Consider the following 57671-nt stretch of genomic DNA (forward strand, 5'->3'; position numbering starts at 1 on the left):
TTGCGTATGCGCTCCTATCATGGTTTCCAGGCGCGTACAACACGGGTTTAGGTCGTTTGCTGGTTCAAGTCGTTGAGCCAGTCATTAAACCTTTCCAACGTTTAAATCTTCAATTTATGGGATTGGACTTTACGATTTGGGCCGTGGTTATAGCCTTAAATCTATTGAGTCGCTTTCTTATCATGTTATTAATTCGATGAAAAAAGGAATTTATCAACATTTTCGACCAGACGAGTATGAATTCATTGAAAAAATGGACGATATCGCTCAGAGGGTAGAAGAGACATACGCTTATTCATTAACAGATTTTCTAAATCCTCGACAAGTTGACATTGCTAAAAGTGTTTTTGGAAATCGAGGTTTGCGATACTTTGTGTCCAGTGATTATTATCCTGCAGAGTACGCACGTATACTAGTTGCCCCTGAATACTATGAGTTGAATTTGGAAGATTTTGAATTAGCACTGCTAGAAGTGAATTACAATTCAAAATTTAATCAATTGACTCATGTTCAAATAATGGGAACTTTACTTAATAAGCTTGGAGTTAAGCGAACGATTATTGGAGATATTTTAGTTGAACCAGGCTATGCACAGCTCTTAGTTACTAAAAATATGGTTGATTATTTTAGAGCTAATGTGACTAAAATCGCAAAGGCAAGTGTAAGTTTAAAAGAAATTTCACTTGATAATTTGATTGCTGGTGAAAAAGAATCACATCAACTAGATATTATGGTTTCAAGTATGCGTTTGGATAAAGTTCTAGCAACAGTTTTGAAGCTTTCGCGAAGTCAAGCGATTCAGCTTATTAACGCTGAGAAGGTAAAACTTAATTATCAAACACTTGATAGACCTTCAGAAATGCTTCAAATTGGAGATTTGATTAGTGTTAGAGGATTTGGTCGTTTTTCAATTCTAAGTGAGAATGGGCTTACCAAGAATGGAAAATATAAATTGACCGTAGATAAGATGATACACAAATAAGGAGAAATCAATGGCACTTACAGCACTTGATATTAAAGATAAAACATTTAAATTAAAATTTCGTGGATATGACGAAGAAGAAGTTAATGAATTTCTTGATATCGTTGTAGATGACTACGAAGACTTGGTTCGTCGTAACCATGAACAAGAAAACAGAATCAAAGATTTGGAAGATAAGCTTGCTTACTTCGATGAAATGAAAGAATCATTGAGTCAATCTGTTATCCTTGCTCAAGAAACTGCTGAAAAAGTTAAAACTTCAGCTAATGATGAAGCTGCTAACCTTGTTAGCAAAGCAAACTACGATGCGCAACATCTTATTGATGAAGCTAAATCTAAAGCAAATCAAATTTTGCGTGATGCTACAGATGAAGCAAAACGTGTTGCTGTTGAAACTGAAGATTTGAAACGTCAAACACGTGTCTTCCATCAACGTTTGGTTGCTGCTATCGAAGGCCAACTTGGTTTGACAAATTCACCAGAATGGACAGAATTGTTGCAACCAACTGCTGTTTACCTTCAAAATTCTGATGCAGCTTTCCGTGAAGTCGTTGAAAAAGTTTTGGAAGAAGAAATGCCTGAAACTGATGACGAAATGTCAATGGATGCTACACGTCAATTCACTCCAGAAGAAATGGAAGAATTGCAACGTCGTGTTGAAGCAGGAAACAAACACCTTGAAGAAACTCAAAAACTTCCTGTTATTGATGATGCTGATGACATCAATCTTAATGAAACACAAACATTTAAACTAAATATTGAAGAATAAGAAAAACGCGATTGATATGCTATATTTACAGCGAGCGGGCGATGGTGCGAGGCCGGCAATCACTGGGATATCAGTTATCCTTTTCTAAAATTTTATCTGAACAAAGTAGGATAAAAGGGATAAACTCACCTTACGGGTTACAGAGGGAAATTTAGATTTCTACCCTATTATTTAGTGTAGCTAAATTTCTAAACTAAGGTGGTACCACGAGCTTTCGTCCTTACTGAGGCGAAAGCTCGTTTTGTTTTACCGCTTGAAATTTGTCATTTTTCTGTCCATGATGATTAGTCATAGGCAGTTGAATATTATTTACTATAAGGAGTAGTCATGAAATTAAAAGAAACGCTTAATCTTGGAAAAACTGCTTTTCCAATGCGTGCTGGACTCCCAAACAAAGAGCCTAAATGGCAAAAAGAATGGGAAGAAGCAGACATCTATGCTAAACGTCAACAATTAAACGAAGGCAAACCTTCATTCAATCTCCACGATGGACCTCCATATGCCAATGGTAATATCCACGTTGGTCACGCCATGAACAAAATTTCTAAAGACATTATTGTGCGTTCAAAATCAATGTCTGGTTTCCGTGCTCCTTATGTTCCTGGTTGGGATACACATGGACTTCCAATTGAACAAGTATTGGCTAAAAAAGGTGTAAAACGTAAAGAAATTCCTTTGACTGAATACCTTGAAATGTGTCGTGAATACGCTCTTAGTCAAGTAGATAAACAACGTGAAGATTTCAAACGTCTTGGTGTATCTGCGGATTGGGAAAATCCATATGTAACACTTATCCCTGCATATGAAGCGGCACAAATTCGTGTATTTGGTGCAATGGCTGATAAAGGATACATCTACCGTGGTGCAAAACCTGTCTACTGGTCATGGTCATCTGAATCTGCCCTTGCCGAAGCAGAAATTGAATATCACGATATTGATTCAACATCACTTTACTATGCTAACAAAGTTAAAGATGGTAAAGGTGTACTTGATACTGATACATACATCGTTGTTTGGACAACAACTCCATTTACAGTAACAGCTTCACGTGGTTTGACTGTTGGTCCTGATATGGATTATGTTGTTGTTAAACCTGCTAACGATGATCGTAAATTTGTGGTTGCTGAAGCACTTCTTGATAGCCTTGCTGAAAAATTCGGTTGGGAATCATTTGAAGTAGTAGCCAAACACAAAGGTACTGAACTTGAATACATCGTTACAGAACACCCATGGGATACAGAAGTAGATGAACTTGTTATCTTGGGTGATCACGTTACACTTGATTCAGGTACTGGTGTTGTCCACACTGCCCCTGGTTTTGGTGAAGATGACTACAACGTTGGTATTAAATACAATCTTGAAGTTGCCGTTACTGTTGACGAACGCGGTATCATGATGGAAAATGCTGGCCCTGAATTCCAAGGTCAATTCTATGATAAAGTTGTTCCAACTGTTAAAGAAAAACTTGGTGATCTTTTGCTTGCTAGCGAAGTAATCACTCACTCATACCCATTTGACTGGCGTACTAAGAAACCAATCATCTGGCGTGCAGTACCACAATGGTTTGCATCAGTTTCTAAATTCCGTCAAGATATTCTTGATGAAATTGACCGCACAACATTCTATCCAGAATGGGGTCGCACTCGTCTTTACAACATGATTCGTGACCGTGGTGACTGGGTTATCTCACGTCAACGTGCATGGGGTGTGCCACTTCCAATTTTCTATGCTGAAGATGGTACTGCTATCATGACTAAAGAAGTTACTGATCACGTTGCTGATTTGTTCGAAGAATTTGGTTCAATCGTGTGGTGGGAACGCGATGCTAAAGACCTTCTTCCAGAAGGATTTACTCACCCAGGTTCACCAAACGGTGAATTCACTAAAGAAACTGATATCATGGACGTATGGTTCGATTCAGGTTCTTCATGGAATGGCGTTATGAATGCTCGTGAAGGTTTGGAATACCCAGCTGATCTTTACCTTGAAGGTTCTGACCAATACCGTGGTTGGTTCAACTCATCATTAATCACCTCAGTTGCCGTTAACGGACATGCTCCTTACAAAGCAGTGCTTTCTCAAGGATTCGTTCTTGATGGTAAAGGTGAAAAAATGTCTAAATCAAAAGGTAACATCATTTCACCAAACGACGTTGCTAAACAATACGGTGCTGAAATCCTTCGTTTGTGGGTAGCTTCAGTGGATACTGACGCTGACGTTCGTGTTTCTATGGAAATTCTTGGTCAAGTTTCAGAAACTTACCGTAAAATCCGTAACACACTTCGTTTCTTGATTGCTAACACAACTGATTTCAATCCAAATAAAGATGCTGTTGCTTATGAAGATTTGCGTTCAGTTGATAAATACATGACTGTTAAATTCAACCAATTGGTAGCAACAATTCGTAAAGCTTATGAAGACTATGATTTCATGGCTATCTACAAAGCAGTTGTTAACTTCATCACAGTTGATTTGTCAGCCTTCTATCTTGATTTTGCCAAAGATGTTGTCTACATCGAAGCAGCAGACAATATTGCTCGCCGTCAAATGCAAACAGTCTTCTACGATATCTTGGTTAAAATCACTAAATTGTTGACTCCAATTCTTCCACACACAGCTGAAGAAATCTGGTCATACCTTGAATTTGAACCAGAAGAATTTGTTCAATTGTCTGAATTACCAGATGCTGAAGTCTTTGAAGGTCAAGACAATATTCTTGAAGAATGGGATGCCTTCATGACACTTCGTAACCAAGCTCAAAAAGCATTGGAAGAAGCTCGTAATGCTAAAGTTATCGGTAAATCATTGGAAGCTCACTTGACAATTTACGCAGGTGAAGAAGTGAAAACTCTTCTAACAGCGCTTGACAGCGATATTGCTCAATTGTTGATTGTATCACAATTAACTATTACTGATGAAGCAGCACCAGCTGATGCAGTTGCCTTTGATGGTGTAGCCTTTACAGTAGCGCATGCTGAAGGACAAGTTTGTGATCGTTGCCGTCGTGTTGATCCAACAGCTAAAGAACGTTCATACGGTGTTACAATTTGTGATCACTGTGCTGAAATCGTTGAAGCAAACTTCCCAGAAGCAGTTGCAGAAGGTTTTGAAGTTAAAGCAAAATAATATCATAATTTGCATGATAAAAAACGAACTCATATTGAGTTCGTTTTTTGTATGTAAAGAAAATAAAAAATCAGGTTACGAAAACCTGATTAAAGAGCTGTTGGGAAGGAAATTTCAATTAGATTAGCAGTATGTAGTGTTTTTAATTGATCTAATTGAACGGTTGACTTGTCAATTTTGCGTTTGAGGAAAAATTCTCGAATGACTTCAATTTCACTGTCTTTAATAGCACGATACTTGTTTGAAATCAACAGCTCGTAGTGACTTGGTGCTTGTGTGAAAACAACATCGGTATTTCCTGCAGAGTAGGTCTCAACGAGTTTAGCGTCCGTGTTACGAAGCTGGTTACGGACTAGCTCGGAATGACTACTTGTTGTGTTGATTAACCTCATAAATTTCCTCCTATGAACTTTCTACCATTATTATAACACTATTTTAGGTGAAAAACTTAGAATATGAAATTTTAATGATGATTTTTTTTCCAAGCATCAACGCCCCATTTATGGCTGCCTCGTTTTAATTTTACAATAGCATCATCGATTGAAAACCATGCTAAATTGTTAAAATCTTCAAGTGGGTCACCAAGTTTTTCAAAATGAGTTACTTCATAAATGTAAGCTGGATTATAAAAATAAGTATCACGGTGGCGTGAGTAGAAGTACTCATCAGCTTGTCCGTAATAATAACCTAGTTCAGCAGAGAAGCCTAGTTCTTCAATTAATTCTCGTTTTAAAGCTGAAAAATGATCCTCACCTGCCTCGATTTCTCCACCTGGTAGGAACCAAGAGCCGTTAGGGGCTTGAACTAAAATGATTTGGTCTTTAGTTGCATTTGGAATGATGGCATACACTCCGTAGCGTGCTTTGTAGTCAACGTTATCAAGTTTTTCACCAAAAGTTGGATTTGACATAATATTCTCCTGTAAATACGTGTTAGATAGAATGGAGATAACTATTTTAATCTCTAAAAATAGATTCGTAAGAGTGGCTATTGCTGTTATTATACTAAAAAAATTGGTCTTTTGCTAGAAAATTGTCGGAATATTTTGATTTTGATGATTGGATGACTTAAAAAGCCTAGAAGGATATGGCTTCTAGGCTTAATGATTATTATTCCGCTGAGACAGCTTCTTCTTTTTCAACTTTTTTAGCTGATTTGATGACAATCTTACCGTTACTTGTCATTACAGCCTTCAAGTCTTTTTCAGTTGGGTGTTCAAGATAGAAGTCTGTGATAGCATCTTCGATATGATCTTGGATGGTACGACGCAATGGACGAGCTCCCATTTTAGGATCGTAACCGAGATCGACAAGTTTTTCTTTAACTTTATCTGTTACTTCAAGATGAATGTCGTTAGTTGCTAAACGATTATTGACATCGTCAAGCATGAGGTTAACGATATGAAGAAGGTTGTCTTTACTCAATGCTTTGAATTCAATAATACCATCAAAACGGTTCATGAATTCAGGACTGAAGAAGTCACCAAGTTGTCCAAGGACAGAATTAGTACGTCCTTCGCGTGCAGCACCAAAACCAACTGAAGCTTCTGTTTTACCAGTACCAGCATTAGATGTCATGATGATAATAGTATCTTTAAAGCTTACGGTACGTCCTTGACCGTCGGTTAAACGCCCATCATCAAGAACTTGTAAGAACATGTGCATAACATCTGGGTGTGCTTTTTCAACTTCATCAAGAAGGATTAGTGAGTATGGATTACGGCGAACTTTTTCAGTCAATTGACCAGCTTCTTCGTAACCAACATATCCTGGAGGGGCTCCGACAAGTTTAGCAACGGCATGTTTTTCCATGTATTCAGACATGTCAAAGCGAATCATGCTATCTGCTGAGCCGAAAAGTTCAATAGCAAGTTGTTTAGACAATTCTGTTTTACCGACACCAGTAGGACCGACAAATAGGAAAGAACCAATTGGACGGTTTGGTGTACCAAGACCAACACGGTTACGACGGATAGCTTTAGCAATCTTATCGACAGCTTCATCTTGACCAATAACGTGTTCTTTCAAGTCATCAGCAAGGTGAATTAATTGTGATTGTTCTTTTTCTTTCAAATCACCAACTGGGATATTTGTTTTTTCTTCAACGATAGCTTCTATGGTTTTTTCAGTAATCACTGGAATGTCATCTTCGTTGATGGTTTGTTTTTGCATTTCCTTGTATTTAGCGATTTGATCACGGAAATAAGCTGCGCGTTCGTAATCTTCTTCACGAGTGGCTTGAGTTTTTAGATTTTCAGCTTGAACTAAACGTTTGTCAATTTCTTTTGGATCAACAAAGTTCAATGTTAAGTTCATTTTAGAACCTGCTTCATCTAGCAAGTCAATGGCTTTATCTGGAAGGAAGCGGTCTTGAATGTAGCGATTTGACAGATTAGCTGCAGCTTCGATAGCATCGTCGCTGTATTTGACATGGTGGTAATCTTCATATTTCTTTTGAATACCACGAAGAATAGTGATTGTTTCTTCTACGCTTGGTTCGTCAACTTTAACGGGTTGCATACGACGTTCAAGTGCAGCATCTTTTTCGATGATACGGTATTCATTAAGAGTAGTAGCACCGACTAATTGAAGTTCTCCACGAGCAAGAGCTGGTTTCAAAATGTTACCGGCATCCATGTTGCCATCTCCGGCGTTACCAGCACCAACGATTTCATGGATTTCATCGATGAAGAGGATAACATCTTTACGTTCACGGATTTCTTCCATGAGTTTTTGCATGCGTTCTTCGAATTGTCCGCGAATACCAGTGCCTTGAACAAGGCTGACAACGTCAAGACGAATAACTTGTTTATTTTGCAGTTTTTGCGGAACATTTCCGTCAACGATTTTTTGGGCTAAACCTTCAACAACGGCTGTTTTACCAACACCAGGTTCACCAATAAGAACAGGATTATTTTTTGTACGACGGTTAAGAATTTCGATAACACGTACAATCTCAGAGTCGCGTCCGATGACAGGGTCAATATCACCACGACGGGCAATATCAGTGACGTTGATTCCAAATTCTTCTAGTAAACCTTTAGGTTCTTGTTGTTGAGCTGGACCATTAGGACGGAAATTATTGTTTCCATTTCCTCCTCGTCCATTATTTCCATTTCCTCCACCAGCTTGTGTTGGAGGAGTATTTTGAAATCCTTGGCTACCAAATGCTGGGAAGCCGCTGAGATTGTTAAAGAAATCATCAAAAGGATTCGTTGATTGGTTGGTTTGGTTAGAAGAAGATTGAGGATTACCTCCTAATCCTCCTAAGATTGCATTATTTGGGTCAGTTTTCATGATTTGATAGCAGTTTTGGCACAAATCAATTTGTCTTTGCTGCCCATTGACATTTGTATACAGGTGAATGGTAGATTCATTTAAATGACAATTTTGACAGAGCATATAAAATACCCTCCTTTCGTAATGTCTGACTAAAAGACTAAAGGTCAAAGATAGTCAGATTTCATACTTCCATTATAGCACTAGCTATTAGGAAATCAAGTAAAAAGCATTAAAAAATTAGCACTCATATTAAATGAGTGCTAATCCTTTTCAGGGTCAATTTGACTAGCAGCCATAGACCCTATAATAGCTCCAAAGATAAAACCAGAAAAAATGAAGATACTTAAGAAGAGAGGATTGAACAAGATTTCAAGAGGATTTTCACCTTCTTGCCATTTACTAAACATGTTAAAAACAAGCATAAAAATAGCAAAAATTACTCCATTAAGCCATCCTTTTTTCTTAGCTTTTTGACGCTCTTTCTCAAGCTTATCTCTAGGGACTTCAAGAGGTCCCTGTAAGTCTCTATTGGTCAGCGTTGTCATCATAACCATTGGCATGACAAAAATAATGACAAAAGCGTTGCAGTAGAGGTAAATCAGAAGAGGTACGGTTCCTTTATCGCTGAATAAGATTGCTAAGAACGTTGCCAAAAATTCAAAGAGAAGTAAAGAAATAAATAGTTTATTTCCAATTCGGTTAACCTCTTGTTCACGGTATTCGTCCAATTCTCCGTTAATACCGTAGAAACGCTTAATGATTCGTGGCCATAATGGACCTTTACTTTTTTTCATTAATAAATCTCCTAATTCCCATTTGATGTTTAAAGATGGCGAGTTTCCCAAAAAAGCGAATTTAGATCAGTTCCCAATGCTTCAGCAAGTTTGATGCAAAGTTCAAGTGAAGGATTATACTTATTATTTTCAATCAAATTCACGGTTTGTCTTGCGATTCCAATTTGTTTAGCAAGGGCAAGCTGAGAAAGACCTAAGTTTGTTCGAAATTCTTTAACTCGATTCATTTTTCCATCCTATTCATTTTTTAATAGCTAGTATAGTAAAATATATGTGATATGTCAATTATAAATGACACAATAAGAAATAAAATTTATTTTTATTCAAAATAAGCTTGACAAAGTGTATAATTATGCTAGAATTAGGTATATTATTCAAGAAGAAAAGGATGGATTAGCGTATGGTTTTTAATAATTCGTTTTTGAAAGAGATTGATTTTACTAAGGAAGAGCTTGTTAATCTAATTGATTTAGGATTGAAATTTAAAGATTTAAAAAAGAAAAAAATAACTCATAAATATTTAGAAGGTCTCAATATCGCCCTTATTTTTGAAAAGACAAGTACGAGAACACGTTCTGCTTTTACAGTTGCTGGACAAGATTTGGGAATGAATGTGACTTATCTTGGTAGCAGTGAAATTCAACTTGGCAAAAAAGAATCAGTTATTGATACAGCAAAAGTTCTAGGCTCAATGTTTGATGGTATTGAATACCGTGGTTTCAAACAAGAGGATGTGGAAGCTTTGGCAGAATTCTCTGGTGTGCCTGTCTGGAATGGCTTGACTGATACTTGGCATCCAACTCAAATGATTGCTGACTTTATGACATTAAAAGAAGTCTTTGGAAAACTTGAAGGCCTTACTATTGCTTATGTCGGTGATGGACGTAACAACATGGCCAACTCTTTGCTAGTGACGTCAGCTATTCTTGGTGTTAATGTTAAAATTATTGCTCCAAACAGTTTGCAACCTGAAAAAGAAATCATTGAAATTGCCCAACAACACAATAATGGAGCTGAGTTGACCATTACGGATGATCTTGATGCTGTTAAAGGTGTTGATATGTTGTATACAGATGTTTGGGTGTCAATGGGCGAAAAAGTTGATTTTAAAGAACGTATTGATCTTTTGCTACCTTACCAAATTAATGCTGATTTGGTTGAAAAAACAGGAAATCCCGATGTCATTGTCATGCATTGCCTACCAGCTTTCCATGATTTGAATACTGAAATTGGTCAAGAAATTTATGAGAAATATGGTTTAGCTGAACTTGAAATTACTGATGAGGTCTTCCAAAAATACAGCTCAGTTATCTTCCAAGAAGCAGAAAACCGTATGCATTCTATCAAGGCTATCATGTATAATTCTCTTAATGAGATTTAAAGGCGTTCTTTTTTGACGAGAAATTGTTATAAATGTGAGAAAATGCACTCCATTGTTGTTTGTTTAGTAGAAATTATGTTAAAATAGTAAAGACAATAAACGAAGAGGAGAATAGTCATGGAATCACATTTGGTGAGAATTATCAACCGTCTTGAATTAATGACGACTGATGGTAGCAATCTTAAACGTAATTTTGAACGTGATGGTGTCGTTGTGGCAGAAGTGTCTTTCAGCAATGACCCTGAAAATGGTCCAGTTTTCACTTTGCGTGATGTTGAAGCACGTGAGTCTTACTCATTTGACAGCATTGATTTGATCGCAATGGAAATTTACGACCTTCTTTACTAAGATAAAGAAAAATTCAGACACAGTATTTGAAGTGTGGTTTCTGTGCTTTCTTATATTGCTATTTTGAATTGATAAGAGTCTAGGTATTCCTAGGCTTTTTATTTTTATTTGCTTTTAAGCGAAGTGTCATAGATGTTGTTATATCAATCTTTTACGCTAGTTTACAGCTTCTTGAATGGTTGGTATTTTTATTCAACATATGTTATAATTAATTGATTATTGCTTATAGGAGACACAAATGGATTTTTCATTTTTACCAAAGTATTGGGCTTATTTTAACTACGGTGTCCTTGTAACCATCATGATTTCAGCTTGTGTTGTCTTTTTTGGGACAATCATTGGTATCTTGGTTGCTTTAGTTAAACGTACAAATATTAAAATTTTAAATTGGATTGCAAGTTTTTATGTTTGGGTCTTTCGTGGGACTCCGATGGTCGTTCAAATCATGATTGCCTTTGCTTGGATGCATTTTAGCAATGCACCGATTGTTGGCTTTGGTGTTCTAGATCTTGATTTCTCACGTTTGCTTCCAGGTATCATTATTATTTCACTAAACAGTGGAGCATACATTTCTGAAATTGTTCGTGCAGGTATCGAAGCTGTGCCAAAAGGTCAACTTGAAGCGGCTTATTCACTAGGAATTCGTCCTGTGAATGCTATGCGCTATGTTATCTTACCACAAGCTCTTAAAAACATCTTACCTGCTCTTGGTAATGAATTTATCACAATTATAAAAGATAGTTCACTTCTTCAAACAATCGGTGTTATGGAATTGTGGAACGGTGCGCAGTCAGTCGTAACAGCTACTTACCTACCAATCACACCATTGTTGTTTGCTGCTTTCTATTACCTCATGGTAACAACAGTAATGTCATTTTTGGTAAAACGACTTGAAAAACGTATGGGAAACGGGGGTAGCAACTAATGTCAGAAACACTTATTTCAATTAAAGGACTTCATAAATATTTCGGTAAAAATGAAGTATTAAAAGGAATTGATCTTGATATTAAAGCTGGAGAAGTTGTTGTTATCATTGGCCCTTCTGGGTCAGGAAAATCAACTTTCCTCCGTACAATGAATTTACTTGAAACACCAACGAAAGGTGTAATTACCTTTGAAGGTGTCGATATTACAGATAAGAAAAATGATATTTTCAAAATGCGTGAAAAAATGGGAATGGTTTTCCAACAATTTAACCTTTTCCCAAATATGACAGTCCTTGAAAATATTACTTTGTCACCAATTAAGACAAAAGGAGTATCTAAGGCTGAAGCAGAAGCTAAAGCTTATGATTTACTTGATAAAGTTGGTCTTCGTGATAAGGCAGATGCTTATCCGACAAGTCTTTCAGGTGGTCAACAACAGCGTATTGCTATTGCACGCGGTCTTGCAATGGATCCAGATGTTCTGCTTTTTGATGAACCGACATCTGCTCTTGACCCAGAAATGGTTGGTGAAGTTCTTGGTGTTATGCAAGATTTAGCAAAATCTGGTATGACAATGGCAATTGTAACTCATGAAATGGGATTTGCGCGTGAAGTTGCTGATCGTGTCATCTTTATGGATGGCGGTGTGATTGTTGAGCAAGGTTCACCAGAAGATGTTTTTGAACATACAAAAGAAGCACGTACAAAAGATTTCTTAAGTAAAGTTTTATAGTAAAAAAACCTCAACTGAGTTTTTAAACTCGGCTGAGGTTTTTTGCTTATAAAAAATATAAATTAAAGGCCCTTAAAAATGAGTGTAAAATGAATGAATTGTTAGTGTATTTTATACATTAAGTACACTTAATTATTATAATTTAGTTATTTCTAAGAGTATGTAAGTAGCTGAAAGTGTTGTGAAAACGTCTATATTATAACGATTCTAAAAAAATTACTGTTTGTTTAGAATCATTCTAATTAGTGAATAAATAAAGAAAAAAATTAATTTTTATGGTTTTTTTTCTTCATGTTTATGATATAATGAATCGGACGGAAGGTCAAATATTTTATCAAAAAAAATTGGGGAGGTCAAGAAATTTGATTTTGCAGAATGCTAAAGTTGGTATTCCTTATACTATTGTCAGTATTGATTTACCTGATGAGAGTGTTAGGCACTTGTCAGATTTGGGGCTAAAAGTTGGTGCCTCACTTAAAGTGATTTCTAAAACGCCAACTAGTGCGATTGTTATGCTTAAATCAAGCCGTTTGGCTTTTGATCAATCGATTTTAAGTCAAATTGACGTCACAGAAGAAGAAGGTGCTCTTTTATCTCTTCCTCTTTCAGAACTAAAAGTTGGTGAGTATGCTTACGTTGACGGTATTTATGCAATGAACGAAGCTAAACGTCGTCTTATGGACATGGGCTTGACTCGTCATACAAAGGTTTACTTACGTAAAGTTGCTCCTTTAGGAGATCCAATTGAAATTAGCTTACGCGGTTACGAATTGACACTTCGTAAGACTGAAGCGCAAATGATTAGTGTCGTTAAAGTAGATAGTGAGGAGGAAAAATGACAGAGATAGCCTTAATCGGGAATCCGAATAGTGGTAAAACAAGTCTTTTTAACTTATTGACAGGAACAAGTCAACGTGTTGGTAACTGGCCTGGTGTTACGGTTGAACGTAAAAGCGGAACAGTCAAAAAACATGCTGACTGGAAAGTTCAAGATTTACCAGGGATTTATTCAATGTCACCCTACACGCCTGAAGAAAAAGTTGCGCGTGATTATTTATTGAGTAATGATGCTGATAGTATCCTCAATGTTGTTGATGCAACAAACTTGGAACGTAATCTTTACTTGACTACTCAATTGATTGAAACAGGTATCCCAGTGACTGTTGCTCTTAATATGAGTGATGCGCTTAAAGCTCAAGGTAAAACAATTAATATTGATAAATTGTCTTACCAATTGGGAGTGCCAGTAATTTCAACAAGTGCGATTAAAAATACTGGTGTTGATAAAGCCATCAAAAAAGCTGCAAACACGACAAAAGCTAGTACTGATCTTATTCAATACCCAACGTACAGCGATCAGTTTGAAGCTGCTATCAAACAAATTATTGATATTCTTGGAGATGTCGTTCCAGAACGCTCAGCACGTTTTTATGCCATTAAACTTTTTGAACGTGATAATTTGGTTCAGGAAGAACTTAACTTGTCTGATTTCCAAAAAGGTGAAATTAATCAGATAATTAAGATTACTGAAGAACTCTTTACAGAGGATTCTGAATCAATCGTTATTAATGAACGTTACGAATTTATCGAACGTGTTGCTAAAATGGCTCAAAATCAAGATAGCAATTTCAAGATGACGGTTTCTGATAAAATTGACCGAATCGTTACAAACCGTATCTTGGCGTTACCAATTTTTGCTGCGGTAATGTTCTTGGTTTACTATCTTTCAATTCAAACGGTTGGTACAATGGGGACTGACTGGGTTAATGATGTCCTCTTTGGTGAATTAGTTCCTGACTGGGTTCAATCAGGTCTTGATGCTCTTCATGTTTCAGGCTGGCTTGAATCGCTCATTATCGATGGTATTGTAGCTGGTGTCGGAACAGTTCTTGGTTTCTTGCCGCAGATCTTTGTTCTCTTTATCTGTCTAGGAATTTTGGAAGATATTGGATACATGAGTCGTATTGCTTTTGTTATGGACCGTGTCTTTAGACGTTTTGGTTTGTCAGGGAAATCATTTATTCCAATGTTAATTGCTACAGGTTGTGGTGTACCTGCAGTTATGGCAAGTCGTACCATTGAAAATGAACGTGATCGTCGCATCACTATCATGACAGCAACCTTCATGCCATGTTCTGCCAAATTAGCGATTATTGCTTTAATTGCTGGTGCTTTCTTCCCAAATAATCCAATCGTTGCACCATCTACTTACTTTATTGGTGTTATTACAATTATTCTTTCAGGTATTGCACTTAAGAAAACGAAATTACTTGGTAGCTATGTTAGTCCATTTATCATGGAATTACCAGCTTATCACATGCCAAAAATCGTAAGTGTTCTTCGTTATGCCTTTGGTAAAGCTTTAAGCTTTGTTAAACGTGCAGGTACAGTTATCTTTAGTTTGACTGTTATTATTTGGTTCATGTCAACATATAATTTCACATTCCAAGCAGTTGATACAGATCACTCTATTTTGGCTTCACTTGGTAAATTGATTTCTTGGCTCTTTGAACCACTTGGTTTTGGTAACTGGAAAGCAACAGTTGCTGCAGCGACTGGTCTTGCAGCTAAAGAAGCTGTTGTTGGTACATTTGGTATTTTATATAACGATAGTACAACTCATGGTTTATACCATGCTTTGCAATTGGATTATACACCACTTGCTGGTTTCTCATTCTTGCTTTTCAACCTTCTATGTGCACCATGTTTTGCTGCGATGGGAGCGATCAAACGTGAAATGGGAACTGCTAAATGGACACTTGGTGCTATCGGTTTCCAAACAGGTCTTGCTTATGTTGTTAGTTTGATTATTTATCAACTTGGAAATGTTGTTTTCTATGGCAAGGGAATTAATTTCTGGACTGTTGTAGCAGTAGCTTTAGTGATTGCCATTGTTTACTTTATCGTTAGAAAACCAGCACAAGTTGAAGAAGAAGTGATTACACTAGATAATCTAGAAAAAGTTGGGGAATAAATTTTATGGCGACTATTATTATTGCATTATTAATTGCATTTGCTGTCTTTATGGGCTTACGTAGTTTCATCAAGGGAAAAGGCTCTTGTGGTGATTGCAATTGTTCTTGTCCTGTAAAAGATAGCCAACATAAAAGTGCAAAATAAAATACTTAAAATACTTGCTCAATGAGCAGGTATTTTTTGGTTATTTTTGGATCGATCTGAAGTCTAATGTGTATTTTTATAGAATATTCTGATAATTTTTCAAAAAATATTTTATTATGAATTCGTTTTCTGGTATAATAAAAGAAATATACTTTCAGGAGAATCTCATGGCAACACTTATAGATGGAAAAGCTTTGGCTGTAAAAATGCAAAATGAATTAGTTGAGAAGGTTGAAAAACTAAAAGCTGAAGCTGGTATTGTGCCTGGTTTGGTGGTTATCTTGGTTGGTGATGATCCAGCTAGTCAGGTTTATGTAAGAAATAAAGAACGTTCAGCTAAGAAAGCAGGATTTTTGAGTGAAACGGTTCGTTTATCTGAATCAACAAGTGAAGAAGAATTGATTCAAGTTATTGAACAGTACAACAATGACGATCGTTTCCATGGTATTTTGGTGCAACTGCCACTTCCTGCTCATATCAATGATAAACGTGTGATTTTGGCAATCGATCCTAAAAAAGATGTGGATGGTTTCCACCCAATCAATACGGGTCACCTTTGGAATGGTCGTCCTGAGATGGTGCCATGTACGCCAGCTGGTATTATGGAGCTGTTGCGTGCTTACGATGTTGATTTGGAAGGTAAGACTGCGGTTATTATTGGTCGCTCAAATATCGTTGGAAAACCAATGGCTCAGCTTTTGCTTGATAAAAATGCAACAGTGACTTTGGCACACTCACGAACACGTGATTTAGCGCGTGTAACAAAACAAGCGGATGTTTTGATTGTGGCTATTGGACAAGGACATTTTGTGACTAAGGAATTTGTCAAAGAAGGTGCTGTTGTTATCGATGTCGGCATGAACCGCGATGAAAATGGCAAGCTAATTGGTGATGTTAAGTTTGATGAAGTAGAACCACTAGCTAGTCTTATTACTCCGGTTCCTGGAGGTGTTGGGCCAATGACAATTACAATGCTTATGGAGCAAACTTATCAATCAGCTCTTAGAAGTGTGAAAGCATGATTATTGATGAGCAGTTAGCACGTCAGGTTGTTACCAAACGTCAAGCAAATTCCCATAAGGGAACCTATGGACGCGTGCTTTTGATTGGTGGCTTTTACCCTTATGGTGGCGCCATTATTATGTCAGCTTTAGCCTGTGTCAAGAGTGGAGCTGGTCTTGTCACAGTAGCTACAGAGCGTGATAATATCACAGCTTTGCATGCTCATCTTCCAGAGACTATGGCTTTTGATTGTGAAGATAAAGAGCTTTTTGAGGAAAATCTAACTAAAGCAGATGTGGTTTTGGTTGGTCCTGGTTTAAGCGAAAATAGCAAAGCTAGCAGAGTGTTTGAGAAGGTACTTGAGACAATCTCAGAACATCAGATTTTGATTATTGACGGCTCTGCTTTAAATTTGCTTGCTAAGATGATGCCTGTTTCGTTTAATACTAAGCACTTAGTTCTAACACCACACCAGAAAGAATGGGAGAGATTATCGGGCCTAGTTATTTCAGAACAAACGGTAGGTAATACTCGCAAAGTTCTTGAGGCATTTCCAGAAGAAACAATCTTGGTTGCTAAAAGTCATCACACGAAAATTTTTCAAGGTCAAGCATTGGCGGAGCTTACAGTTGGTGGCCCTTACCAAGCGACAGGTGGTATGGGAGATACGCTTTGTGGTATGATTGCCGGTTTTGTAGCTCAGTTCAAGGAAAATCTTTTTGATACGGTAGCAGTTGCTACTTATTTGCACTCAGCGATTGCAGATAAACTTAGCCACGAGGCTTATGTTGTTTTGCCAACAACCATTAGCGCAGAATTACCAAAAGTCATGAAACAATTATCAGAATAATTGTTAAAACGCATTGTTTAAAAGCAATGCGTTTTTTGTATGTGAAAGTCTAAAAAATAAAATATTTCAAAAATATTACAAATATTACAGTTTTACGTTGACTTATGTAAAAAACTACTCTATAATATGAGCAGAATTGGCCGATTCTAGGATGATAATAGTTACGAAATGATTGATAAAACGCTAAAAACTGGTGGCTTTCAAAAGTGAATCAAAAGTTTCCTTTAGAAATATTGATGTAATTTATTTGTAACAATTATCGGTTATAAGCAAGTTTTTGGGAAATATTTTTAAATCAAAGGGGAAAGATATTATGAAAAAAGGTTTATTTAATCAAACGAAGCAACGTTTTTCAATTCGTAAATACAGTGTCGGTGTGGCATCTGTTTTGATTGCCAGTGTTTTGTTTATGGGAGGACAAGGCGTAGCTGCTGATGATTCTGTACAAGCGGACGCTATTTCACAGGTACAGGTGGCAAATTCAGATAATGCATCCGATGAACATCAAGTTGTGACAAGTGATAGCCAAGAAGAAAAAATAGGAGAAGATACTTCAAAGCTAAGTCAGGAAAATGATACTAAAGAGAGCAGTTTAGGTGATACTCAAAATCAAGTAGCAGCTAATGATGAACAAGTGACTGATCAGAAAGCTTCCGAAGAAAAACAAAATGAGGAAAGCGCTGCTACAAATGAGGCTACTCCAGAGTCAACAGAACCGACGGAAACTGTTACGATTGATGCGACTGCTTTAGCAAAAGAAACTCAGGAAAATCAAAAATCATTTGTTAAAGAATCAAAAGTAACAGTTAAAACTCAAAAGAATTTACCAAGTCAAGGTTACTATACTTATACGCAAAAGACAGAGGTTAAAAACGAAGCCAAAGCTTCTGCGCCAGTTGCTTTTTATGCTAATGCTGGTGATCGTGTCTTTTATGACCAAGTTTTAACACAAGATGGTTATCAATGGATTTCTTACAATTCTTATTCAGGTCAACGTCGTTATGCGGCTATTGCTAAATTAACGCCAGAAGTTGTTCAAAAATTATCTGGTTCAATTAATTTTCAAAATGTGACAAGCCAAGGATTTGAAGTCCTTGTGACAAATGTTTCTGATTCTAAAGGCATTGCAGCAGTCAAAGTTCCAATCTGGACTGAGAAAAACGACCAGGATGATATCATCTGGTATGATGCAATTCGTCAGAGCAATGGTGATTACAAAGTTTTCGTTAATACAAGTGATCATAAAGGTGAAACAGGAACTTATATTGTTCATTTGTATTATCAAGAAACTGATGGGCATATGCAAGGTGTAGAAGGAAAACAGGTGACGGTACCAGAAAAAACAACTGGTGTACAAAACATACCTTCCCAAGGTTCCTATATTTTTCAAGAAAGAGTAGAAGTTAAAAATGAACCAAAAATGTCAGCGCCAACTGAGTTTACGTTTGAAAAAGGTTCTAAGTTAGATTTGTATGATCAAGTTTTAGAGGCTGATAATCACCAATGGATTTCCTATGTTAGTTATGGTGGCGTGCGTCGTTATATTCCAATTGCAACTTTGAAAAATCAAAAACCAACAGGTGATGTTGCAGTGAAAAATTACTCAACAGGTGATTTTGATGTGATTATTTCGAATATTTCAGATGCCAAGGGTGTCTCAGCAGTCAAAGTACCGATCTGGACTGTCAAAAATGATCAAGATGATATCATCTGGTATGATGGCATCAAACAAAACGACGGTACTTATAAAGTCAATGTGAAATTGTCAGATCACAATTATGAACGCGGAGATTACAACATTCATCTCTATTATGTAGAATCAGATGGTCATTTACAAGCAGTTTTGGGAACAAAAACGACTGTTCCCGAAGGAACTTTATCAGGTGATTTACAAATTGTGAATCAATCTGCTGCAGGATTTGATGTTTTGGTAACTAATGTGTCAAATCCAGGTCAGCTGGAATCTGTTAAAGTACCTGTTTGGTCAACGCAGGGTGGTCAAGATGACATTATTTGGTATACAGCAGCAAAACAAGCTGATGGTAGTTATAAAACAAGGGTTAATGTCAGCGACCATAAAAATAATTATGGTGAATATAATATTCACCTCTACTATGAACAGGCTGATGGTTCTTTAAAAGGTGTAGGAGGAACAAAGGCAACTCTTCAAACACCTCAAACGCCAGCTATGCCACAAAGTGGTACTTATGTCTTAACTAGTTCAAAAGAAGTTAAGAGTCAACCGCGTGTGTCAGCACCGACTGAATTTAAATTGGATGCTGGTTATCAAGTTCATTATGATAAGGCTCTATACGCTGATGGTCATCAATGGATTTCCTATGTTAGTTATAGTGGCGCAAGACGTTATGTTTTAATTGATTAAAAGGAGAGGTTACTTCCACCAAAATGTAAAATGTGGTGGAGTAAATGTTAGGGAAAAGGGAAAATGCGAAAGAAGTTGTCAAAAAGAGTTTTGGTTTTACTTTTGACTCTTGCTAATTTAGTGGTTGCTTATGGTCTTTGTCGACAACTGTTAGTGACTCATCAATCAGCTGAGGTGAGAATTGATGAGAGTACTTTGGGGAAAGCTATTAAGAAACCTAAGGTTGATAAGGTTTATCCAGATTTGTCAAAATACGACCAGTTGAGTATTTTGGTCTCTATATCACAACAAAAAATGATTGTTTATTCTGGTAATAAAGTCATTTTTAAAACTAAGGTATCTACAGGTGCTAAAGAGACGCCAACACCAACTGGAAAATTTGCTATCGAAGCTGAACGTGAGGAATTTACTTATGATGACAGCTTAAATCGTGGACGATGTTACTGGGTATCGTTTAAGGATCATGGAGCTTATCAGTTTCAAAGTGTTCCAACAGATTGGAAAGGCAAGGTTTTGAAAGGAGAAGCTAAAAGTCTTGGAACAGCTTGTTCAGATGGTAATGTCAGACTATCAAAAGAAGATGCCAAGTGGCTTTTTGAGAAGATGCCCGAAGGTACCATTGTTAGTATCCACTAATCAAAATGAAAAAATGTCTATTAGACATAACTCGCTTTTTAATTTTTAGGCTCGTGAAAAAACTGTCCACTGGACATGACTCGCTTTCTGATTTTTAGGCTCATGAAAAAACTGTCCACTGGACAGTTTTTTTTTAAGATATTTGATATAATAATAGTGATATGCAAAAATTGTATAAAGCCAGAAAAAATAAGGAAAGGAGCCTGTTATGTCAGATTATTTAAGTGTTTCGACTTTGACAAAATACCTTAAATTAAAGTTTGATCGTGATCCTTATTTGGAACGCGTTTATTTGACAGGGCAGGTTTCCAATTTCCGACGTCGTCCGACACACCAATATTTTTCATTGAAAGATGAAAATGCGGTTATTCAGGCGACTATGTGGGCAGGGACTTTTAAAAAACTTGGTTTTGAGCTTGAAGAAGGTATGAAAATCAATGTTGTGGGACGTGTCCAACTTTATGAGCCAAGTGGATCATATTCTATTATTATTGAAAAAGCAGAGCCAGACGGTATTGGTGCTTTAGCCATTCAATTTGAACAATTGAAGAAGAAATTGGCAGAAGCGGGTTATTTTGATGATCGTCATAAGCAACCCTTGCCTCAATTTGTCAAAAAGATCGGTGTGGTAACTAGTCCGAGTGGAGCGGTTATTCGAGATATTATTACAACGGTATCTCGTCGTTTTCCAGGAGTTGAAATTCTTCTTTTTCCAACCAAAGTTCAAGGTGAAGGGGCTAGCCAAGAAGTTGCTGCTAATATTGCAAAGGCAAATGACCGTGATGACTTGGACCTTTTGATTATTGGTCGTGGTGGTGGTTCTATCGAAGACTTATGGGCTTTTAACGAAGAAATTGTTGTACAAGCGATTTTTGAATCTCGCTTGCCAGTTATTTCTAGTGTTGGTCATGAGACGGATACGACTTTGGCAGATTACGTGGCTGACCGTAGGGCAGCAACACCAACAGCAGCAGCTGAGCTTGCTACTCCGGTGACTAAAGCTGATATTATTTCGTGGATTACTGAACGCGATAATCGTATGTATCAAGCTAGTCTTCGTCGCATCAAACAAAATCAAGAACGACTTGATAAATTAGCTAATTCGGTCATTTTTAGACAACCTGAACGCTTGTATGACGGTTATGTTCAAAAGTTAGATCGTTTGACCATGTCTTTGACAAATACCATGCAAAATCAATTTAATCAGGTTAAACAGCGTCAAGAGTTGTTGCATCAGCGTTTGATTGCTATGGATTTTGACAGTCAGATTAAACATTATCGGGATAAATTGCAGAGCTTAAAACGTCTCTTGTTATCAAATATGACTAGCCAATATGATAGCAAATTAGCTCGGTTTGAAAAGGCGCAGGATGCTCTGTTATCTTTGGATACTAGCCGAATTATCGCTAGAGGTTATGCTATGGTGCAAAAAGATGGAAAAGTAATTTCAAGCGTAAGGGACGTTAAGCAAGGCGACCAATTGAGCGTTCAATTAAAAGACGGTCGACTTGAAGTGGAGGTAAAAGATGCCAAGTAAAAAAACATTTGAAGAAAATTTACAAGATTTAGAAGCGATTGTGACAAAACTTGAAAATGGTGACGTTGCTTTGGAAGATGCTATTGCAGAATTCCAAAAAGGAATGCTTCTCTCAAAAGAATTGCAAAAAACACTAGATTCGGCTGAAAAAACACTTGTTAAAGTGATGCAAGCTGATGGGACAGAAACAGAAATGGATGCCTAATGGATAAAATAAGTAAAATTAGTCAAGCCATTCACCGTTATTATGAACAAAAAGAGCTGGTTTCGCCAGATTTGATTGAATCAATTTTATATTCTGTTGATGCTGGTGGAAAACGTATCCGTCCATTGATTTTTCTAGAATTACTAGAAGGATTTGGGGTGTCGTTGACAGATGCTCATTATGATGTGGCCGCTGCTCTTGAAATGATTCACACAGGTAGTTTGATTCATGATGACTTACCAGCTATGGATGATGATGATTATCGTCGTGGACGTTTAACAAATCACAAAAAATTTGATGAAGCGACAGCGATTTTAGCAGGAGATAGTCTCTTTTTAGACCCATTTGATTTGGTGGCAAATGCTGCGCTACCAGCTGATGTTAAAGTTCGATTGATTGCAGAATTGTCGCATGCTTCAGGTACTTATGGCATGGTTGGTGGTCAAATGCTTGATATGAAAGGTGAAGAGCGTAAGCTTAGCCTTTCAGAATTACAATTGATTCATGCTAATAAAACAGGAAAATTGTTGACTTTCCCTGTTGTGGCAGCTGGAATTGTTGCTGGTCTTGCAGCTAAAGAACTTGCTGATTTACGTGAAGCTGGTAGCTTGATTGGGCTAGCTTTCCAAGTTCGTGATGATATTTTAGATGTGACAGCAAGCTTTGAAGAAATTGGAAAAACCCCAAAGAAAGATTTGCTAGCTGATAAGGCTACTTACCCAAGTTTGCTTGGTTTGGAAAAATCTTATGATATTTTGGAACAATCCCTTGATCAAGCGCTAGCGATTTTCAAAAACCTCTCAAAAACTCATGGATTACATGCAGAAAAAATCACAGAAATGATAGAAAGGTTACAACTAAATGCCTAAGGAAAGAGTTGATGTACTAGCCTATAAACAAGGGCTTTTCGAAACACGTGAACAGGCAAAACGTGGAGTAATGGCTGGTTTGGTTGTTAATGTTATTAACGGCGAACGTTATGATAAACCAGGTGAAAAAATTGATGATGCAACAGAATTGAAATTAAAAGGCGAAAAGCTCAAATATGTTAGCCGAGGTGGGCTGAAATTAGAGAAAGCTTTGCAAGTTTTTGGTATTTCTGTTGACGACCAAACAACAATTGATATCGGAGCTTCAACAGGTGGTTTTACCGATGTGATGTTGCAAAATGGTGCGAAATTAGTTTATGCGGTTGATGTTGGTACTAACCAATTGGTATGGAAACTTCGTCAAGATGAACGCGTTCGTAGTATGGAACAATACAATTTCCGCTATGCTGAATTGGCTGATTTTACAGAAGGTCAACCAACTTTTGCTAGTATCGATGTTAGCTTTATTTCATTAAATTTGATTTTGCCAGCACTTCACAATATTTTGGCTGACAAAGGCCAGGTCGTGGCCCTTATCAAACCACAATTTGAAGCTGGGCGTGATCAAATTGGTAAAAATGGTATTATTCGTGACAAAGCTGTTCACCAAAAAGTTTTGGAAACAGTGACAAGTTTTGCTGTCGATTACGGATTTACAGTTAAGGGGCTTGATTTTTCACCTATCCAAGGTGGCCACGGAAATATCGAATTTTTAGCTCATCTAGAAAAATCTGCTGACGCTCAAAATTTGGTAGCAACTGTGATTCCAGAAATTGTAGAAAAAGCGCATAAGGAATTTAAAGATGAAAAAGAGTGAACGTTTAGAATTAATTAAAAAGATTGTTGCTGAAAATGCTGTTGAAACACAGCATGATTTACTAAAATTACTTGAAGCTGAAGGGTTGACTTTGACTCAAGCTACCATTTCACGTGATATGAATGAAATTGGTATCATCAAAGTACCATCGGTTGATGGTCCTTATATTTATGGCCTCTCAAAAGATAAAACAAAAAAAGTTGGGCAAGTATCTGTCCCAATTAAAAGCACTGTTCTTGCCGTTTCAGAGGAAACAGCAGGTCTTGAAAATATGATTAACCTTGATGTTATTCCAGGAAATAGCCGTTTGATTAAACGTTTCTTGTTGGAAGACTTCAAGGATAGTCTTTTTAGTGTGATTGCTGATGATGATAGTTTGTTAGTGGTTACAAAAACAGCTGAGGGTGCTGCAGCCATTCGCCAAGAAGTTCGTAAATGGATGACAGACCACAAATAAGAAAGGTCGTTCTATGCTTTTAGAAATTTCCATTAAAAATTTTGCCATTATTGAGGAGATTTCCTTAACTTTTGAAAATGGCATGACAGTTTTGACAGGTGAAACTGGTGCAGGGAAGTCTATTATTATTGATGCCATGAACCTCATGCTTGGGGCACGTGCGAGTCTTGATGTCATTCGACACGGGGCTAATAAAGCTGAAATTGAAGGTCTTTTTTCGGTTGGTGAAAATCCTGCATTAACGCAAATTTTGGAAGAAAACGGCATTGAGGTGACAGAAGAACTTATTATTCGCCGTGAAATTTTGCAAAATGGGCGTTCGATTGGTCGCATTAATGGTCAGATGGTTAATTTGACAACTCTTCGAGCTGTCGGGCAATATTTGGTTGATATCCATGGCCAACATGACCAAGAGGAACTAATGAAGCCCAATATGCATATTCGCATGCTTGATGAGTTTGGAGACGGTCATTTTGCTGCGGTTAAAAAGCATTATCAAGAACTTTTTGAAAGTTACCGTAGCTTACGTAAACGTGTTTTAACAAAACAAAAAAATGAACAAGAGCACAAAGCGCGTATTGAAATGCTGGAATTTCAAATTGCAGAAATTGAAGCGGCTGCCCTAAAATCAGGTGAAGATCAAGCCTTAAATCAAAAACGTGATAAATTGCTTAACCACAAGCATATCGCAGATACTTTAACAAATGCTTATGTCATGCTTGATGATGAAGAGTTTTCAAGTTTATCAAACATTCGCTCAGCCATGAACGATTTGATGACTTTGGAAGAATATGATGCCGATTTTAAAGAGATGTCTGCTAACGTTTCTGAAGCCTATTACATTCTAGAAGAAGTTACAAAACATCTTGGTGATGTCATTGATGACCTTGATTTTGATGCTGGAAGTTTGCAACAGATTGAAGCACGCCTAGAAGTGATTTACAGTATTACTCGTAAATATGGTGGCAGTGTTGATGATGTTTTAGATTATTACGAAAATATCACCAAAGAATATAATCTTTTGACTGGTAACGATGAGTCATCTGATGCTATGGAAAAAGAGCTCAAACGTCTGGAAAAAGAATTGATTGTTGCTGCTGAAAATCTAAGCAAGGAACGTCATGAACTTGCGAAAAATTTGGAAGCCGAAATTAAACAAGAATTAGCGGATTTGTACATGGAAAAAGCTGATTTTCAAGTTCAATTTACTAAAGGTAAGTTTAATCGTGATGGTAATGAAGCTGTTGAATTTTACATTTCAACCAATCCAGGTGAAGGTTTCAAACCTTTGGTTAAAGTGGCTTCTGGTGGTGAAATTTCTCGTTTGATGCTGGCGATTAAATCAGCCTTTTCACGTAAGGAAGATAAGACAAGTATTGTCTTTGATGAGGTTGATACTGGAGTATCTGGACGTGTAGCGCAAGCTATTGCTCAGAAAATCTATAAAATCGGTAGTCATGGTCAAGTTTTGGCGATTTCACACTTACCACAGGTGATTGCTATTGCTGATTATCAATTCTTTATCGAAAAACGTAGTGATGAAAATACGACCGTTTCAACAGTACGTTTATTGACTGAAGAAGAACGTGTGGAAGAAATTGCTAAAATGCTTGCTGGTAGTGATATTACTGAAATGGCCCGCGAACAAGCGCGTGAGCTATTGAAGAAATAAAAAAGAAGCCTCAAGGTTTCTTTTTTTGTCGATAAGATAGCCATTTTATAAAATATCCCCCAACTGTTAAAAATTTGGTATAATGGTTGTTAGGATAAATTTTGATATAAAATTTTGAAAGTATATAGGATAAAAAATGAGTAAAATTAAAATTGTTACAGATTCATCTTTAACGATTGAACCAGAATTAGTTGAAAAATATGATATTACAGTTGTGCCATTGTCAGTTATGATTGACGGTGTTGTCTATTCAGATAATGACATGAAAGAAGAAGGTAAATTCCTTAATATGATGCGCAATAGCAAGGAATTGCCTAAAACAAGTCAACCGCCAGTTGGTGTCTTTGCAGAAGTTTATGAAAATTTGATGAAGAATGGTGCTGAACACATCGTTTCTATTCACATTACGCATACTCTTTCAGGTACAGTTGAAGCAGCTCGTCAAGGGGCTAATCTAGCTGGAGCAGATGTCACTGTTATTGATTCAACATTTACTGACCAATGTCAAAAATTCCAAGTTGTTCAAGCTGCCAAATTAGCCCAAGAAGGTGGTAGCTTAGAAGAAGTTATTGCTAAAGTTGAAGAAGTTCGTCAAAAATCAGAACTTTTTATTGGTGTGTCAACGCTTGAAAATTTGGTAAAAGGTGGACGTATTGGACGTGTAACAGGTCTTCTTAGTTCACTTCTTAACATTCGAGTTGTTATGGAAATGGTTGATTGCGAATTAAACACAGTTATCAAAGGCCGTGGTGTTAAAACATTTAACAAATGGCTAGATAGCTTTATTGAGCATGCTTCTAGCACTGGTAAAAAGGTAGCTGAAATCGGTATTTCATACTGCGGAACAGCAGATATGGCTAATGGTTTCAAAGAAAAATTGCAAGTTTTGGGTGCACCAATTGCTGTTTTAGAAACTGGTTCAATCATTCAAACGCACACTGGAGAAGACGCTTTTGCGGTTATGGTACGCTATGAATAAAAAAAAGAATTTTTTAACTGGGTTTGCTTTCTTTTTGGCAAGCCTTCTTCTGTTTATTGTCATTTTTAATGTTTTAATTCCAAAGTCAGATTCGGAGTTGACGAAAAAAGATTTCTTGGCTCAAGAAGCCAAACAATTTCGTTATGTGGCTATTGGGGACTCTTTGACAGAAGGAGTCGGGGATACTACTAATCAAGGTGGATTTGTTCCAATTTTATCCCAAAGTTTAACAGAAACTTATAACTATCAAGTTTCATATAACAATTATGGGGTTTCTGGAAACACCAGTCAACAGATTTTGACGCGAATGAAAGACAAGCAGGAAATCCAAAAATCCCTAGAAAAAGCGGATATGATGACCTTGACTGTTGGTGGTAATGATGTTATGGCGGTGATTCGTAAACATTTGACTGAATTATCCGTTTCAACTTTTAAGAAGCCAGCAAAATCATATCAAGATCGTTTACGCCAAATCATCGAGCTTGCTCGCGCGGAAAATGAAGACTTGCCAATCTATATTTTAGGAATTTATAATCCTTTTTACTTGAATTTCCCTGACATGACGGAAATGCAAGATATTATCAACAATTGGAATGATGCTACTGAGACTGTAACAGAAGAATATGATAATGTTTACTTCGTTCCAATCAATGATCAACTTTATAAAGGAATTGATGGTCAAGAAGGAATTGTGTCGACATCTGGTGACCAAACAACGGTTATCAATGATGCTTTATTCAGTGGAGATCATTTCCACCCAAATAATATTGGCTATCAAATTATGTCAGATGTAACAATGGAGAAAATCAATGAAACTAAAAAAGAATGGAACAAAGACTAATTGGTGGAAGTGGGCTTGCCTTCTCATTTTAGCGATTAATATTGCTTTTGTGGGAGTGATTGCTAGCCGCTTGATTCAAGTTAGAGAACCAGCAGCACAAAGTGTTAGCACTAAAAAAGTAAAAAGTGTTAAAGTGGGAACTATTTCAACAACACGTGAAGAACTGAATGATACCATTGCAGCTTATTTGAAAGAATATCAAACGAAAAATTCATCTTATAATGTTTACGCAACCTCATCAGCGATTATGTTTGAAGGAACTTATACATTTTTAGGCTATGAAGTGCCACTCTACATTTATTTCCAACCTAGTCGTCTGGAATCTGGAGCAATTCAGTTAAAAATTACATCATTTTCAGTTGGAACACTTACATTGCCAGAATCAGAAGTTTTAAAATACTTAAAATCAAGTGTCGACCTTCCGGATTTTGTTGAAATTTTGCCAAAAGAATCTGTCATTAACATCAATATCCAGAACATAAAAAATGATGCTGGTATCTTTTTGAAAGCGACAACAATTGATTTAGTTGGAGATCAATTTAACTTTGATATTTACAAGAAAAACAGCTAATTAAACGTTTAATACTTGACCTTAAGCCTATTTTTGGGTATCATAGACTTTGTTAAAGTGTTAACGCTTAGAAATTAATTGGAGGATTTGTTAAATGGCTAACAAACAAGATTTAATCGCTAAAGTTGCAGAAGCAACTGAGCTTACTAAAAAAGATTCAGCAGCAGCTGTAGATGCAGTATTCTCAGCAATCGAAAGCTTCCTTTCTGAAGGCGAAAAAGTTCAATTAATCGGTTTTGGTAACTTTGAAGTTCGCGAACGCGCAGCTCGTAAAGGTCGTAACCCACAAACTGGTGAAGAAATTGAAATTGCAGCTTCAAAAGTACCTGCATTCAAAGCTGGTAAAGCACTTAAAGACGCTGTAAAATAATTAAATAGAAAAGAACCTTGTCATATCAACATTTGTTGAGCCTGACGAGGTTCTTTTTTTTTGCTCTTTTTTAAGTTTTGGGACAAGAAAGAGTATTCTACTTAGGTAAGTTTTACACTCGTGGTAAGTGTGATTCAGGTCTTTTATGGTATAATCAAGCATAGAAACATCGTGAAATCATTAGTGATTTTAATGGTGATAAGAATACAAGGAAAGAGTTATAATCATGGATAAATCACTTTTGCTAGTTGTTATTTTCTTAGGCGCTTTTTCACTCTTTAAAGCTGCTATGCTAATCATGGTAGGACTTGCTATGAAGCCCAAGGTAGATGAAAACGGAGAAATTCTGAAGCAAGAGGATGAAGCAGAAGACGACAAAACAAATCCTGATGAAGATGACAGTGACTTTTGGGATAATTGGTGATGAAAAAAAACGTCCAGTGGACGTTTTTTTCATGAGCCAAGAAACAAGAGAGCGAGTTAGTGTCCAGTGGACGTTTTTTTCATGAGTTTAGAAATAAGAAAACGGTTCAAGTTTATTGACTGCTTTTTTTATAATGGATAGTTGATTGAAGTAAAAAATAACGATATTAGAGTCAATAATGTCAGATATTTTGTATTTTTTGATATTTTTTAACATTTTTAAAAAAGCGCTTAATCTCCCAGAATAGCTAGACTTTTGTGAATTGACTTAATTTTTTAAATAAAAAATCTATTGCCCAAATTGAAAAAAGTCTATATAATGGATGGTATGGAAAAAAATAAAGAACAAACATTTTTTGGACAGCCTAAAGCTTTGTTTACTTTATTCCAAACAGAACTTTGGGAACGATTCTCGTACTATGGTATGCGTGCTATTTTAATTTACTACTTGTACGCATCTGTTACTTCATCTAATGCAGGGTTAGGACTTCCTAAACCTCAAGCGATGGCTATTGTTAGTATCTATGGTGCTCTGGTATACCTTTCAGGTATTATTGGAGGATGGTTTGCGGACCGTGTTTTAGGTGCTTCACAAACGATTCTTGTGGGTGGTATCCTTATTACCCTTGGGCACATTGTTTTAGCAATTCCTTTTGGTTTAACATCTCTGTTTATTTCACTCTTCTTCATTATTTTGGGGACAGGGTTGTTAAAACCAAATATCTCTAATATGGTCGGTCATTTGTATGAACCAGATGACCCACGTCGTGATACTGGATTTAATATTTTCGTTATTGGTATTAATATCGGTTCATTGCTTGCTCCTATCGTAGTAGGAACAGTTGGACAAAGTATTAACTATCACCTAGGTTTCTCTCTTGCCGCTATTGGTATGGTATTTGCTCTGTTCGTTTATTGGTTTGGACGAATGAAGCAATTCCCAGAAATTGGAATGAAACCTTCAAACCCATTGTCAAAAGATGAAAAACGAAGCTTGATTGTAAAATTAAGTATTGTCTTGGTAATCTGTCTTGTTGCTGGAGTACTACTTTATCGTGCAAATCCAGCAAATTTCGTTAATAACTTCATCAATATTCTTTCAACAGCGGGTATTGTTATCCCATTTATTTACTTTGTATTGATGTTTGCTTCGAAAAAAGTATCAAGCACAGAACGTAAACAATTGTTGGCATACCTTCCATTGTTCTTGTCTTCTATCGTTTTCTGGTTAGTAGAAGAACAAAGTTCAACGGTTATTGCGGTTTGGGGTGAAACTCGTTCAAACTTGCATCCAAGTATCTTTGGTATTCAATTCTACATTGATCCTTCTTGGTATCAATTGCTTAATCCATTATTTATCGTTGTATTGACACCTCTTTTTGTTTGGATTTGGAACAAAATGGGAGAACGTCAACCATCTGCGGTTACAAAATTTGGTTTAGGCTTACTGCTAACTGGTGTATCTTACTTTATCATGGCATTGCCTGGTATTCTATATGGAACAAATGGTCGAGTAAGCTTCATGTGGTTAGTTATTATGTTTGCCGTACAAATGGCAGGTGAATTGTTGATTTCTCCAGTTGGACTATCAGTTTCAACAAGACTTGCACCACTTGCTTTCCAATCTCAAATGGTTGCATTGTGGTTCTTGGCAGACTCAACTTCACAAGCGGTGAATGCTTTGATTACACCTTACTTTACTAAAGAAACAGAAGTAGCCTTCTTTGGTATCTTAGGTCTTGTATGTTTTGGTATTGGTATTTTATTACTTCTTATCAAAAAACCAATTTTGAATTTAATGCGTAACAATTAATAAATTTGGAGTTCTTCTTTTATCAACGAAGAATTTCTATGTCAACTATAGGAGGTGGCAATCCTAAAAAGGGTGAGGACAGTGTCCTCGCTCTTTTTGTTTGTTAAAGTGAGAGGGAGATAGTCAGTCAAAAAACGTTTGAGAAAAACCTCAAACGTTTTTGAGTTTTAGTCAATGTATTTTAATTTGCCACGGAAGTCTTCAAGTTTTTCATAGCCTTTTTCTTCCATGATGGCTTTTAGTTCATCAGTAATACGAGCAAAAGCAGCAGGACCTTCTTGGTGAAGAATTGTGCCTAGTTGAACCATACTTGCTCCACATAGAACGTGTTCAAAGGCGTCACGACCAGTTTTGACACCACCTGTTCCGATGATTTGGATAGAAGGATTGAGACGTTTGTAAAAAGCGTGAACGTTAGCAAGAGCAGTTGGTTTGACATAATCCCCACCGATACCGCCAAAACCGTTTTTAGGCTTAATCACAACCGTTTCATCATCGACCACCAAACCATTTCCAACTGAGTTAATACAGTTGACGAAAGTGAGTGGAAATTGATTGAAGATAGCTGATGCACGATCAAAATGTGCGATATCAAAGTATGGAGGTAATTTAACTCCGAGAGGTTTTGTAAAGTAAGTAAAGATATCTTTTAAAATTCTTTCAGTTGTTTCAAAATCATAGGCAATTTGTGGTTTACCTGGGACATTTGGGCAAGAAAGGTTTAGTTCAACAAGTCCTTGATAATCAGAATCTTGAACGGCTTTTAAAATAGTGTGTGTTTCTTCCTCAGACATGCCTACAAGTGACAAAAAGTGATTTTTGCTATTTGGTGTATTTTGGAGTTCTGTAACGTAGTCAAGATAATATTGGAAGCCATTGTTTGGGAGTCCCATAGAGTTAATTGACCCAAGCGCTGTATCAGCATAGCGTGGTTCAGGGTTACCTGGACGTGCAGCTAGTGTTCCAGTTTTTGTAACGAAAGAGCCTGCAGCAGAAGCCTCAATTTCGGCTAATTCTTCTCGTGTCATGCAGTAAACACCAGCGGCATTCATTAAACAGTTGTCAAAATCAAAAGTTCCAATTCTAGTTGCAGTTGAAACCATAAAGTCCTCCAAAATCTATTATCACGCAATAATGAATTTTCTGATATTGCTAGTTACATTTTACTATTATGCTAAGGTGAAATCAAGTATTTTCCGAACGTTTTTTTATTTAGTGAGATAAACAGAAAGTTTTTAGTGCTATTTCTATGCTTTTTTTGAATATTTTTCCATATTTTGACAGTAAAATATGAAAAAATGACCTAAAAAACGAATGTATTAGCTAATTCTTGAAATGTATACGTGAAAGTGATATAGTGATTACAGTAGAACATTTGAGTAATTGTTCAAATGTTTTATAAAAAATATTGGAGAGATTTAAGATGATTGAGACTAATGAATCACAAAAATTGCTAAAAGGAGATTTGCTAGATGATGTTACCAGCTTTTTTAAAGCTCTTGGAAACACAACACGTTTGCAAATCATTTGCTGTTTGAGCAAGGGAGAAATGAAGTCTAGTGAATTGGCGATGATTTTAGAAATGACACCGTCAGCAATTTCGCATCAATTAACGATGTTAAAAAATTTAAAGATTGTTTCTGTTCGACGTGAAGGGAAGAATCAGATCTACGCTCTTGCTGATAAGCATATTAGCCAAGTTTTAGAGTCTGTTGTAGAACATTATCAGGAGGATTAAACGTGTCAGGTAAACATAAAAAGAAGCTTTTTAGAATTTTGTTAGCAACGCTGACGTTTATTATTGTTTTTGCTGTGGTTAAGCTAAATCATATTGGCTTGCCAGCTCAAGCTTTGTTATATGCCATTCCATTTTTAATGGCGGGTTATGATGTTTTGAAAAAAGCCCTGCTAAAAATAAGTCAGGGAAAAGTCTTTAGCGAACATTTTCTGATGTCATTAGCGACACTTGGGGCATTTGCCCTTAGTTTTATGACTGGTAAAGCTGAGTTTGCCGAGGCTGTGTTTGTGATGATTTTCTATCAAGTAGGTGAATTTTTTGAACACATTGCAGAAGGTAATAGTGAAAAATCCATTTCAGAATTGCTAGATTTGCGACCAGATCTTGTTCATTTAGAAGACGGATCTCAGACAGTTGATGTTGATCCTAAAGACTTGAAAGAAGGGCAAGTGATTACCATTAAACCTGGTGAGAAGGTTGCTATTGATGGAATCTTGATTTCTGGTGAATCTTCAGTGGATACAGCAGCTTTGACAGGTGAAAGTCTGCCACAAAGTGTTCAGGTTGGAGATCAGGTTCTGTCAGGGATGATTAACATGACAGGGGTGATTCGTGTTAAGGTTCTGCATTCTGTTGAAAATTCAACCTTAAGTAAAATTTTGGATTTACTGGAAAATTCAACGGCAAACAAATCCAAGAGCGAACGTTTCATGACAAAATTTGCAGAAGTCTACACACCAACAGTAGTAATTGCAGCTTTGATTTTAGCCTTTTTACCACCGCTGGTATCAGGAGATTTTCTTGCTAATTTCCCAGAATGGCTGAGTCGTGCGCTTACTTTCCTTGTCATTTCTTGTCCTTGTGCATTGGTCATTTCGATTCCGCTTAGCTTCTTTGGAGGTTTAGGAGCAAGTTCAAAAGCGGGTGTTTTGATTAAGGGATCAAATTATCTTGAAAGTTTGGCATCTCTAGAAACATTGCTTTTTGATAAAACAGGAACTTTGACAGAAGGTGTTTTTGAAGTTACTGCTCTTCACTCTACTGACGTCAAAGAAGAACAGCTGTTGCATTTGGCGAGTCATGTGGAACGTTTTTCAAGTCACCCAATCGCTCAATCGCTTCGTGAAGCTTACGAAAAAGAAGCTGATGATTGTTCAATCACTGATGTAACTGAAAAATCTGGTTATGGCATCAGCGCTAAAATTAATGAACATGATGTTGCTGTCGGTAATACTAAATTTATGGAAATTTTGGGAGCTGATTGGAAACCATGTCATAAAGTTGGAACTATTGTTCATGTAGCTATTGATGGAAATTATGCCGGACATATTGTGATTTCAGATTGCATCAAATCTGATACTAAGCAAGCTTTGCAAGAGCTTCGAAAAGCTGGTGTTAAACAACTAGTTATGCTAACAGGTGACCGTCACGAAGTGGCTCAAAAAATTGCTGATGAGCTAGCAATGGCAGATTATAAAGCAGAGCTTCTTCCAGGAGATAAAGTTACAGAGTTAGGAAACTACCTAGCACAAAAGAATCCTAGATCAACAGTTGGATTCGTCGGAGATGGAATTAACGATGCACCGGTTTTAGCTCGAGCTGATGTTGGTATTGCCATGGGTGGTCTTGGAAGTGACGTTGCGATTGAAGCAGCAGATGTGGTTGTCATGAACGATCGATTATCAAAAATTGCTCAAGCAATAAAAATCGCCCGTAAGACAATTACTATTGCAAGAGAAAATATTGTATTTTCAATCGGCATTAAAGTTTTAGTCTTGATTTTGGCCAGTCTAGGTTTAGCTAATATGTGGCTTGCCATCTTTGCTGATGTTGGTGTAACAGTTCTTGCAACACTAAATGCTATGCGAACAATGAAATTGACATAGAAATTTTTTTGAACTATAATAGCCTTAATCATATAGAAAGCTACCATTTTCTTTTAGAGAGTGGGGTGGTATGGCACGATTTTGAGTTTCAAATGGTTGCCATGCCATTTTTTATTGCTTTTCAAAGTTCTGTTAGTGACTGTTCAAGGATGTCAGACTCTTTTACAGAAAATTAGCAATTATACTAGCTTTTTTAGAGCTTTTTGGGTAGAATAGTAAGGGTAAGCGACTTTATCTGGTCGTAATAAATTAAGTTGGCTAAAATGCTGAGCCAAAAATAGTCTAACTTCTCTGGTTGCTTGTCAACTAGTAAGATTACTATCTATTTTTCGCTGTGTGTTAATAGCCCTTGTATTACTTAAAAGGAGACTTTATCTAATGGTAAAATTAGTGTTTGCACGTCACGGGCAATCTGAATGGAACAAAGCTAACCTTTTCACTGGTTGGGCTGACGTTGACCTTACAGAAGAAGGTACTAAACAAGCTATCGAAGCTGGTAAATTGATCAAAGAAGCAGGAATCGAATTTGACCTTGCTTTCACATCAGTTCTTAAACGTGCTATCAAAACAACTAACCTTGCTCTTGAAGCTTCTGACCAACTTTGGGTTCCAGTTGAAAAATCATGGCGCTTGAACGAACGTCACTATGGTGGTTTGACTGGTCAAAACAAAGCTGAAGCTGCTGAAAAATGGGGTGACGAACAAGTTCACATCTGGCGTCGTTCATACGATGTATTGCCACCAGCTATGGCTAAAGACGATCAATACTCAGCACACACTGACCGTCGTTACGCTAACCTTGATGACAAAGTTGTTCCAGATGCAGAAAACTTGAAAGTTACTTTGGAACGCGCACTTCCATTCTGGGAAGATAAAATCGCTCCAGCTCTTAAAGATGGTAAAAACGTCTTTGTAGGTGCACACGGTAACTCAATCCGCGCTCTTGTAAAACACATCAAACAATTGTCAGATGACGAAATTATGGATGTTGAAATCCCTAACTTCCCACCACTTGTATTCGAATTTGACGAAAAATTGAACGTTACTGACGAATACTTCTTGGGTAAATAATCTGATAAGAGATTATAAGGTTTAAAACCCTTGATATAAAAGCATTCTAGGCTAACTCCTAGGGTGCTTTTTTTGAATTTGTTACCCTTTTTGTTACGAGATAGAGTGATTAGGAATTTCAAGAGATAAGTCTTCTATATTTCATAGTTTTTATGGTATGATTAGTAGTAAGTAATATATTTTGTAAAGGGGGCTTTTATGAAAGCAGCAGAGCGTCGTCAAAAAATTATTGATATTTTGAGTCAGACACAAGTTCCCATTTCAGCTAGTACTTTAGCAAGCCAACTTGGTGTGAGTCGTCAAATTATTGTCGGTGATGTGGCTCTTTTGAGAGCGGCTAATCATGATGTGATTTCTACGCCAAAAGGTTATGTCTTGTCACAAGCACTTTATTCACATCAATTTATTGGAAAAATTGCTTGTCAGCATGGTCCAGATAGAACGAAAGAGGAATTGGATTGTGTTGTTTCTAAAGGTGGTATTATGGTTGATGTGGAAGTTGAACACCCAGTCTACGGGATGTTAACAGCGCCGCTTAATATCAAAAGTAAAGAAGATATTGATAATTTTGTAGATAAGGTAGAGCATTCAAATGCAACACTTCTCTCATCTTTAACCGATGGTATTCATACTCACACTTTATCATGTCATTCAAAAGATGAATTTGAAGAAATTAAGTCTATTTTATCTGATAAAGGTTTGCTTTTGAAATCAAACTAAAGCAGTTACAGGTGTCTTGACACCTGTTCTTTTTTTATTTATAATAAGCAAGGTCAGTTAACTATTTTCAAAAAAACGTGTGTATTACCTGGTAGTTAATTGATTAAAAGCTATCGTCATGCCTGAGTGATAATTGGGGATCATTCAGGTATTATCATATATAAAAGGAGTTGTCATATGAGACGTCATCAAACTAAGTCTCTTGCTTTTACAGCTATTTTAGTTGCTTTTGGAATTTTAATTCCTATGGTTATGCCAGTTAAGGTTGTTATCGGGCCAGCTTCATTTACATTGGCTAGTCACGTACCAGTCTTTATGGCTATGTTCATCTCGCCACAAGTGGCTGTTTTAGTTGCTTTGGGAACAAGCTTAGGTTTCTTATTAGCAGGTTTTCCAATTGTTATTGTGTTGCGCGCGGTATCGCATTTACTTTTTGCGATTGTTGGTGCTGTGATGATTAAAAAACGTCCAGCTTTACTTGAAAAACCAGCTTTGACATTTGGATTAGCGCTTTTCTTAAATATCTTGCATGGTTTGGCAGAGTTTATCGTCGTTCTTGCCTTGACAGCAGGAGCTCATACAGGAGCTGCTTATATTTGGTCTTTGGTGGGCTTGATTGGTTTAGGCTCTCTTGTTCATGGATGTATTGATTTTTACATCGCTTATTTTCTTTGGAAATTCTTGCGTGATAAAGTTGGCGTTGATTTTTCAGTTGACGCAAAATAATATGGTGGGGGAATAAATTTCCTCCTTTTTTCTTGCTTAAAATGTCTCAATTTTATTTGTTGATTTTCTTGAAAAAAGGATATGTAAAAAAGTGAAACTTTTACATTTTGTGACACTCTCTTTTAAGTAAATTGTGATAAAATATAAAACGAAGCTTTTAATTGTGAGGAAAGAATGTCAGTTAAGAAGAGATTGAGCAAGATTAAAATTGCCAAAAAAACAACCAGTATCACAAAACGTATTTACTTGATTTTTGCGGTTATCGTTGTCTTATTTTCAGTGATTATTTTAAGATTAGCGCAGATGCAAATTTTAAATAAATCCTTCTATGATGATAAGTTAAATTCGTCAACAACCTATAAAGTGACGTCATCAAGTCCCCGTGGGCAAATTTTTGATGCTGCAGGTAACTTATTAGTTTCGAATAATGTTAAGCAGGTTGTTGCCTTTACACGTAGTAATACAATCACTGCTGAGGATATGAAAAACTTGGCAAAAACCTTATCAACGTTAGTTGATTTCACAGAAACTAACGTGACAACACGTCAGAAAAAAGATTATTATTTGGCTGACTCAGACACTTATGCTAAAGTCGTTAAGAGTCTTCCAGATAATCAAAAATATGATAGTTATGGTAATAACTTAACAGAATCTAAAGTTTATGCCAATGCCGTTAAAGCTGTAACTGATGATGAGATTAATTATTCTGAAGATGAGTTGAAGTTGGTTTATATCTTCAGTCAAATGAATGCTGCCTCAACTTTCAGTACGGTTAATTTAACAACTGGTGATTTAACAGATGAACAAATTGCATACATCACTGCAAATCGTTCAAAATTATCAGGAATTTCTATTGCTACTGACTGGGATCGCCAAACATCAACTGGCTCACTTTCAACCCTTATCGGTACGGTATCATCAAAACAATCTGGTTTACCAGCTGAAGAAGCAGAAGAGTATCTTGCTAAAGGTTATTCAATGAATGACCGAGTCGGAACATCTTATCTTGAAAAAGCCTACGAAGATGATTTACAAGGTACACATACTGTTCGTGAAATTACGACGGATAAAAATGGTAACGTCGTTTCTGATAACATTACTAGCGAAGGAAAAGCTGGTAAGAACTTGAAGTTGACCGTTAATTCAGATTTCCAATCTGGTGTAGAAAACATCTTGAATCAGTATTACAATGCTGAGCTTGCTGCTGGTTTTGCAACTTATTCAGAAGGTGCCTATGCCGTTGCTTTGAACCCTCAAACAGGAGCGATTTTAGCAATGGCTGGTTTGTCACATGATACTGGTTCTTCAACAACGACGCTTGATGCTCTTGGTACGATTAATGATAACTTTGTTCCAGGGTCTGTTGTCAAAGCGGCAACCATTAGTTCTGGATGGGAAAATAACGCTATCTCTGGGAACCAAGTGATTGCTGACCAATCAATTAATCTTGCGGGTTCTCCAGCTATTAAATCATGGTTCACAGGCAGTGGTGCGACAAATATCACAGCAGTACAAGCACTTGAGTACTCTTCAAATACTTACATGGTTCAAGTAGCTCTTAAAATGATGGGGCAAGAGTACTATTCAGGTATGGCACTTGCAACAACTGGTACAAAAGAAGCTATGGAAGAACTTCGTGCGACTTATGCTGAATATGGTATGGGGACAAGTACTGGTATTGATCTTCCAGAAATAACTACTGGCTACCTTTCAGATGATTACAGTCCAGGTAATGTCTTGACAGAAGCATTTGGTCAGTACGATTCCTATACACCAATGCAACTGGCTCAATACGCAGCTACTGTGGCAAATGGTGGTAGCCGTGTAGCACCACATATTGTTGATAGTATTTACGATAATGATGGCACTACAGGAATTGGAACTTTATCTAAGACAATTGAGACAAATGTTTTGAACAAGGTGAACATTTCAAGTAGCGATATGGCTCTGCTTCAACAAGGTTTCTACCAAGTAGTTAATAGTACAAGTGGTTATGCAACTGGTACTCATATGAGAGGAAATGTTACGATTGCCGGTAAGACAGGGACTGCCGAAACATATGCCCTTGATGACAATGGCAATGCTGTGACAACTGTCAATTTGAGTGTTCTTGCTTATGACTACTCAAAAAATGATGATTCTAAAATTGCGGTTGCGGTTATTATTCCGCACTTAACAAGTGATGATAATCACCCTAACCAATTAATTGCGCGTGACATTATTAACTTGTATATGTCAACTTACGCTAATAATAATTAAGAGAGTTCGAGTCGGCAAAAAGTCGGCTCGTGACTTTATTAGAGGAAAGGAGAGACTATGCTCTACCCAACACCAATTGCAAAGTTAATTGATAGTTTTACAAAATTACCAGGAATTGGGATTAAAACAGCTACTCGTTTAGCTTTCTATACTATTGGAATGTCAGACGAAGAGGTAAATGAATTTGCCAAGAATTTATTAGCTGCTAAACGTGAATTAACTTATTGTTCTGTTTGTGGGAATTTAACGGATGAAGATCCATGTAGCATCTGTACTGATGAAACTCGTGACCGTTCTGTTATTTTGGTTGTCGAAGATTCCAAAGATGTTTCAGCCATGGAAAAAATTCAAGAGTATCATGGTTTGTATCATGTTTTACATGGTTTGATTTCACCAATGAATGGTGTTGGACCAGATGATATTAATTTGAAATCATTGATTACACGTTTGATGGATAGTGAGGTTAGTGAGGTTATTATTGCAACCAACGCCACCGCAGATGGTGAAGCGACTTCAATGTACATTTCACGCGTCCTAAAACCAGCAGGAATCAAGGTAACACGTTTAGCACGTGGACTGGCTGTTGGCTCAGATATCGAATATGCCGACGAAGTTACCCTACTTCGTGCTATCGAAAACCGAACAGAATTGTAGGATACGAGAAAAGCAGCGAAATGCTGCTTTTTTGCTTGTATATTTTTTTAAAACATAGTAAACTTTTGTTAAGTTACTTAACAAAAGAGATGAGGAAAATTTTGGAAAATATTAATAAACATCTGTCTGCTTTTATTAAAAGTTATAACCGTTTAGAAAAAAGACAGCACAAAATGGAAAAGTATCCAGAACTATCTATAACTGAGGTTCATTTTTTGGTATTTATTGCTAAAGAAAAGCCAAAATATCTATCCGAAATAGCTAGAAAAAAGAAAATTTCTAGAAGTGCAGTTACTCAGATGGTTAATAAACTAAGTGAAAAAGGTTTTTTAATGAGAGAAACGAAAAATAAAACTTCCAATACTCATTCACTATATTTAACGAATACTGGGTGTGACGTCGTCCAACAACATGATTTGCAACAAAGCTACTTAGAAAAAGAAATTTATAGTATTTTAGCCTCCTATTCAGCAGAATTTTTAAATGAGGTTTTAGAATTGATGAAAACTATTGAAAATGTATGGGAAAGTACAAATAATCATGATTACTGGAAGGGAGATGAGGAAGTTAGTGAAGAAAACGATCAAAATAAATTTGAAGAGTGAAAGTCTATTAGCTGATGATAAATTCGATATTATGATTAATCAATTAAAACCAAATCAGATTATTGATGTTCATATGACCTTACTGGATTATTATAATATTAATGCGCCGATGAGAATAGGTTCTGAAACACCTTGGTATGCTTGGGCAAAATATCAAGCTGACGATAATGGGGTAGTTTCTGTTAATAATTGTATATCTCTAGAAGGAGATTATATAGGTAAAATTGATATGGGATTATTTTTTTCTTGTAGACCTTTAAAATCAAAGAAAAATCATTTGTTGGAAGACGTTAGGGATATTCCTGTTTATGACAGTTTTTATGTAAAAATTGAAATTTTTTCTAAAAGTAAAAAAATAGCTGAAAAAATCTTCAAACGCTATTATCAGTTACCAGAGATTTCGCATGAAACGATTATTTCTTCAAAATATCAAGCAAGATTATTTTATCCTAGCAATGCTCAAAATTTACCAGCAATCATTGTATTTAGTGGTAGTGATGGTCGAATAGAAAAAGCACAAAATATAGCTCAGTTGTTGGCAAGTAGAGGTTTTGTAACTTTAGCGGTTGCTTATTTTGGTCTTAGGGGAATAAGCAGGTATTTGGATCGAATACCTTTGGAAATTGTAAAGGAAAATTTAGATTATTTAGTCAATTTAGACATTGTAGATGAAAATAGAATTGGTTTATATGGTCGTTCTAAAGGTGCGGAGTTATCTTTGGTTGCAGCAAGTCTTTTTTCACAATTTAGGTGCCTTGTTGTCAATTCCCCCTCTTGTGCTATATTAGAAGGTTTAAAAGGCAGGATAAATTCTAAACACTCTTCTTGGACATATCAGAATAAAGAACTACCTTATACAAAATTTAGTATCAGAGAATTTTTTAAAGAAAAATTTTTAGGACAAAAGTTTAGCGATTATGAACTCAGTAGCTTGATTAAGGCGAAAGAGATAGGAGCTAATGTATTAATGATAGGTGAGAAATCTGATGAAATTTGGAATACAGAGTTTTCAATAAAACTATTAGAGAAGCAGTTGCAGAAGAGAAAAAATGGATTGGTAAAGTCTATTTTATTGAACAATGGAGGTCATATGCTAACAATTGCTTATCAACCTAATCAGCGATACACTAATATTTTAAAAGAGAATTTGTTATCAGATTCTGTTATTTCTTGGAAAGCAACAATAGATTTTTTTAAGAATTATTTGTAAAAGTATCTTATTTGCACCCCCTCATCCTTTGTCATCTTTTCTTCCATCTAATCCCCAATCTTGTTTGAAAGGCGGCTTCTTTTGTGGTATGATAATTAGGAAATTGTAATAGAAAAGGAATTGAACTTGAACTGAGATTTGGCTTATTTTGTGAGGCTTCTTGGTTCGATGAAAAATGTTATTAAGTATATTAAAACTTGGTACCTTTTTTCTGTTCAGGTAATTAAAGTTTATGGCAAAAGAAACGCTTGTTTTACTTTATGGTGGACGTTCTGCGGAACGTGAAGTATCTGTTTTATCAGCTGAAAGCGTCATGCGTGCGATTAATTATGATAAATTCTTTGTGAAAACTTACTTCATCACAAAATCTGGTGATTTTATTAAAACACAAGAATTCTTTAGCAAACCTGCTGATGATGAAAAATTGATGACTAACGACACAGTTGTTGAAAGTCAAAAAATTAAACCAAGTGATATTTATGAACCTGGCGCAGTAGTATTCCCAGTTCTTCACGGACCAATGGGTGAAGACGGTTCTGTCCAAGGTTTCCTTGAAGTTCTTAAAATGCCTTATGTTGGAACTAACATTTTGTCATCAAGTGTTGCAATGGACAAAATTTCAACAAAACATGTCCTTGAATCTGCAGGAGTTCCACTTGTTCCTTACGTGACTTATGTTGAAGGTTCTGATTTTGATGCAGCCGTAGCAGAAGTAAATGACAAATTGACATACCCTGTCTTTGTTAAACCAGCTAACATGGGTTCTTCAGTAGGTATCTCAAAAGCTGAAGATGAAGCAGCACTTCGCTCAGCTATTGACTTTGCTCTTAAATATGATAGCCGTATTCTTATCGAAACTGGTGTCAATGCGCGTGAAATCGAAGTTGGTATTTTAGGAAATGCTGACGTGAAAACAACATTGCCTGGTGAAGTTGTTAAAGACGTTGCTTTCTACGATTACGATGCTAAATACATCGATAATAAAATTACTATGGATATTCCAGCACATATCGATAGCGATATTATGGAAGAAATGCGTGGTTATGCAACAACAGCTTTCCGTGCTATCGGCGGATGCGGATTGTCACGCTGCGATTTCTTCTTGACTGAAGAAGGTAATGTTTACCTTAACGAATTGAATACAATGCCTGGTTTCACACAATGGTCAATGTATCCACTTCTTTGGGAAAACATGGGACTTGCTTACTCAGATTTGATTGAAAAATTGGTTGAGTTGGCTAAAGAAATGTTTGAAAAACGCGAAAGCCACTTGATCTAAAAAAGAAGCACCGTTAGGTGCTTTTTTACTGTACAAAAATAACCTCAGAGATGGGATAACTCTCTGAGATTTTTTGTTTATAGATTTTCAAGCTTGCGCAATTCTGGAATTTTCTGTAGTTTTGGTACGACAAGCATAGTAATGATAATACGTAGTGGAATTTCAAAAATTTTGAGCCAACGTCCTGCAAGATACTGTGCCCAGAATGGCACACCAAAGTATATTTGAACAAGTAGTGGTGTGAAGATAAAGGTTCCAATCAGCATAGTTACGAGTGTGGCAAATGTGACGTGAAGCCAATCGTGTTTACTTGACCAGCTGATTTCTTTTCCGTAGAAGAAAAGGCCATAGAAAAAGCCCTGAACAGCTTCCATGATAGTCCACCAAATGATAAAGTTACCAGCACCGCTTGATAGGTTATCGACAACATCAAGAATAGCAAGACTGATAGCTCCCCAAATCGGACCAGCAATCATTCCGATAATGGTATTGACAACAAAGGTTAAACTAACCACTAATTGTTGTGGAATGATGGGAATTGAGAATTTCCCGACAATGAAAGCAAGCGCAATTAACATAGCAAGACTAACTAAGCGCTTAGGGGTGAGTTTGGGTGTTTGAAAAATGTTTTTCATGTTTGCTCCTTTTTAAAACATAAAACTGGAGCTGTTAAAAAATAACAGCGGATGCAACGATTCACCGCGCAAATTGCTTCGTTGTGTGACGACATCCCATTCACACACACTTAACGCGAATCATCTACTCTGTGTAAGGTTTTATCTCCTTACAGGTTTATTGTATCACAAAAAAGATTCTTTTGAATATGATTTGGAAAATAAACGAAAATGATTACGTAAAAAGATTGAAAATTCTGAAATTAGTCGTATAATGAAGCTGTAAAAATCAAAGGCTTTGCTGATAAAAAGCTTTTTAGTTAAGGAGAAAATGATGGAAAAACTAACTGATTTTTCAAAACAACTTAGTAAATGGTTTACCTTGGTTGTTATTATTTGGGCTTTCTTTAATTATCTCTTACCTCAGACTAGTACCTGGGTTATCCCTAATACATCGTATTTGTTGGGAATTATTCTTTTTGGGATGGGGCTGACACTTCAGACTGAAGATTTTATCCGTATTTCTAAACGTCCAATTCCTGTCATTCTAGGTACAGTGGCACATTATATTATTATGCCAAGTTTAGCTTGGCTTTTATGTCATATTTTTCATTTAACAGGAGCAACAGCAGCTGGGGTCATTTTAGTTGGATCTTGTCCAAGTGGAACGTCTTCTAGTGTGATGGCTTTTTTGGCTGGAGGAGATGTTGCTTTGGATGTTTCTATTGAAATCCTTTCAACGCTTTTAGCGCCAATTATGCTTCCGTTATTGTTATCAATTTTAGCAGGGCAATTTATTGCCGTACCAGCAGCTAGTCTTTTTCTTTCAACTTTAAGAATTGTTGTTGTGCCAATTATTTTAGGGGTGTTGGTTCATACACTTTTAGGTAAAAAAATCAATGCCATTATTCAGCTGATGCCTTTAATCTCACAGCTAGCGATTCTTTTGATTATTGGTGCGGTTGTCTCAGCAAATCATGCTAATATTTTTACAACAGCAACAGCTTTAGTTATTCCTGTTGTTATGTTACACAATCTTTGTGGTTATGGGCTTGGTTTTGTCTTTTCAAAACTTCTTCATTTGAAAGAACCTCAACAAAAAGCTATTACATTTGAGGTAGGAATGCAGGATTCAAGCTTAGGGGCAACTTTAGCAATGAAGTATTTTGTTCCACAAGCAGCTATTCCTTCAACAATTTTTTCAATTTGGCATAATATCTCTGGATCAATTTTGTCTTCATGGTGGAAGAATCATTCTAAGGTCCGTAAGGAAAATGCTTGAGAGCACTTTATTTTGTGATATAATAGGAAGAGCCAAAAGGCTCTTTTTATAATGGAGATAATAAAAAATGAAACTTAACTTACACGAAGTCGCCAAGGTGGTTGGCGCAAAGAACACTATTTCGGATTTTGATGACGTTCCTCTGAGACAAATTGAATTTGACAGTCGTAAGATTGAAAAAGGCGATTTGTTTTTGCCTTTAAAAGGTGCGCGTGATGGGCATGATTTTATTGAAACAGCTTTTGAAAATGGTGCAGTTGCAACTTTTTCAGAACGAGAAGTAGAAGGCCATCCCTATATTTTAGTCGATGATTGCTTGGAAGCTTTTCAAGCTCTTGCAAGCTATTATTTAGAAAAACAACGCGTTGATGTCATCGCAGTCACTGGTTCAAATGGTAAGACAACAACGAAAGATATGATTGCTGCTGTTTTATCAACAGAATACAAGACATATAAAACTCAAGGTAACTATAATAATGAAATTGGTTTGCCTTATACAGCACTTCATATGCCAGATGACACTGAAAAGATTGTTCTTGAGATGGGACAAGATCATATGGGAGACATTCATCTCTTATCAGAACTTGCTAAGCCACATATTGGTGTTGTGACTTTGATTGGTGAAGCTCATTTAGAATTCTTCGGAAGCCGTGAAAAAATCGCAAAAGGAAAACTTCAAATTGTCGATGGAATGGATTCAGATGGTATTTTGATTGCACCGGCTGATCCAATTGTTGATCCATATTTGCCAGAAAGCCAAATGGTTATTCGTTTTGGTGATGGTGCAGAAATCTCTGTCCAGGATTTACAAGAAAGCAAAAACTCTTTAACGTTTACGACAAATGTTATTAATCGTCCAATTACCCTTCCTGTACCAGGAAAATACAATGCTACGAATGCTATGGTAGCAGCTTACGTCGGTAAATTATTGGCGATTTCTGATGATGATATCGTTGAAGCTCTAGAAAACATTGAACTAACACGTAACCGAACAGAATGGAAAAAAGCTGCTAATGGTGCTGATATCTTGTCAGATGTATACAATGCCAATCCAACAGCTATGCGTTTGATTTTAGAAACATTCTCTAAAATTCCTGCCAATGAAGGTGGTAAGAAAATCGCTGTGCTTGCGGATATGAAAGAATTAGGTGAACAGTCTGTTGAACTTCACAAACGTATGATTATGAGCTTGTCACCTGAAACATTGGACACTCTTATTTTCTATGGAGAAGACATTGCAGAATTAGCACAACTTGCTAGTCAAATGTTCCCACTCGGTAAGGTTTATTACTTTAAGAAAACTGCAGATGAAGATCAATTTGATGACATGCTAAAAACAGTTCAAACTGTTTTACAACCAGCTGACCAAATCTTACTGAAGGGAAGTAATTCAATGCATCTCGCTAAAGTTGTAGAAGCATTGGAAAACTAGTGAGGTGGAGATGGTAGAGAAAAGTGTTAAGGAGGGAAATAAAGACTCGGTTGTTATCTACCGAGCGTTGTATTTCCTTGAATGTTGTATTTTATTTTTAGCGTGGTTTTTAAAACGTTACCCATTTCCACAACAGGTCTTCCTGTTTATGTCTAGCCTGTCAATTATTGGTGGATTTGCTATTTATTTATGGAACTTTCGTCGAACAGGTTTTTCAATTGCTAAAATTTTAGCTGGAATTTTTGCGCTGGCTTTTATGCTACTTTTACCGACAATAGGCTATCTGGATACCTCAATAGATGATTTAAGTATGATTGTCTTCTTTTTGTTATCGGTTAGTGTTGATAGGGAAGATGACAATTTAGTGGCAGCACTATTTTATTTTAAGATACTTGTAGCAATCTTAGTACTGTTTGCTTATAATAGCCATATTATTTCTGATATGACAATGTATCGCCCAAACAAGGATTTGATTCGACACTCATATGGATTTATGCACCCAAATTCACTTGGAATGTATTTGATTGCCTTACTATATGATTTTTCATTAATTAAGAAACCTTCTAGTTTAATCAATGGGTTAATTATGCTGTTAACTTCCTTGTTGGTTTTTGCTGTTACTGATTCAAAAACATCAGTTTTGATTGCACTTGCAATTATTTTATGTTATTTCTTAAAACCAATCCTATCAAGGATTAAAGTTTCTGGATATCTTATCATGCCAATTGTAATCGGAATGTTTGGACTTGGGCTTGCTTTGCCGAGATATTATACTCCAGATAATCCTGTCTTTGTAACATTAGATCATTTATTTACTGGACGTACTAGTATTGGTCATGCTTATCTTGAACAATTTGGCTTGAACTGGCTGCCAAGAAACATTCCAATTTTTACAGAAATCAATGGAAGTATGATGTACGATGATAGCTTCTACGTTGATTCGCTTTTGCGTCAGGGGATTATTCTTTTCTGTATGTACCCAATCTTTTTATTGGTTCAATTAAAAGGTAAAAAGTTCACGCTTTTCCATACCTTGCTTTTCTTGTTGACATTCTTTATTGGTACTATGGAACATTATGGAGCAAGTATTGAAATCTGCACTATCTTATTGCTGAATTATTTTGCGGTTTCTGGTGATAAGCTAGAGGAGAAATATTGAAATAGCGTTTAATTTTCGTTATAATAATAGAGTTATGGGAGTCCATGGCTCTATTTTTGTATTGCAGTGAAAAAGGAGTGGACCAATGTAGCCACTATAATCGTTAATGAGTGATACGTTTTTAAAGAGATAATTAAGATTAATAAGGAAATAAAATGACAATTCAAGATGACATTAAAAAACGTCGTACATTTGCCATCATCAGTCACCCGGATGCTGGTAAAACGACAATTACAGAGCAATTACTTTATTTTGGTGGAGAAATCCGTGAAGCAGGTACTGTAAAAGGTAAAAAAACAGGTAACTTTGCTAAATCTGACTGGATGGATATCGAAAAACAACGTGGTATCTCAGTAACTTCATCAGTGATGCAATTTGATTACGCTGGTAAACGTGTTAATATCCTTGATACACCGGGGCACGAAGACTTCTCTGAAGATACTTATCGTACCCTTATGGCCGTTGACGCTGCAGTCATGGTTGTCGATTCAGCCAAAGGTATCGAAGCACAAACGAAAAAACTCTTTGAAGTTGTAAAACACCGTAATATTCCTGTCTTCACTTTCATCAATAAATTGGACCGTGATGGTCGTGAACCGCTTGATCTTTTGGAAGAATTGGAAGAAGTGCTTGGTATTGCAAGTTACCCAATGAACTGGCCAATTGGTATGGGGAAATCATTTGAAGGGCTTTATGATTTGTACAACAAACGTTTGGAACTTTACAAAGGTGATGAACGTTTTGCAGCGCTTGAAGATGGTGACAAATTATTTGCTAACAACCCATTCTACCAACAAGTCTTGGAAGATGTTGAGTTGCTAGAAGAAGCAGGAAATGAATTCTCAGAAGAAGCTATCTTATCAGGTGATTTAACACCAGTTTTCTTCGGTTCTGCCCTTACAAACTTTGGTGTGCAAACTTTCCTTGATACATTCTTGCAATTTGCACCAGAACCTCATGGTCACAAAACAACTGAAGGTAATGAAATCGATCCTTACGATAAAGATTTCTCAGGATTTGTTTTCAAAATCCAAGCTAACATGGACCCTCGTCACCGTGACCGTATTGCCTTTGTGCGTATCGTCTCAGGTGAGTTTGAACGTGGTATGAGCGTGAATCTTGCTCGTACGAAAAAATCAGTGAAATTATCAAACGTGACTCAATTTATGGCTGAATCACGTGAAAATGTTGAAAATGCCGTTGCTGGTGATATTATCGGGGTTTACGATACAGGTACATACCAAGTTGGGGATACGTTGACAGTTGGTAAAAATAAATTTGAATTCGAACCACTGCCAACCTTCACTCCAGAATTGTTCATGAAAGTTGCCGCTAAAAACGTTATGAAACAAAAATCATTCCATAAAGGGATTGAACAATTGGTGCAAGAAGGAGCTATCCAATTGTACAAAAACTACCAAACAGGTGAATACATGCTTGGTGCGGTTGGTCAATTGCAGTTTGAAGTTTTCAAACACCGTATGGAAAATGAATACAACGCTGAAGTTATCATGACACCAATGGGTAAAAAGACTGTTCGTTGGATTAAACCAGAAGACCTTGATGAACGCATGTCTTCAAGTCGAAATATTTTGGCTAAAGACCGCTTTGATCAACCTGTTTTCCTTTTCGAAAACGATTTTGCGCTTCGTTGGTTTGCAGACAAATACCCAGATGTTGATTTGGAAGAAAAAATGTAATTATAAAAGGTCTGAGCATTGCTCAGACCTTTTATTTGTTACGGGTGTAAAAGAACAGCTCTGACGAATCAGAGCTGTTCTTTTGAGATTATGAAAAAGAAAAGTTTTAGGATGTTTTTTATTATAGCCATGATACCTTAAAGAAAACTTAAAAATCCTTTAAAAAAAGTCAAATAGCTTTTTTAAAGAATATTCAAATAATTGACACTATGAAAACGTGTTAATGATAATAAATGAAACTGTTTCCTATCTTTTTGACTTAGAATGTGTTACACTAGTTAAGTTGTTAAACAACGAAACTAAAGTTTAATAAGGCAGCTTCGCACTGCCTTTTAGAAAAGAGAAAAATTTGAAATTTACAGAACTTAACTTATCGGAAGCAATCCTTGCTGCTGTTGAAAAAGCAGGCTTTGTTGAGCCATCTCCAATCCAAGAATTAACAATTCCTTTGGCATTGGAAGGTAAGGATGTTATCGGACAAGCGCAAACTGGTACAGGGAAAACAGCTGCCTTTGGTTTACCAACTTTGGATAAAATTGATACAAGTCGTAATCTTGTTCAAGCCTTGGTTATCGCTCCAACACGTGAATTAGCAGTTCAAGGTCAAGAAGAATTGTTCCGTTTTGGTCGTGAAAAAGGTGTTAAAGTCCGTTCAGTTTACGGCGGTTCAAGCATTGAAAAACAAATCAAAGCTCTTCGTTCAGGTGCTCATATTGTTGTTGGGACACCAGGTCGTTTGCTTGATTTGATTAAACGTAAAGCTTTAAAACTTGAACACGTTGAAACATTGATTCTTGATGAAGCAGATGAAATGCTTAACATGGGATTCTTAGAAGATATCGAAGCTATTATCAGCCGTGTGCCAGAAACACGCCAAACGCTTCTTTTCTCAGCTACTATGCCTGAAGCTATCAAACGTATTGGTGTTAAATTTATGCAAAATCCTGAACACGTAAAAGTAGCTGCTAAAGAATTGACTACTGATCTTGTCGATCAATACTATATTCGTGTTAAAGAACAAGATAAATTTGATACAATGACACGTCTTATGGACGTTGATCAACCTGAATTGTCAATTGTCTTTGGACGTACAAAACGTCGTGTAGATGAATTGACACGTGGTTTGAAATTGCGTGGTTATCGTGCAGAAGGTATTCACGGTGACCTTGATCAAGGTAAACGTCTTCGTGTCCTACGCGATTTCAAAAATGATAATATCGATATTTTGGTTGCGACTGACGTTGCAGCGCGTGGTCTTGATATTTCAGGGGTTACACACGTTTATAACTATGATATCCCACAAGATCCAGAAAGCTACGTACACCGTATTGGACGTACTGGACGTGCAGGTAAACACGGTCAATCGATTACTTTTGTTGCTCCAAATGAAATGGGTTACTTGTCAATCATTGAAAAATTGACTAAAAAACGCATGAAAGGTATGAAACCAGCTACAGCTGATGAAGCTTTTAAAGCGAAGAAAAAAGTTGCCCTTAAGAAAATTGAACGTGATTTTGCGGATGAAACTATCCGTAATAACTTTGATAAATTCAAAGGGGATGCGGTTAAATTGGCTGCAGAATTCACACCAGAAGAGTTGGCTTTATACATCTTGAGCTTGACAGTTAAAGATCCTGAAACTCTTCCAAAAGTTGAAATTGCGCGTGAAAAACCATTACCATTCAAACCATCAGGTGGTGGATTCAATAACCGTAAAGGTGGACGTGGCAATGGACGCGGACGTGATAACCGTCGTGGCGGTCGTGATCGCAAACGTGATGACCGTGATAATGGATTCCGCGATTTCAAACGCACATCATCTAAAAACAAACGCGATTTCCAAAATAAAGATAACAAACGTCCTCATCGTACATCTAGTGAGAAGAAAAATGGATTTGTTATCCGTAACAAAGGGGAAAGATAATAGTAAAACGCACTCTGCTTGAGCAGGGTGCGTTTTTGGTTAAGCTTTGTGTTCGTTAATATAATCGAGTTTTTGTTGTCGTGTTTTTTGTTTAAAATAGCTTTCTGCGGACATGGCGGCTTCTTTGCTATCAAAACTTTCTTGGTAAATGAGTTTGACAGGTAAGCGGCTTTTTGTGTATTTAGCGCCTTTACCTGCATTATGCGTTTTGATGCGGCGTTCTACATCTGTAGTGTAGCCAGTGTAGAGCGTACCGTCTGCACACTCTACCACGTACATAAAAGCTTTTTTAGTCTTTCTTTCCGTTTTTTCCATAATAGATTTCAAAAATATCGTCGGTATACTCGCCATTTTCTTTGTGAACAAAAAGTGGTGGAAGGATTTTTAGACCATCGGTTGAACCATCTTTGATAGCTTCAATCAAAAGCATATTAGCATCTTTTCCCATTTTTGGGTAAACGAATTGGATGCGTTTTGGTGCCAGATTGTACTGTCTCATGGTATCGATGATGTCTAGAAAGCGATCTGGCCTGTGCACCATAGCAAGTCTTCCATTTGATTTTAGAGCGTGTCTTGCAATGTCACAAATTTCTTCAAGGTTTGTTGTGATTTCGTGTCTAGCTAGAAGATAGTGTTCAGATACATTTTTCTTAGAAGTCTCTGACACCTTGAAATATGGTGGATTGCACAGAATTAAGTCAACGCCAGTTCGCGGTACGTGAGTTAGAAGATTTTTCAAATCATCATTAATCATTTGAACTTGGTCTTCTAAGTGGTTCAAGTGGATTGAACGCTCTGCCATGTCAGCTAAGCGCTCCTGAATTTCAACTTCGATGATTGGCGCTTTAGTGCGGGTGCTGGCAAAAAGTCCAACGGCACCATTTCCAGAACAGAGGTCAACAATCAAGCCACGTGATGGAATTTTTGGGAAACGTGACAAGAGGACACTGTCGATAGAATAGCTGAAAACCTCTCTATTTTGAATAATTTTTACATCTGTCGAAAAGAGCTGATCAATACGCTCACCTTCTTTTAAAATTGATTTAGTCATGACATTTATTATAGCAGATTTTGCCTATTCTCACTAGCGAGGTCGTTAATTTTTACTTTCTAAAACCGCTTAAGCATGGTACAATGTAAGGTAATGAGAAAAAAAGGAGTAAATCTGTGTTTTATACTTATTTACGCGGGCTAGTGGTTTTCCTTCTTTGGATTATCAATGGTAATGCCCATTATCACAATGAAGACAAAATTTTGAGCAAAGATGAAAACTATATTTTGGTTGCACCGCACCGTACATGGTGGGACCCTGTTTATATGGCTTTCGCTGCTCGTCCAAAACAATTCATTTTCATGGCTAAAAAGGAATTGTTCACAAATCGTATATTTGGTTGGTGGATTCGCATGTGTGGCGCCTTTCCAATTGACCGTGAAAATCCTGGTCAAAAAGCCATCAAATACCCAATTAACATGTTGAAAAAAAGCAATCGTTCACTTGTCATGTTTCCAAGTGGAAGTCGTCATTCAACAGATGTTAAAGGTGGGGTTGCTGTCATCGCTAAAATGGCAAAAGTTAAAATCATGCCAGTTGTTTACGCAGGACCAATGCAACTAAAAGGTCTTTTGACTGGTGAACGTGTTGACATGAATTTTGGTAACCCAATTGATATTTCTGACATCAAACGCATGAACGATGAAGGTATCGAAGAAGTGGCAAACCGTATTCAAACTGAATTTGACCGTTTGGATGCTGAAAATGCAACTTACCACATCAATAAAAAACCAAATCCATTGACATACATTTATCGTGTTCCGCTTGGTTTGGTAGCTATTGTCGTTGTTCTTTTGACATTACTCTTTAGTTACATTGCAAGCTTTGTCTGGGATCCTGATAAACACCGTAAAATGAAATAAATAAGAAAAAGCTCGGATTTTCCGAGTTTTTTTCGAATAATTAAGTAAGGGCTCCGAGGAGCCTTTTTCTAATGCTTAAAAGGTGAGGTAATAGGATGATTGAAGAGATGAAAGAAAGACTTTTGGAACATAAGACGGTAGCGGCGGTTTTAGGAACGGTGCTTGTTATGCTTGTGGCATTCTTTGCTTGGTCTAGTATGACTAGACCACAAGCGCAGCTACAAAGTGATTTACCTGCGCTTTCTAGTAGTATCCCAGCAAGTTCAAGTCTTGAACCATCAAAGACAAAGACTATGACATCACGTTCTCAAGATGATTCTGGCAAAATTTTTGTTGATATCAAGGGTGCCGTTAAAAATGAAGGTGTTTATGAATTGTCAAATGGCAGCCGTGTCACGGATTTGGTCAAAAAAGCTGGCGGATTTACAGATGATGCTGATAAGAAGTCAGTCAATTTAGCTGAAAAATTAGCTGACGAAGCGGTTGTCTATGTGGCAAAAATTGGTGAAGAAGTCACACCAGCAAGCACACCTTCTCAAGCTAAACCAACGACAGCTAGCGGGGTACAAGGTGACAGCTCAGCGCAAATCAATCTTAACACCGCAACTACAGAAGAACTCCAAACTATTTCTGGCATTGGGGCTAAACGTGCGCAAGATATCATTGATTATCGTGATGCTAATGGTGGTTTCTCATCCGTTGATGATTTGAAAAATGTTTCTGGCATTGGTGAGAAGACTTTAGAAAAATTAAAATCTGAGGTGACTGTTGACTAAGTATTTTCCTATTAAGCCAATTCAATTGGCTTTTTTGCTCACTTTACTTTATTATTTTTGTTTTGAAAAAGTGGTGTTATGTCTGATTTTACTCCTGTTAGCCTTGCTGTTTTTATGGCAACAGTATGGTTGGAAGGCTTGGTGTCAGGTTTCACTGTGCTTGGCTTTTTTTGCGATATTTTTCCTGACTAAGGCTAATCAGACAGAACAGGCTTATCAAGCGGCGCCAGCTCATTTAACAAAAATCCAGATGATTCCTGATACGATTTCGGTTAATGGTGATTTATTATCCTTTCGAGGTAAGGAAGCTGGGCATACTTACCAAGTTTTTTATACCTTGAAGTCAGAAAAAGAGCAGAAATTTTTTAAAAATCTTAATCAAACAGTGCTTTTATCAGGGCAGGTGGATTTAGAAGAGGCAACGCCACAGCGGAATTTTGGTGGTTTTGATTGCCGCACTTACCTTAAACATGAAGGCATTTATCGGATTGCTAATCTTTCTTCGATTACTGAAATGAGACAGCAGAGCTCTTTAAGTTTTTTTGAACGACTACATGAACTTAGAAGACAGGCGATTGTCAGTATTCAAAGGAATTTTCCTGCTCCCATGCAACATTACATGACTGGCCTTTTGTTTGGATATTTGGATAAGTCTTTTGATGAGATGAGTGATGTTTACACTAGTTTAGGGATTATTCATCTTTTTGCTCTGTCTGGTATGCAGGTGGGCTTTTTTGTGGGACTTTTTCGGTTTATTTTTTTACGTCTTGGGTTACGGCGAGATTATGTGGATATACTGCAAATCCCGTTTTCACTTGTATATGCTGGCTTGACAGGCTTTTCGGTTTCAGTTGTTCGGAGCCTTATTCAGTCTGCTTTTGCAAATCTTGGCATAAAAAAATTAGATAATCTTGCCTTTACTTTAATGACCCTTTTTATTTTGATGCCAAATTTCCTGCTGACAACAGGAGGAATTCTTTCTTTTACCTACGCTTTTATCCTGAGTTTTATTGATTTTGATGGGTTTAGTCATTATCGAAAAATCCTTACAGAATGTTTGGCGATTTCGCTGGGAAGTTTACCGGTTTTGCTATATTTCTTCTCAGTATTTCAACCCTTGTCGCTGCTTTTAACAGCTATTTTTTCACTGGCTTTTGATACGCTTATCTTACCTGTTTTGACCTTTGTTTTTCTTTTATCACCTCTGGTTAAAATTACCGCGTTAAATCCATTTTTTGTTTTTCTAGAAACTATCATCAAATTTAGCAAGTCGCTGATTGGCACACCACTTGTTTTTGGCAGACCAAGTCTAGGAATTTTATTGCTATTACTTTTAATAATAGGACTTCTCTATGACTGTTATCGACACAAAAAAGTAGCCATTTTCCTTTTTAGCATAATGGCTTTGCTATTTTTCCAAATCAAGCATCCGCTGGAAAACGAAGTGACGGTGGTTGACATTGGGCAAGGAGATAGTATTTTTGTGCGTGATGTTAAAGGGCATACGCTGTTAATTGATGTGGGCGGAAAAGTGAGTTTTAGTGAGAAAAAATCGTGGCAAAAGCGCTTAGCTGATAGCAATGCTGAGCGGACACTGATTCCTTATCTGAAAAGTCGAGGAATTGGTAAAATTGACCAGTTGGTTTTGACGCACACGGATACCGACCATATGGGTGATATGCTTGAAGTCGCAAAAGAGCTGAAAATTGGTCAAGTCCTGGTGAGTCCAGGAAGTCTCACAAAGCCAGATTTTGTGGTTAAATTTCGACAAATGAAGACGCCAGTTCGCGCAGTTTCTGCAGGAGATAACTTGCCAATTATGGGAAGTCACTTGCAGGTGCTCTATCCAAATGCTGTTGGTGACGGTGGAAATAATGATTCGGTGGTGCTTTATGGCAATCTTCTGGGCAAGAATTTTTTGTTTACAGGAGACTTGGAAGAAGAGGGCGAGCAACAGATGATAGCAACTTATCCCAATCTGCCAGTTGATGTTTTAAAAGCAGGACATCACGGCTCAAAAGGGTCATCGAGCCCAGAATTTCTAGCTCATATTTCCCCGCAAATAGGAGTAATCTCCGCAGGACAAAATAACCGCTACAAGCATCCTCATCAAGAAACGCTTGAACGCTTTCAAGCACAAAACATGACTATTTACCGTACTGATGAACAAGGTGCTATCCGCTTTAGAGGATTAAACCACTGGAAAATCGAAACAGTGAGGTGAACTTAAGTCAAAAGCAAAATAAAAACAGTAGTCGATTGACGGCTGTTTTGCTTTGCAATTAGATTAGCATAAGTATATACTATGTTATAAAAAGGAGGGCGAGAATGGAAGCAATAGAGAGCAAAGTTGATTTTGTTAAAGAAATCGAGAAGTTAAAAACTGTGACACGTTTTAATAGGACATTGGATGGGCGATTTGAAAATAGTGCGGAACATTCTTGGCAGGTTGCATTAGTAGCAAACCTTTTTCAAGATTATTTTCCTGAAAAATTGGACATAGGAAAAGTGACTTTAATGCTTTTACTCCATGATTTGGGAGAAATTTACGCAGGTGATACTTGGGTGTATGACACCACAGGCAAAGCCGTCTCACATGATAAGGAATACTTATCGTTACAGAAAAGTTTAGCAATCTTACCAATCATTCAAGGCGAGAAATTTACAGAATTGTGGTTTGAATTTGAAAAAGGAAATAGTCCAGAAGCAAGATATGCTAGAATTATTGATGCTTTGGTATCGCTGATTAATCATTTGGTTGTTTCGGAAGAAGGTTATAATCCCGATAAATTAACGGCTGAGAGAGTCTTGACTAAGAAAGCTTTCATTAAAGAAGATTCAGAAATTTTGTGGCAATTAGCAAAGGAATTAATCGAAAAAAGTGTTGAAAAAGGACTATATAGCTGAAGGTGAAGAGTTTGAGTAACGCTAAAAATGAATTAGAATTGAAATATCAGCTATCTGAAGAAGCTTTGAGTATTTACGAAGAGAAAGTGAGAAAGGCAGGCTTTGTCTCTGTGGGTGAATGTCTTGAAACAGATATTACGGTTGATTTACCTAATTTTGAAAGCAAATCTAAAGGAATAGTCATTCGCTATCGCATAATAAGTGTTGGGAGATACTTATTGACCATTAAACTCAAACGTCAGAATAATCATTACCAAGAGTATGTAGAATTGGAGTATTCTAGTAATTCCAATGACAATCTTGCTTTTTCTGATATTCAATGTTTATTACAAAAGGAATTGGATGTAGTGCTTCCTCGGATTATTCTAGAAGGAAAAGATGTGTCTGAAAATTGTATTTATCTGATAAATCAATTGTACGATTTGGGGTTCACACGTTGTCGCATGTTTTCTCAGAAGAAACGTCATGAGTACAAAAAAGAAAATACGGCTGTTTGTTTTGATCTTTTTCCTTGTCATGTTGGGGCTTTTATTGAGCTAGAAGCTTTTAGTGAGGAGAAACTTATAGCTTTAAAGGAATTAATGGCTTTACCTGAACATTGTCGCATTAGCAAGAACTACGGTAAGATTATTCAAGATAGCTTGAAAAAGCAGGGATTGGATAGCGATAGAAGTAGAATTTGTCTTTTTGATGAAACATTAAGGCAGTTTGCTTATAAAAAATTCCATCGTTAACTTTCGCATGAACCATGAGTTTTTCTCATGGTTTTTTGTTATAATATCTTTATGATTGCAATCGAAGAAATTGATAAATTACAAAAAGAAAATCTTAGTTTGATTACGGTAGTGACAGGCGAAGATTTGGGACAATTTTCTCAGCTAAAAGAGCGTATGATGGAGCGCGTGGGATATGATAAGGATGATTTGACTT

The 57671-nt window shown here is 36.8% G+C and carries 57 protein-coding genes and 1 riboswitch (2 of these 58 cut by a window edge); of the genes, 48 read left to right on the plus strand and 9 right to left on the minus strand.

Annotated features, from left to right (window positions below; translation table 11 throughout):
• From BLP98_RS03080 to ileS, 4 genes are all read left to right on the plus strand, one after another.
• Nucleotides 1-200: the 3' portion of a YggT family protein gene (locus BLP98_RS03080; protein ID WP_074481864.1), read on the plus strand. Its footprint begins 58 nt before the window's first position; only the last 200 of its 258 coding nucleotides appear in the window; its start codon lies beyond the left edge, outside the window; its stop codon occupies nucleotides 198-200.
• A complete protein-coding gene (locus BLP98_RS03085) occupies nucleotides 197-982 on the plus strand; it encodes a YlmH family RNA-binding protein (RefSeq protein WP_074481865.1) in 786 nt (261 codons plus the stop codon). The genes BLP98_RS03080 and BLP98_RS03085 overlap by 4 nt, the downstream gene beginning before the upstream one ends.
• Before the next feature lie 10 nt (nucleotides 983-992).
• Entirely contained in the window at nucleotides 993-1751 is a 759-nt protein-coding gene (locus BLP98_RS03090; protein WP_074481866.1) for a DivIVA domain-containing protein, read from the plus strand.
• Between the two features lie 327 nt (nucleotides 1752-2078).
• Nucleotides 2079-4877: an isoleucine--tRNA ligase gene (gene ileS, locus BLP98_RS03095; protein WP_074481867.1), complete on the plus strand. Its 2799-nt coding sequence runs from the start codon at nucleotides 2079-2081 to the stop codon at nucleotides 4875-4877.
• 89 nt (nucleotides 4878-4966) lie between these two features.
• On the opposite strand, the gene BLP98_RS03100 is transcribed toward ileS, so the two are convergent.
• The 5 genes from BLP98_RS03100 to BLP98_RS03120 form a co-directional block, all read right to left on the minus strand.
• Complete coding sequence (locus BLP98_RS03100; RefSeq protein WP_074481868.1) at nucleotides 4967-5269, minus strand: DUF1827 family protein; 303 nt, start codon at nucleotides 5267-5269, stop codon at nucleotides 4967-4969.
• 71 nt (nucleotides 5270-5340) lie between these two features.
• Nucleotides 5341-5787 carry an NUDIX hydrolase gene (locus tag BLP98_RS03105; protein ID WP_074481869.1) on the minus strand — a complete coding sequence of 149 codons (447 nt, stop codon included), beginning with the start codon at nucleotides 5785-5787 and terminating at the stop codon, nucleotides 5341-5343.
• Between the two features lie 199 nt (nucleotides 5788-5986).
• On the minus strand, nucleotides 5987-8278 hold the full coding sequence (locus BLP98_RS03110) for an ATP-dependent Clp protease ATP-binding subunit (protein ID WP_074481870.1): 2292 nt from the start codon (nucleotides 8276-8278) through the stop codon (nucleotides 5987-5989).
• 140 nt (nucleotides 8279-8418) lie between these two features.
• Nucleotides 8419-8952: a DUF3278 domain-containing protein gene (locus tag BLP98_RS03115; protein WP_074481871.1), complete on the minus strand. Its 534-nt coding sequence runs from the start codon at nucleotides 8950-8952 to the stop codon at nucleotides 8419-8421.
• A gap of 29 nt (nucleotides 8953-8981) precedes the next feature.
• On the minus strand, nucleotides 8982-9179 hold the full coding sequence (locus BLP98_RS03120) for a helix-turn-helix transcriptional regulator (RefSeq protein WP_074481872.1): 198 nt from the start codon (nucleotides 9177-9179) through the stop codon (nucleotides 8982-8984).
• Between the two features lie 173 nt (nucleotides 9180-9352).
• Here BLP98_RS03120 and argF point away from each other — a divergent pair, with 173 nt between their 5' ends.
• From argF to BLP98_RS03235, 23 genes are all read left to right on the plus strand, one after another.
• Nucleotides 9353-10333 (plus strand): ornithine carbamoyltransferase, encoded by a 981-nt coding sequence (gene argF / locus BLP98_RS03125; protein WP_074481873.1) that lies wholly within the window; start codon nucleotides 9353-9355, stop codon nucleotides 10331-10333.
• Between the two features lie 117 nt (nucleotides 10334-10450).
• Nucleotides 10451-10681: a DUF1797 family protein gene (locus BLP98_RS03130; protein WP_004230761.1), complete on the plus strand. Its 231-nt coding sequence runs from the start codon at nucleotides 10451-10453 to the stop codon at nucleotides 10679-10681.
• Between the two features lie 238 nt (nucleotides 10682-10919).
• Entirely contained in the window at nucleotides 10920-11606 is a 687-nt protein-coding gene (locus tag BLP98_RS03135; protein WP_074481874.1) for an amino acid ABC transporter permease, read from the plus strand.
• On the plus strand, nucleotides 11606-12340 hold the full coding sequence (locus tag BLP98_RS03140) for an amino acid ABC transporter ATP-binding protein (protein WP_074481875.1): 735 nt from the start codon (nucleotides 11606-11608) through the stop codon (nucleotides 12338-12340). Before BLP98_RS03135 ends, BLP98_RS03140 begins: the two co-directional genes overlap by 1 nt.
• A gap of 362 nt (nucleotides 12341-12702) precedes the next feature.
• Nucleotides 12703-13179 (plus strand): FeoA family protein, encoded by a 477-nt coding sequence (locus BLP98_RS03145; RefSeq protein ID WP_074481876.1) that lies wholly within the window; start codon nucleotides 12703-12705, stop codon nucleotides 13177-13179.
• Nucleotides 13176-15314 carry a ferrous iron transport protein B gene (gene feoB / locus BLP98_RS03150; RefSeq protein ID WP_074481877.1) on the plus strand — a complete coding sequence of 713 codons (2139 nt, stop codon included), beginning with the start codon at nucleotides 13176-13178 and terminating at the stop codon, nucleotides 15312-15314. The genes BLP98_RS03145 and feoB overlap by 4 nt, the downstream gene beginning before the upstream one ends.
• 5 nt (nucleotides 15315-15319) lie before the next feature.
• Nucleotides 15320-15460 (plus strand): FeoB-associated Cys-rich membrane protein, encoded by a 141-nt coding sequence (locus BLP98_RS03155; RefSeq protein WP_074481878.1) that lies wholly within the window; start codon nucleotides 15320-15322, stop codon nucleotides 15458-15460.
• Nucleotides 15461-15627: 167 nt separating this feature from the next.
• Nucleotides 15628-16482 (plus strand): bifunctional methylenetetrahydrofolate dehydrogenase/methenyltetrahydrofolate cyclohydrolase, encoded by an 855-nt coding sequence (locus BLP98_RS03160; protein WP_074481879.1) that lies wholly within the window; start codon nucleotides 15628-15630, stop codon nucleotides 16480-16482.
• A complete protein-coding gene (locus tag BLP98_RS03165) occupies nucleotides 16479-17312 on the plus strand; it encodes an NAD(P)H-hydrate dehydratase (protein WP_074481880.1) in 834 nt (277 codons plus the stop codon). Before BLP98_RS03160 ends, BLP98_RS03165 begins: the two co-directional genes overlap by 4 nt.
• A gap of 313 nt (nucleotides 17313-17625) precedes the next feature.
• The gene (locus BLP98_RS03170) at nucleotides 17626-19695 is read left to right on the plus strand and encodes a GBS Bsp-like repeat-containing protein (RefSeq protein WP_074481881.1); all 2070 of its coding nucleotides are present in this window, start codon (nucleotides 17626-17628) and stop codon (nucleotides 19693-19695) included.
• 63 nt (nucleotides 19696-19758) lie between these two features.
• Entirely contained in the window at nucleotides 19759-20331 is a 573-nt protein-coding gene (locus BLP98_RS03175; protein WP_074481882.1) for a L,D-transpeptidase, read from the plus strand.
• Between the two features lie 208 nt (nucleotides 20332-20539).
• Nucleotides 20540-21868, plus strand: a complete 1329-nt coding sequence (gene xseA / locus BLP98_RS03180) for an exodeoxyribonuclease VII large subunit (protein WP_074481883.1) — start codon at nucleotides 20540-20542, stop codon at nucleotides 21866-21868.
• Nucleotides 21858-22073, plus strand: a complete 216-nt coding sequence (locus BLP98_RS03185) for an exodeoxyribonuclease VII small subunit (RefSeq protein WP_006531527.1) — start codon at nucleotides 21858-21860, stop codon at nucleotides 22071-22073. Before xseA ends, BLP98_RS03185 begins: the two co-directional genes overlap by 11 nt.
• On the plus strand, nucleotides 22073-22942 hold the full coding sequence (locus tag BLP98_RS03190) for a polyprenyl synthetase family protein (protein ID WP_074481884.1): 870 nt from the start codon (nucleotides 22073-22075) through the stop codon (nucleotides 22940-22942). Before BLP98_RS03185 ends, BLP98_RS03190 begins: the two co-directional genes overlap by 1 nt.
• The gene (locus BLP98_RS03195) at nucleotides 22935-23759 is read left to right on the plus strand and encodes a TlyA family RNA methyltransferase (protein WP_074481885.1); all 825 of its coding nucleotides are present in this window, start codon (nucleotides 22935-22937) and stop codon (nucleotides 23757-23759) included. Before BLP98_RS03190 ends, BLP98_RS03195 begins: the two co-directional genes overlap by 8 nt.
• Entirely contained in the window at nucleotides 23746-24216 is a 471-nt protein-coding gene (locus BLP98_RS03200) for an arginine repressor (protein WP_074481886.1), read from the plus strand. The genes BLP98_RS03195 and BLP98_RS03200 overlap by 14 nt, the downstream gene beginning before the upstream one ends.
• A gap of 13 nt (nucleotides 24217-24229) precedes the next feature.
• Nucleotides 24230-25888 (plus strand): DNA repair protein RecN, encoded by a 1659-nt coding sequence (gene recN, locus BLP98_RS03205; RefSeq protein WP_074481887.1) that lies wholly within the window; start codon nucleotides 24230-24232, stop codon nucleotides 25886-25888.
• 136 nt (nucleotides 25889-26024) lie between these two features.
• Nucleotides 26025-26867 carry a DegV family protein gene (locus BLP98_RS03210; protein WP_074481888.1) on the plus strand — a complete coding sequence of 281 codons (843 nt, stop codon included), beginning with the start codon at nucleotides 26025-26027 and terminating at the stop codon, nucleotides 26865-26867.
• A complete protein-coding gene (locus BLP98_RS03215; protein ID WP_074481889.1) occupies nucleotides 26860-27708 on the plus strand; it encodes an SGNH/GDSL hydrolase family protein in 849 nt (282 codons plus the stop codon). Before BLP98_RS03210 ends, BLP98_RS03215 begins: the two co-directional genes overlap by 8 nt.
• Nucleotides 27677-28279, plus strand: coding sequence for a YpmS family protein (locus BLP98_RS03220; RefSeq protein ID WP_074481890.1), 603 nt, complete (start codon nucleotides 27677-27679; stop codon nucleotides 28277-28279). The genes BLP98_RS03215 and BLP98_RS03220 overlap by 32 nt, the downstream gene beginning before the upstream one ends.
• Before the next feature lie 94 nt (nucleotides 28280-28373).
• The gene (locus tag BLP98_RS03225; protein WP_009853724.1) at nucleotides 28374-28649 is read left to right on the plus strand and encodes an HU family DNA-binding protein; all 276 of its coding nucleotides are present in this window, start codon (nucleotides 28374-28376) and stop codon (nucleotides 28647-28649) included.
• Between the two features lie 226 nt (nucleotides 28650-28875).
• Nucleotides 28876-29073: a hypothetical protein gene (locus BLP98_RS03230; protein WP_074481891.1), complete on the plus strand. Its 198-nt coding sequence runs from the start codon at nucleotides 28876-28878 to the stop codon at nucleotides 29071-29073.
• A 327-nt stretch (nucleotides 29074-29400) separates the two neighbouring features.
• Nucleotides 29401-30885, plus strand: coding sequence for a peptide MFS transporter (locus BLP98_RS03235; RefSeq protein WP_081341166.1), 1485 nt, complete (start codon nucleotides 29401-29403; stop codon nucleotides 30883-30885).
• Between the two features lie 167 nt (nucleotides 30886-31052).
• On the opposite strand, the gene BLP98_RS03240 is transcribed toward BLP98_RS03235, so the two are convergent.
• On the minus strand, nucleotides 31053-31988 hold the full coding sequence (locus BLP98_RS03240; protein ID WP_074481893.1) for a dihydroorotate oxidase: 936 nt from the start codon (nucleotides 31986-31988) through the stop codon (nucleotides 31053-31055).
• Between the two features lie 320 nt (nucleotides 31989-32308).
• Between BLP98_RS03240 and BLP98_RS03245 the strand changes: the two genes are divergently transcribed.
• The 10 genes from BLP98_RS03245 to BLP98_RS03290 all read left to right on the plus strand — a co-directional run bounded on the left by BLP98_RS03245 (nucleotide 32309) and on the right by BLP98_RS03290 (nucleotide 43033).
• Nucleotides 32309-32623 (plus strand): ArsR/SmtB family transcription factor, encoded by a 315-nt coding sequence (locus tag BLP98_RS03245; protein WP_074481894.1) that lies wholly within the window; start codon nucleotides 32309-32311, stop codon nucleotides 32621-32623.
• Nucleotides 32624-32625: 2 nt separating this feature from the next.
• Nucleotides 32626-34509 carry a heavy metal translocating P-type ATPase gene (locus tag BLP98_RS03250; RefSeq protein WP_074481895.1) on the plus strand — a complete coding sequence of 628 codons (1884 nt, stop codon included), beginning with the start codon at nucleotides 32626-32628 and terminating at the stop codon, nucleotides 34507-34509.
• 378 nt (nucleotides 34510-34887) lie between these two features.
• Nucleotides 34888-35580, plus strand: a complete 693-nt coding sequence (locus BLP98_RS03255; RefSeq protein ID WP_074481896.1) for a phosphoglycerate mutase — start codon at nucleotides 34888-34890, stop codon at nucleotides 35578-35580.
• Nucleotides 35581-35778: 198 nt separating this feature from the next.
• Nucleotides 35779-36300, plus strand: a complete 522-nt coding sequence (locus BLP98_RS03260; RefSeq protein WP_074481897.1) for a transcription repressor NadR — start codon at nucleotides 35779-35781, stop codon at nucleotides 36298-36300.
• A 177-nt stretch (nucleotides 36301-36477) separates the two neighbouring features.
• The gene (locus BLP98_RS03265) at nucleotides 36478-37026 is read left to right on the plus strand and encodes a hypothetical protein (RefSeq protein WP_074481898.1); all 549 of its coding nucleotides are present in this window, start codon (nucleotides 36478-36480) and stop codon (nucleotides 37024-37026) included.
• Between the two features lie 174 nt (nucleotides 37027-37200).
• Nucleotides 37201-39285, plus strand: coding sequence for a penicillin-binding protein PBP2B (pbp2b, locus tag BLP98_RS03270; RefSeq protein WP_074481899.1), 2085 nt, complete (start codon nucleotides 37201-37203; stop codon nucleotides 39283-39285).
• Nucleotides 39286-39342: 57 nt separating this feature from the next.
• The gene (recR, locus tag BLP98_RS03275) at nucleotides 39343-39939 is read left to right on the plus strand and encodes a recombination mediator RecR (RefSeq protein ID WP_074481900.1); all 597 of its coding nucleotides are present in this window, start codon (nucleotides 39343-39345) and stop codon (nucleotides 39937-39939) included.
• Between the two features lie 101 nt (nucleotides 39940-40040).
• Entirely contained in the window at nucleotides 40041-40544 is a 504-nt protein-coding gene (locus BLP98_RS03280) for a MarR family winged helix-turn-helix transcriptional regulator (protein WP_159427426.1), read from the plus strand.
• Nucleotides 40510-41754, plus strand: coding sequence for an acyl-CoA thioesterase/BAAT N-terminal domain-containing protein (locus BLP98_RS03285; protein WP_234792780.1), 1245 nt, complete (start codon nucleotides 40510-40512; stop codon nucleotides 41752-41754). The genes BLP98_RS03280 and BLP98_RS03285 overlap by 35 nt, the downstream gene beginning before the upstream one ends.
• Nucleotides 41755-41986: 232 nt before the next feature.
• Complete coding sequence (locus BLP98_RS03290) at nucleotides 41987-43033, plus strand: D-alanine--D-alanine ligase (protein WP_074481903.1); 1047 nt, start codon at nucleotides 41987-41989, stop codon at nucleotides 43031-43033.
• Nucleotides 43034-43110: 77 nt separating this feature from the next.
• Here BLP98_RS03290 and BLP98_RS03295 read toward each other — a convergent pair whose 3' ends face one another.
• Complete coding sequence (locus BLP98_RS03295; protein ID WP_074481904.1) at nucleotides 43111-43668, minus strand: folate family ECF transporter S component; 558 nt, start codon at nucleotides 43666-43668, stop codon at nucleotides 43111-43113.
• Nucleotides 43669-43711: 43 nt separating this feature from the next.
• Nucleotides 43712-43802: riboswitch (THF riboswitch) on the minus strand.
• 179 nt (nucleotides 43803-43981) lie between these two features.
• On the opposite strand from BLP98_RS03295, the gene BLP98_RS03300 reads away from it, so the two are divergent.
• The 5 genes from BLP98_RS03300 (at nucleotide 43982) to BLP98_RS03320 (ending at nucleotide 51144) form a co-directional block, all read left to right on the plus strand.
• Nucleotides 43982-44929, plus strand: coding sequence for a bile acid:sodium symporter family protein (locus BLP98_RS03300; RefSeq protein ID WP_074481905.1), 948 nt, complete (start codon nucleotides 43982-43984; stop codon nucleotides 44927-44929).
• Nucleotides 44930-44996: 67 nt separating this feature from the next.
• The gene (locus BLP98_RS03305; RefSeq protein ID WP_074481906.1) at nucleotides 44997-46361 is read left to right on the plus strand and encodes a UDP-N-acetylmuramoyl-tripeptide--D-alanyl-D-alanine ligase; all 1365 of its coding nucleotides are present in this window, start codon (nucleotides 44997-44999) and stop codon (nucleotides 46359-46361) included.
• Between the two features lie 148 nt (nucleotides 46362-46509).
• On the plus strand, nucleotides 46510-47520 hold the full coding sequence (locus tag BLP98_RS09525) for a polymerase (protein ID WP_327084535.1): 1011 nt from the start codon (nucleotides 46510-46512) through the stop codon (nucleotides 47518-47520).
• A gap of 155 nt (nucleotides 47521-47675) precedes the next feature.
• Nucleotides 47676-49220 carry a peptide chain release factor 3 gene (locus BLP98_RS03315; RefSeq protein ID WP_074481908.1) on the plus strand — a complete coding sequence of 515 codons (1545 nt, stop codon included), beginning with the start codon at nucleotides 47676-47678 and terminating at the stop codon, nucleotides 49218-49220.
• A gap of 349 nt (nucleotides 49221-49569) precedes the next feature.
• Entirely contained in the window at nucleotides 49570-51144 is a 1575-nt protein-coding gene (locus BLP98_RS03320) for a degradosome RNA helicase CshA (RefSeq protein WP_074481909.1), read from the plus strand.
• Nucleotides 51145-51183: 39 nt separating this feature from the next.
• On the opposite strand, the gene BLP98_RS03325 is transcribed toward BLP98_RS03320, so the two are convergent.
• Together BLP98_RS03325 and BLP98_RS03330 are read right to left on the minus strand one after the other, a co-directional pair.
• Nucleotides 51184-51459 (minus strand): GIY-YIG nuclease family protein, encoded by a 276-nt coding sequence (locus BLP98_RS03325; RefSeq protein ID WP_074481910.1) that lies wholly within the window; start codon nucleotides 51457-51459, stop codon nucleotides 51184-51186.
• Nucleotides 51434-52195, minus strand: coding sequence for a tRNA1(Val) (adenine(37)-N6)-methyltransferase (locus BLP98_RS03330; RefSeq protein ID WP_074481911.1), 762 nt, complete (start codon nucleotides 52193-52195; stop codon nucleotides 51434-51436). Before BLP98_RS03330 ends, BLP98_RS03325 begins: the two co-directional genes overlap by 26 nt.
• Before the next feature lie 116 nt (nucleotides 52196-52311).
• On the opposite strand from BLP98_RS03330, the gene BLP98_RS03335 reads away from it, so the two are divergent.
• The 6 genes from BLP98_RS03335 to holA form a co-directional block, all read left to right on the plus strand.
• Nucleotides 52312-53058: a lysophospholipid acyltransferase family protein gene (locus BLP98_RS03335; protein WP_074481912.1), complete on the plus strand. Its 747-nt coding sequence runs from the start codon at nucleotides 52312-52314 to the stop codon at nucleotides 53056-53058.
• 95 nt (nucleotides 53059-53153) lie between these two features.
• A complete protein-coding gene (locus tag BLP98_RS03340; protein ID WP_074481913.1) occupies nucleotides 53154-53834 on the plus strand; it encodes a helix-hairpin-helix domain-containing protein in 681 nt (226 codons plus the stop codon).
• A complete protein-coding gene (locus tag BLP98_RS03345) occupies nucleotides 53824-56058 on the plus strand; it encodes a DNA internalization-related competence protein ComEC/Rec2 (RefSeq protein ID WP_074481914.1) in 2235 nt (744 codons plus the stop codon). The genes BLP98_RS03340 and BLP98_RS03345 overlap by 11 nt, the downstream gene beginning before the upstream one ends.
• A 104-nt stretch (nucleotides 56059-56162) precedes the next feature.
• On the plus strand, nucleotides 56163-56741 hold the full coding sequence (locus BLP98_RS03350; RefSeq protein ID WP_074481915.1) for an HD domain-containing protein: 579 nt from the start codon (nucleotides 56163-56165) through the stop codon (nucleotides 56739-56741).
• Between the two features lie 11 nt (nucleotides 56742-56752).
• Nucleotides 56753-57475 (plus strand): CYTH domain-containing protein, encoded by a 723-nt coding sequence (locus tag BLP98_RS03355; RefSeq protein ID WP_234792781.1) that lies wholly within the window; start codon nucleotides 56753-56755, stop codon nucleotides 57473-57475.
• A 51-nt stretch (nucleotides 57476-57526) separates the two neighbouring features.
• A protein-coding gene (gene holA / locus BLP98_RS03360; protein WP_074482231.1) for a DNA polymerase III subunit delta crosses the window boundary here: on the plus strand, nucleotides 57527-57671 show its beginning. 893 nt of this gene lie beyond the right edge of the window; only the first 145 of its 1038 coding nucleotides appear in the window; the start codon lies at nucleotides 57527-57529; the stop codon falls past the right edge of the window.

This window comes from Streptococcus equinus, assembly GCF_900104225.1.
Lineage (GTDB): Bacteria > Bacillota > Bacilli > Lactobacillales > Streptococcaceae > Streptococcus > Streptococcus equinus_D.

Excerpts from the sequence above, each read along its gene's own strand:
- BLP98_RS03350 (WP_074481915.1), top strand. The coding sequence starts at position 56,163 with ATGGAAGCAATAGAGAGCAAAGTTGATTTTGTTAAAGAAATCGAGAAG.
- BLP98_RS09525 (WP_327084535.1), top strand. The coding sequence starts at position 46,510 with ATGTCTAGCCTGTCAATTATTGGTGGATTTGCTATTTATTTATGGAAC.
- BLP98_RS03235 (WP_081341166.1), top strand. The coding sequence starts at position 29,401 with ATGGAAAAAAATAAAGAACAAACATTTTTTGGACAGCCTAAAGCTTTG.
- BLP98_RS03085 (WP_074481865.1), top strand. The coding sequence starts at position 197 with ATGAAAAAAGGAATTTATCAACATTTTCGACCAGACGAGTATGAATTC.
- BLP98_RS03230 (WP_074481891.1), top strand. The coding sequence starts at position 28,876 with ATGGATAAATCACTTTTGCTAGTTGTTATTTTCTTAGGCGCTTTTTCA.
- argF (WP_074481873.1), top strand. The coding sequence starts at position 9,353 with ATGGTTTTTAATAATTCGTTTTTGAAAGAGATTGATTTTACTAAGGAA.
- BLP98_RS03165 (WP_074481880.1), top strand. The coding sequence starts at position 16,479 with ATGATTATTGATGAGCAGTTAGCACGTCAGGTTGTTACCAAACGTCAA.
- BLP98_RS03260 (WP_074481897.1), top strand. The coding sequence starts at position 35,779 with ATGAAAGCAGCAGAGCGTCGTCAAAAAATTATTGATATTTTGAGTCAG.
- BLP98_RS03305 (WP_074481906.1), top strand. The coding sequence starts at position 44,997 with ATGAAACTTAACTTACACGAAGTCGCCAAGGTGGTTGGCGCAAAGAAC.
- BLP98_RS03330 (WP_074481911.1), bottom strand. The coding sequence starts at position 52,195 with ATGACTAAATCAATTTTAAAAGAAGGTGAGCGTATTGATCAGCTCTTT.
- BLP98_RS03115 (WP_074481871.1), bottom strand. The coding sequence starts at position 8,952 with ATGAAAAAAAGTAAAGGTCCATTATGGCCACGAATCATTAAGCGTTTC.
- BLP98_RS03100 (WP_074481868.1), bottom strand. The coding sequence starts at position 5,269 with ATGAGGTTAATCAACACAACAAGTAGTCATTCCGAGCTAGTCCGTAAC.
- BLP98_RS03290 (WP_074481903.1), top strand. The coding sequence starts at position 41,987 with ATGGCAAAAGAAACGCTTGTTTTACTTTATGGTGGACGTTCTGCGGAA.
- BLP98_RS03140 (WP_074481875.1), top strand. The coding sequence starts at position 11,606 with ATGTCAGAAACACTTATTTCAATTAAAGGACTTCATAAATATTTCGGT.
- BLP98_RS03315 (WP_074481908.1), top strand. The coding sequence starts at position 47,676 with ATGACAATTCAAGATGACATTAAAAAACGTCGTACATTTGCCATCATC.
- BLP98_RS03185 (WP_006531527.1), top strand. The coding sequence starts at position 21,858 with ATGCCAAGTAAAAAAACATTTGAAGAAAATTTACAAGATTTAGAAGCG.
- BLP98_RS03120 (WP_074481872.1), bottom strand. The coding sequence starts at position 9,179 with ATGAATCGAGTTAAAGAATTTCGAACAAACTTAGGTCTTTCTCAGCTT.
- BLP98_RS03090 (WP_074481866.1), top strand. The coding sequence starts at position 993 with ATGGCACTTACAGCACTTGATATTAAAGATAAAACATTTAAATTAAAA.
- BLP98_RS03340 (WP_074481913.1), top strand. The coding sequence starts at position 53,154 with ATGATTGAAGAGATGAAAGAAAGACTTTTGGAACATAAGACGGTAGCG.
- BLP98_RS03105 (WP_074481869.1), bottom strand. The coding sequence starts at position 5,787 with ATGTCAAATCCAACTTTTGGTGAAAAACTTGATAACGTTGACTACAAA.
- BLP98_RS03110 (WP_074481870.1), bottom strand. The coding sequence starts at position 8,278 with ATGCTCTGTCAAAATTGTCATTTAAATGAATCTACCATTCACCTGTAT.
- BLP98_RS03215 (WP_074481889.1), top strand. The coding sequence starts at position 26,860 with ATGAATAAAAAAAAGAATTTTTTAACTGGGTTTGCTTTCTTTTTGGCA.
- BLP98_RS03170 (WP_074481881.1), top strand. The coding sequence starts at position 17,626 with ATGAAAAAAGGTTTATTTAATCAAACGAAGCAACGTTTTTCAATTCGT.
- BLP98_RS03200 (WP_074481886.1), top strand. The coding sequence starts at position 23,746 with ATGAAAAAGAGTGAACGTTTAGAATTAATTAAAAAGATTGTTGCTGAA.
- BLP98_RS03240 (WP_074481893.1), bottom strand. The coding sequence starts at position 31,988 with ATGGTTTCAACTGCAACTAGAATTGGAACTTTTGATTTTGACAACTGT.
- BLP98_RS03245 (WP_074481894.1), top strand. The coding sequence starts at position 32,309 with ATGATTGAGACTAATGAATCACAAAAATTGCTAAAAGGAGATTTGCTA.
- BLP98_RS03300 (WP_074481905.1), top strand. The coding sequence starts at position 43,982 with ATGGAAAAACTAACTGATTTTTCAAAACAACTTAGTAAATGGTTTACC.
- BLP98_RS03155 (WP_074481878.1), top strand. The coding sequence starts at position 15,320 with ATGGCGACTATTATTATTGCATTATTAATTGCATTTGCTGTCTTTATG.
- BLP98_RS03175 (WP_074481882.1), top strand. The coding sequence starts at position 19,759 with ATGCGAAAGAAGTTGTCAAAAAGAGTTTTGGTTTTACTTTTGACTCTT.
- BLP98_RS03190 (WP_074481884.1), top strand. The coding sequence starts at position 22,073 with ATGGATAAAATAAGTAAAATTAGTCAAGCCATTCACCGTTATTATGAA.
- BLP98_RS03135 (WP_074481874.1), top strand. The coding sequence starts at position 10,920 with ATGGATTTTTCATTTTTACCAAAGTATTGGGCTTATTTTAACTACGGT.
- BLP98_RS03225 (WP_009853724.1), top strand. The coding sequence starts at position 28,374 with ATGGCTAACAAACAAGATTTAATCGCTAAAGTTGCAGAAGCAACTGAG.
- BLP98_RS03130 (WP_004230761.1), top strand. The coding sequence starts at position 10,451 with ATGGAATCACATTTGGTGAGAATTATCAACCGTCTTGAATTAATGACG.
- ileS (WP_074481867.1), top strand. The coding sequence starts at position 2,079 with ATGAAATTAAAAGAAACGCTTAATCTTGGAAAAACTGCTTTTCCAATG.
- BLP98_RS03220 (WP_074481890.1), top strand. The coding sequence starts at position 27,677 with ATGAAACTAAAAAAGAATGGAACAAAGACTAATTGGTGGAAGTGGGCT.
- recN (WP_074481887.1), top strand. The coding sequence starts at position 24,230 with ATGCTTTTAGAAATTTCCATTAAAAATTTTGCCATTATTGAGGAGATT.
- xseA (WP_074481883.1), top strand. The coding sequence starts at position 20,540 with ATGTCAGATTATTTAAGTGTTTCGACTTTGACAAAATACCTTAAATTA.
- recR (WP_074481900.1), top strand. The coding sequence starts at position 39,343 with ATGCTCTACCCAACACCAATTGCAAAGTTAATTGATAGTTTTACAAAA.
- BLP98_RS03195 (WP_074481885.1), top strand. The coding sequence starts at position 22,935 with ATGCCTAAGGAAAGAGTTGATGTACTAGCCTATAAACAAGGGCTTTTC.
- pbp2b (WP_074481899.1), top strand. The coding sequence starts at position 37,201 with ATGTCAGTTAAGAAGAGATTGAGCAAGATTAAAATTGCCAAAAAAACA.
- BLP98_RS03265 (WP_074481898.1), top strand. The coding sequence starts at position 36,478 with ATGAGACGTCATCAAACTAAGTCTCTTGCTTTTACAGCTATTTTAGTT.
- BLP98_RS03160 (WP_074481879.1), top strand. The coding sequence starts at position 15,628 with ATGGCAACACTTATAGATGGAAAAGCTTTGGCTGTAAAAATGCAAAAT.
- feoB (WP_074481877.1), top strand. The coding sequence starts at position 13,176 with ATGACAGAGATAGCCTTAATCGGGAATCCGAATAGTGGTAAAACAAGT.
- BLP98_RS03210 (WP_074481888.1), top strand. The coding sequence starts at position 26,025 with ATGAGTAAAATTAAAATTGTTACAGATTCATCTTTAACGATTGAACCA.
- BLP98_RS03255 (WP_074481896.1), top strand. The coding sequence starts at position 34,888 with ATGGTAAAATTAGTGTTTGCACGTCACGGGCAATCTGAATGGAACAAA.
- BLP98_RS03325 (WP_074481910.1), bottom strand. The coding sequence starts at position 51,459 with ATGGAAAAAACGGAAAGAAAGACTAAAAAAGCTTTTATGTACGTGGTA.
- BLP98_RS03295 (WP_074481904.1), bottom strand. The coding sequence starts at position 43,668 with ATGAAAAACATTTTTCAAACACCCAAACTCACCCCTAAGCGCTTAGTT.